Source organism: Pedobacter sp. MC2016-24, assembly GCF_015223055.1.
Taxonomy (GTDB): domain Bacteria; phylum Bacteroidota; class Bacteroidia; order Sphingobacteriales; family Sphingobacteriaceae; genus Pedobacter.
In genome coordinates, this window is record NZ_JADFBX010000004.1 from 1 (window position 1) to 57,671 (window position 57,671).

The 57,671-nt window shown below is 38.6% G+C and carries 38 protein-coding genes and 1 pseudogene (1 of these 39 running past the window's edge); 26 read left to right on the plus strand and 13 right to left on the minus strand.

Translation table 11 applies throughout. The annotated features are described in order from the left end of the window. Positions 1–322, plus strand: a pseudogene (locus tag IM797_RS10875) (transporter); the annotation flags it as partial. A 270-nt stretch (positions 323–592) separates the two neighbouring features. Here IM797_RS10875 and IM797_RS10880 read toward each other — a convergent pair. Further along, entirely contained in the window at positions 593–1,081 is a 489-nt protein-coding gene (locus tag IM797_RS10880) for a ferritin-like domain-containing protein (RefSeq protein WP_194127161.1), read from the minus strand. Between the two features lie 190 nt (positions 1,082–1,271). Here IM797_RS10880 and IM797_RS10885 point away from each other — a divergent pair, with 190 nt between their 5' ends. Then, entirely contained in the window at positions 1,272–1,874 is a 603-nt protein-coding gene (locus IM797_RS10885; protein ID WP_194127162.1) for a TetR/AcrR family transcriptional regulator, read from the plus strand. Positions 1,875–2,217: 343 nt separating this feature from the next. Then, complete coding sequence (locus IM797_RS10890) at positions 2,218–2,451, plus strand: hypothetical protein (RefSeq protein ID WP_194127163.1); 234 nt, start codon at positions 2,218–2,220, stop codon at positions 2,449–2,451. 699 nt (positions 2,452–3,150) lie between these two features. On the opposite strand, the gene IM797_RS10895 is transcribed toward IM797_RS10890, so the two are convergent. Beyond that, entirely contained in the window at positions 3,151–3,534 is a 384-nt protein-coding gene (locus tag IM797_RS10895) for a helix-turn-helix domain-containing protein (RefSeq protein WP_194127164.1), read from the minus strand. A 276-nt stretch (positions 3,535–3,810) separates the two neighbouring features. On the opposite strand from IM797_RS10895, the gene IM797_RS10900 reads away from it, so the two are divergent. The 16 genes from IM797_RS10900 to IM797_RS10975 all read left to right on the plus strand — a co-directional run bounded on the left by IM797_RS10900 (position 3,811) and on the right by IM797_RS10975 (position 31,578). After that, complete coding sequence (locus IM797_RS10900; protein WP_255526826.1) at positions 3,811–4,050, plus strand: DsbA family protein; 240 nt, start codon at positions 3,811–3,813, stop codon at positions 4,048–4,050. A gap of 982 nt (positions 4,051–5,032) precedes the next feature. Continuing rightward, positions 5,033–7,495, plus strand: coding sequence for an RICIN domain-containing protein (locus IM797_RS10905; RefSeq protein ID WP_194127165.1), 2,463 nt, complete (start codon positions 5,033–5,035; stop codon positions 7,493–7,495). A gap of 435 nt (positions 7,496–7,930) precedes the next feature. Beyond that, a complete protein-coding gene (locus IM797_RS28685) occupies positions 7,931–8,224 on the plus strand; it encodes a sugar-binding domain-containing protein (RefSeq protein ID WP_194127623.1) in 294 nt (97 codons plus the stop codon). Positions 8,225–8,918: 694 nt separating this feature from the next. Then, a complete protein-coding gene (locus IM797_RS10915) occupies positions 8,919–11,285 on the plus strand; it encodes a heparinase II/III family protein (protein WP_194127166.1) in 2,367 nt (788 codons plus the stop codon). A 40-nt stretch (positions 11,286–11,325) separates the two neighbouring features. Then, positions 11,326–12,426: an alginate lyase family protein gene (locus IM797_RS10920; RefSeq protein ID WP_194127167.1), complete on the plus strand. Its 1,101-nt coding sequence runs from the start codon at positions 11,326–11,328 to the stop codon at positions 12,424–12,426. Positions 12,427–12,440: 14 nt separating this feature from the next. Then, positions 12,441–14,276 (plus strand): glycoside hydrolase family 97 protein, encoded by a 1,836-nt coding sequence (locus tag IM797_RS10925; RefSeq protein ID WP_194127168.1) that lies wholly within the window; start codon positions 12,441–12,443, stop codon positions 14,274–14,276. A 602-nt stretch (positions 14,277–14,878) separates the two neighbouring features. After that, positions 14,879–15,121: a hypothetical protein gene (locus IM797_RS10930; protein ID WP_194127169.1), complete on the plus strand. Its 243-nt coding sequence runs from the start codon at positions 14,879–14,881 to the stop codon at positions 15,119–15,121. A gap of 133 nt (positions 15,122–15,254) precedes the next feature. Then, on the plus strand, positions 15,255–15,428 hold the full coding sequence (locus IM797_RS10935) for a hypothetical protein (RefSeq protein ID WP_194127170.1): 174 nt from the start codon (positions 15,255–15,257) through the stop codon (positions 15,426–15,428). 520 nt (positions 15,429–15,948) lie between these two features. Then, entirely contained in the window at positions 15,949–19,161 is a 3,213-nt protein-coding gene (locus IM797_RS10940; protein ID WP_228098816.1) for a TonB-dependent receptor, read from the plus strand. A gap of 9 nt (positions 19,162–19,170) precedes the next feature. Beyond that, complete coding sequence (locus IM797_RS10945; protein WP_194127172.1) at positions 19,171–21,201, plus strand: RagB/SusD family nutrient uptake outer membrane protein; 2,031 nt, start codon at positions 19,171–19,173, stop codon at positions 21,199–21,201. A gap of 11 nt (positions 21,202–21,212) precedes the next feature. Next, positions 21,213–22,145, plus strand: coding sequence for a DUF5017 domain-containing protein (locus IM797_RS10950; RefSeq protein ID WP_194127173.1), 933 nt, complete (start codon positions 21,213–21,215; stop codon positions 22,143–22,145). A gap of 389 nt (positions 22,146–22,534) precedes the next feature. Further along, positions 22,535–23,548, plus strand: a complete 1,014-nt coding sequence (locus IM797_RS10955) for a LacI family DNA-binding transcriptional regulator (RefSeq protein ID WP_228098817.1) — start codon at positions 22,535–22,537, stop codon at positions 23,546–23,548. Between the two features lie 293 nt (positions 23,549–23,841). Beyond that, positions 23,842–26,997: a TonB-dependent receptor gene (locus IM797_RS10960; RefSeq protein ID WP_194127174.1), complete on the plus strand. Its 3,156-nt coding sequence runs from the start codon at positions 23,842–23,844 to the stop codon at positions 26,995–26,997. Between the two features lie 11 nt (positions 26,998–27,008). Further along, a complete protein-coding gene (locus IM797_RS10965; protein ID WP_194127175.1) occupies positions 27,009–28,715 on the plus strand; it encodes a RagB/SusD family nutrient uptake outer membrane protein in 1,707 nt (568 codons plus the stop codon). Positions 28,716–28,806: 91 nt separating this feature from the next. Beyond that, a complete protein-coding gene (locus IM797_RS10970) occupies positions 28,807–30,201 on the plus strand; it encodes a DUF4979 domain-containing protein (protein WP_194127176.1) in 1,395 nt (464 codons plus the stop codon). Between the two features lie 129 nt (positions 30,202–30,330). After that, the gene (locus IM797_RS10975) at positions 30,331–31,578 is read left to right on the plus strand and encodes an alginate lyase family protein (RefSeq protein WP_194127177.1); all 1,248 of its coding nucleotides are present in this window, start codon (positions 30,331–30,333) and stop codon (positions 31,576–31,578) included. Between the two features lie 1,360 nt (positions 31,579–32,938). Here IM797_RS10975 and IM797_RS10980 read toward each other — a convergent pair. Both IM797_RS10980 and IM797_RS10985 read right to left on the minus strand, forming a co-directional pair. Further along, positions 32,939–33,811, minus strand: a complete 873-nt coding sequence (locus IM797_RS10980) for a TetR/AcrR family transcriptional regulator (RefSeq protein ID WP_194127178.1) — start codon at positions 33,809–33,811, stop codon at positions 32,939–32,941. Continuing rightward, positions 33,795–35,084, minus strand: a complete 1,290-nt coding sequence (locus IM797_RS10985) for an aminotransferase class I/II-fold pyridoxal phosphate-dependent enzyme (RefSeq protein WP_194127179.1) — start codon at positions 35,082–35,084, stop codon at positions 33,795–33,797. The genes IM797_RS10980 and IM797_RS10985 overlap by 17 nt, the downstream gene beginning before the upstream one ends. Before the next feature lie 561 nt (positions 35,085–35,645). Between IM797_RS10985 and IM797_RS10990 the strand changes: the two genes are divergently transcribed. Both IM797_RS10990 and IM797_RS10995 read left to right on the plus strand, forming a co-directional pair. Then, positions 35,646–36,836 (plus strand): hypothetical protein, encoded by a 1,191-nt coding sequence (locus IM797_RS10990; RefSeq protein WP_194127180.1) that lies wholly within the window; start codon positions 35,646–35,648, stop codon positions 36,834–36,836. A gap of 18 nt (positions 36,837–36,854) precedes the next feature. Continuing rightward, a complete protein-coding gene (locus tag IM797_RS10995) occupies positions 36,855–37,427 on the plus strand; it encodes a hypothetical protein (RefSeq protein ID WP_194127181.1) in 573 nt (190 codons plus the stop codon). Between the two features lie 281 nt (positions 37,428–37,708). Here IM797_RS10995 and IM797_RS28690 read toward each other — a convergent pair whose 3' ends face one another. Continuing rightward, a complete protein-coding gene (locus IM797_RS28690; protein ID WP_194127182.1) occupies positions 37,709–38,722 on the minus strand; it encodes an AraC family transcriptional regulator in 1,014 nt (337 codons plus the stop codon). A 156-nt stretch (positions 38,723–38,878) separates the two neighbouring features. Here IM797_RS28690 and IM797_RS11005 point away from each other — a divergent pair, with 156 nt between their 5' ends. Next, positions 38,879–41,242, plus strand: a complete 2,364-nt coding sequence (locus IM797_RS11005; RefSeq protein WP_194127183.1) for a TonB-dependent receptor — start codon at positions 38,879–38,881, stop codon at positions 41,240–41,242. Between the two features lie 26 nt (positions 41,243–41,268). Continuing rightward, positions 41,269–42,492, plus strand: a complete 1,224-nt coding sequence (locus IM797_RS11010) for a DUF4374 domain-containing protein (protein ID WP_194127184.1) — start codon at positions 41,269–41,271, stop codon at positions 42,490–42,492. A 314-nt stretch (positions 42,493–42,806) separates the two neighbouring features. Here IM797_RS11010 and IM797_RS11015 read toward each other — a convergent pair whose 3' ends face one another. Continuing rightward, positions 42,807–44,042: an IS256 family transposase gene (locus IM797_RS11015; protein WP_194127185.1), complete on the minus strand. Its 1,236-nt coding sequence runs from the start codon at positions 44,040–44,042 to the stop codon at positions 42,807–42,809. Positions 44,043–45,389: 1,347 nt separating this feature from the next. Between IM797_RS11015 and IM797_RS11020 the strand changes: the two genes are divergently transcribed. Both IM797_RS11020 and IM797_RS11025 read left to right on the plus strand, forming a co-directional pair. After that, a complete protein-coding gene (locus IM797_RS11020; RefSeq protein ID WP_194127186.1) occupies positions 45,390–45,863 on the plus strand; it encodes a MauE/DoxX family redox-associated membrane protein in 474 nt (157 codons plus the stop codon). 30 nt (positions 45,864–45,893) lie between these two features. Beyond that, complete coding sequence (locus tag IM797_RS11025) at positions 45,894–46,181, plus strand: hypothetical protein (protein ID WP_194127187.1); 288 nt, start codon at positions 45,894–45,896, stop codon at positions 46,179–46,181. A 39-nt stretch (positions 46,182–46,220) separates the two neighbouring features. On the opposite strand, the gene IM797_RS11030 is transcribed toward IM797_RS11025, so the two are convergent. The 5 genes from IM797_RS11030 to IM797_RS11050 form a co-directional block, all read right to left on the minus strand. Next, positions 46,221–47,585: a TlpA disulfide reductase family protein gene (locus IM797_RS11030; protein WP_194127188.1), complete on the minus strand. Its 1,365-nt coding sequence runs from the start codon at positions 47,583–47,585 to the stop codon at positions 46,221–46,223. Continuing rightward, positions 47,572–48,942, minus strand: coding sequence for a RagB/SusD family nutrient uptake outer membrane protein (locus IM797_RS11035; RefSeq protein ID WP_194127189.1), 1,371 nt, complete (start codon positions 48,940–48,942; stop codon positions 47,572–47,574). Before IM797_RS11035 ends, IM797_RS11030 begins: the two co-directional genes overlap by 14 nt. Before the next feature lie 10 nt (positions 48,943–48,952). Next, entirely contained in the window at positions 48,953–52,243 is a 3,291-nt protein-coding gene (locus IM797_RS11040; RefSeq protein WP_194127190.1) for a SusC/RagA family TonB-linked outer membrane protein, read from the minus strand. Positions 52,244–52,431: 188 nt separating this feature from the next. Further along, complete coding sequence (locus tag IM797_RS11045; RefSeq protein WP_194127191.1) at positions 52,432–53,535, minus strand: FecR family protein; 1,104 nt, start codon at positions 53,533–53,535, stop codon at positions 52,432–52,434. 127 nt (positions 53,536–53,662) lie between these two features. Then, entirely contained in the window at positions 53,663–54,238 is a 576-nt protein-coding gene (locus tag IM797_RS11050; protein WP_194127192.1) for an RNA polymerase sigma factor, read from the minus strand. Positions 54,239–55,311: 1,073 nt separating this feature from the next. Between IM797_RS11050 and IM797_RS11055 the strand changes: the two genes are divergently transcribed. Beyond that, positions 55,312–55,689 carry a hypothetical protein gene (locus IM797_RS11055; protein ID WP_194127193.1) on the plus strand — a complete coding sequence of 126 codons (378 nt, stop codon included), beginning with the start codon at positions 55,312–55,314 and terminating at the stop codon, positions 55,687–55,689. A 54-nt stretch (positions 55,690–55,743) separates the two neighbouring features. Here the strand turns inward: IM797_RS11055 and IM797_RS11060 are convergent, their stop codons facing one another. After that, positions 55,744–57,120, minus strand: a complete 1,377-nt coding sequence (locus IM797_RS11060; RefSeq protein WP_194127194.1) for a RagB/SusD family nutrient uptake outer membrane protein — start codon at positions 57,118–57,120, stop codon at positions 55,744–55,746. Between the two features lie 9 nt (positions 57,121–57,129). After that, a protein-coding gene (locus IM797_RS11065) for a SusC/RagA family TonB-linked outer membrane protein (protein ID WP_194127195.1) crosses the window boundary here: on the minus strand, positions 57,130–57,671 show its 3' portion. The gene runs 2,671 nt beyond the window's last position; 542 of the gene's 3,213 nt are visible here — the last part of the coding sequence; its start codon lies off the right edge, out of view; the stop codon is at positions 57,130–57,132.

Sequence of the window (57,671 nt, forward strand, 5' to 3'; positions counted from 1 at the left end):
GGAGAATAAGCATGAATACAGTTATGGTAATAAATTCACCACAAATGTATTGGCTTATTATAAATTTCGGATAGCAAATAAAGTAACGGTAGCTCCAAATGTTGGCGTACTTTACGAAACGGCCGATAAAGATGTGGAGAATAAGAAATATGATGTGGCTGTCTCGGGCGGTTATTCTTTATCTGCTGTTGGGGGTGTCGAGGTGGCTATGAAAAGACTGTCATTCGGTGCCAATTATCAAAATGTACGTTCACAGGATCTTGCTGGTGGCAGAGCCTATGCAGGCAACCGTATGATGGTTCACATGTCAATACCATTCTAATTCAATTCATCATGAAAAATAAATGTGCTTTAGGAGATCAATGATGTAATCTAAATCTTAAATAATGACTGATAGTGTATTGGTTTTCTTGATGAGTACCAGTCCGCCCGTAAAATATCTAATTCAGCTTTGGAATAGTATAACCAAATGAGTAGTTATGTGAATGTTGTCTTTTATGGTTTTAGCGCTTTCTTATTAAAAAAAACCGATATACATAACTGATATCGGTTTTAGAAAAATAGATTGTTTCTTTAATACTAAATGGACTGCTTATACCTTTGAGTTTGCCAATTTTGTGTAATGTTCATCAGCTTTTTTCATCTCGTCAGTCATTTTTGAAAATTTTTCTGCTTGCTTCTTATAACCAAGCTTATTTGCCGTCGCTGCTAATCCTCCATAAGCTGATATGTAATAATGCAATGCGATTTGAGCAGATGCAATTACCCCCAAATCCCTAACATCTTCATCTTTAGATTCAGCAATACTATCAGTGGCGTCATGAATGCCCTGCATAATCTCGTTATTTATCTCAAGAACTTCTTGGCCTGTCTCTTCTATTAAAGTATCTATTTTTTTCGCATGTTCTGCAGCAGCAGCCGAACCATGGTCAATAGCATCATTCAATTCTTCAGAAGTAATGTATTCTTTCAATTTTTCAGTTGTTTTTACTCCAATTTCATTGGCTTTTTTCAATGAACTTAATCCATGAAGATACCATACTTTTAGTGCTTCTTCATTAGGTTTTTGTAATTTCGACATAGTAATTTTTTTAGATTAATAAATACATAATTTTGAATATATAACACAATGACAAAATAAAAGTTTTTGTCATTGTGTTATATTTTACTGCTTAGTCTATTTCATTTGTTGTATATATAGCTATTTCATCATTTATAAAAAATGAATGATAGATTTTGACAATCAATTTTTTTTGCTCTATTTCGGGTATATGAAAGATACATCCAAAGAAGAGTCATTCAAGTTGCAGGTGCTGGAGCAGGCTAAGAAACTAATCGAAATATTTGGATATCACTCTCTTGTTATGGAAGATATTGCGAGGGCTGTAGGAAAATCTAGGTCGACACTTTACCTATATTTCAAAGACAAGGAAGATATTTTCGATTATGTTATCAATGATGAACTTGCTTCTTATAAATCAAAATTGGCTGAAAATATAAATGAAATAGAGAGTGCAGACAAGATGTTTGTTGAATTTATTGCAATTAAGTTAAACTTCGTAATTTCAAAGATCCGACAGTATGAACATTTGAGTGCGGAAATAGATACGCATCCGGAAATTTTGAAAAGAATACTTTCACTCAGCAGTCCTGATGACTTAATGATCTTAGAATCAATAATCTTAAAAGGAACTAAAGATGGGGTTTTCAAAGGATCCGAACCAAACAAGCTAGATCTGAGGGCAAAAATTTTGCTGGATTGCATAAACGGAATTACCGGTGCTTTGGGCCATAATTATTCAGACGTTAAAACACTGATTTTGACAGTTCAGGAGCTCCTATTGGGAGCACTTTTTATAAAAAATAAATTATGAGCCAGTATGATAAATAATGATCAGGGTATTTAGAGTTACAATATAAACGCAGATCTTAATCTTGGGTAATTATTATTAATATTACATAAGACTTATAAAAATAAATGGCTAAAAATCTAGTATAATAAAAATATTGTGAACGAATAAAAATATAATTTCATAACCATTATGATTATTCTATTAAATATTAAGATAATATATTGCATTCGGAAGGAAGCTTAATTTGAATTTTTTAAAAATTGTTAATGAAAAGCACAGCATATCATTAAGCCAAGCTTTATCTTTGAATGTCAAATGAGGAAACTCTGTTAAATGCTTTTTCTCGGTATGGCAGATTTAATTATTGACCAAAGATGAATCGGGAGATAAGAGCGAAAATCTGCATTTACTACTGTTTCCATCAAATAACCCAATGCACATTATTGATGAAGTTCTTGATTTTGACATCATAGACAAGCTTAAAATTGTAATCAACAATCAGACTTTTAATCTAGATTTATTATTGCAAAAATTAGGAACAGCCTTTAAAACCAATCCAAAGTTGGATTCATTTAGCTATCCTATTACAATGGAATGAGTGATTTGCAAGTTTTAGGAGAAGGTGATTGACTATCCCAGATATTTTTGCATAGTGGGCATGCTTTAAAATTGACAACTAAATGCAATGACATCTATAATATATTCAACCCTAATCAAGCCAAGCGGAAAAGCTAATAATCATATTTCAGATCAAGAAAACTTGTATCCGTATTCCAAATATCTATCCGTAAGGAATTTTTGATCTATATTTTCGCAAGCCTTAAAAAAAAATCTACTACAGGAATAGGGCTTGGCTTTAAAATAGGCTTTCTTGTCATTAAACCTTATCGTAGCAGCCATAAGATCTTCTTGAATGAAATTTTCTTAACATTTAGTTTTGAAATGATTTTTAAACTAAACACAAAGGTATAACAAACATGTAGGCGAATTGTAAAAAAATACCTATACCCATGTGAGCATTAATGTTTTCAATAAAAACGGCAATTGAAATCATAATTATTATCGATACATAGAAGATCATATAATTAACCGTTTAAAAAGAGCATACTAAAAATAAGTTTAACAAAATAAATCTTAAAAAAATGAATCATTGAAGGCTTTTATTTTAATTATCAAAACTATTACCTCCTGAAATCCGTCGCGGATTTTTTCCCCGAATAGCATTTAAATGATAAGTCCTGATATATTGCCTTTAAAGTGATATTGGTTGTATTAGTGATTGCTTCAAAAAGATTTTTTACAGCTTCTTTGAGTCACCTCCAATCATTTCCCTCCTGTGGTGTAAGCCCCAATCTGCAATAGCGTTGAGTACAGTTTGCAGGCTCATGCCATGCTTGGTAATCTCGTATTGCACCTTTATCGGCTTGGTATCCAATACAGTTCTTTTTATAAGCTGGTGCAATTCCAGCTCTTGCAATTCCTTAGACAGCATTCTTGGTGCTATCCCTTCTATTTCACGCATTAACTGCATAAAATGCATACTCCCTTTATACATTAATGTACCTATAATAAAAGTTTTCCATTTACCATTCAGTACATCCTTGGCGTCACGAATACCGCGAAGCATTTTTCCGCATAACAGTGGATTTTCCAGATCGTAAATTATATTATCATCCCTCATCTCAATATTATTTTAGACTAAGTTCCCGATAATTATCAACATATACAATGGTAATATACTTCCCTTTTTGTAACCACTACACTAAAGTTAAGACATATCTGATTTATAGTTGCCAAGCCGGAAATTTGTGGCAGAATCACTCAGTTATATGATCAAACAAGCAACCATAGTTTTCCAGCTACTATTGATTGCCTTGTATTTACGGCTTGTAGCCAGGAAAACCCAGAGCAAGGGGTAGATAAAACTTCAAACAAAAAAAACTTAAAATTAACTAACATGAAAACAGCAAATCAAAAGATAAAAGTAGATATCTGGTCTGACATCGCCTGTCCATTTTGCTACCTAGTTAAAAGAAATTTTGAAACGGCAATGAAATATTTCCCAAACAGGGATCAGATAGAAGTTGAATGGCATAGTTTCCAGTTAGTGCCCGATGCTAAAAGCGGCACCGGGCTAAATGCTGATGATGCCCTCGCAGCACAAGCTATTGTGAAGGTTTTTTACTCATCGGTATAATGTGTGCCGTTGTGATTCCGCTGATTTTCCTGTCCAAGATTAAAAATGGCGAGAGCTTGGTAGTTGATAGAGGACATTTATTGACATATCCATTTAAAACAATTGCTTTACCCCGACAAAGTGTCATTGCTTGCTGATGCTAGGAAACTTTTTTCCGATCTTTTGCTTTGAATGTGTTTTAATAACAAGTATAAATCTTTTAGATGCGCGAAGGAATGAAATTCATAACCCCTATTTGCGTGATTCTTTTTTTTATCGATCACGGGAATTTGCCAGTGGTTTCTGCTATATTACCTATTGTAAATGCCAATTTAGCTTTTCCTTTTGGTAAATAAATCCGGGTTTTTTCTGCTTTTCCGTCTAAATACATCTTGATAGTTTCGGCATATCTTGAGTTTGAAAAATTGTATACATTAACCGGTATTTTTAGTGTTTCTTATTTTTGTCAGTTTGCAACCGTTAAAAGTAATTAAATTTAGTACCATAATTTTTTTGACGCTCTATGCAACGATTGATTGGCATCTAGATAAATTCTTAGTTTTGTGATTTCAGATTGCTCAGCAATAGATCAAGTATAGTAATAAGGTTGACCTTCCGTCAAACTCACTAATGAATTGTCTGTAAAGCTTTCATGGAAAAGCTATCTGGATATTCTATTTGCTAATTAATAAAAAGATAACCAAATAGTAGATCTGCTTAGGGAGAGGTTCTTTTTTGATAAATGATTATATGCAGAGTCGATCATCGTGTTATTCTGTTAAAAATTAATCTTAAAAATCGTAATGACAATATGCTGATATTTTTGAGACTGCTGATATGTGGCCTGCCTTTGCATATTTTTTTTTATAAATATTTGAGTATAATTTACTTATCTCGTTGTCCTTCTCTATAGTGAAGAAATAATATTGTTTTAGACAGTACTTCCAAAAGCTGATAAACAAGAAATCTAAAGCGCTTTATCTAACCAAATTATATATAGACCATGATTGCATTTTTATTAATCAGGAAAAAGTTAACCGATGTTTCGGTTGCTATTTTCTTTAAAGGGGACAGTAAACAATTTGTTTTTCTTTTTTTCTTGTTGTTTTTAGCAAGCCAGACCGTTAAAAGCCAATTTGTACATCCTGGTGGGGTACATAATCAGGCTGATCTGAACAGGATGAAAACTAAAGTTGCAGCAAATATTTCCCCATGGATTGAAGGTTGGAATTTGATGATTGCAGATTCTAAAGCTCGTAATACATACGTGGCAAATCCTTCTTCAAATATCGGCGGCTCAGGAATTCGTCAGCAAGCGGCAAGAGATGCAACTGCAGCTTACTACAACACATTACGCTGGCATATCACTGGGGATACAACCTATGCTAATTGCGCCGTCCGAATTCTGAATGCCTGGTCTGCTGCTATCAACCAGGTCGTATCAGGAGAATTATTCCAGCTTCCTGTTATGCAGATGGTACAGGCTGCCGAACTTTTAAGGACTTATCCCGGATGGGCACCGACAGATTTTACGCGTTTTAAGAATGTTAGTCTTAATTATTTCTATCCGGCCTGTCATAATTTTCTTGGAGGCTGTGGTAGCTGGCCAGGTTGGGACGCACCGGCCAATGCCTGCATCCTTTATATAGGTATATTATGTGATGATCAGGCAAAATTTGATGAAGCAATAAATTATTACAAAACTGGCACTGGTGGCGGAAATATCCTGAATGCGATCCCACATGCTTCCGGTCAGATATCTGAAATGGGTCGTGACCAGCCACATGCAGAAATTGGCCCAACCATTATGGCTGAGATGTGCCAGACAGCATTGAATCAGGGCGTGGATTTGTTTGGCTTTTCAAGCAACAGATTGCTTGCCGGATTTGAATATTTCAGTAAATTCAATTTGAACAATGCGGTTAACTGGGTTCCATATAATGACTGTGATAACCACAATTTTTTGTACTTGGCTTTGAGCGCTCAAAATCGTATTAGCCAGGCTCCCGCATATGAGTTAATCTATAATTATTATGTAGTTAGTAAAGGATTAAGTGCTCCATTTACCAGAGCAATGATCAATCTAAGGGGGATGAAGGCAGTTACGGGAGAATATTTAGGTTACTGCGGCCTGACTTACACGCTTTCTGATACCACAACGATATTCAATCCAAAGCCGCTTCCTATAGCTCCAACTGGTCTGACCGCTACTGCAGGATTATCAAGTATAGCACTCCATTGGACAAAGCCAACTGGAAACGTTGCCAATGGATACAGTATTTTGCGTTCCACGAGTGCCGGTGGTACTTTTACACCTATAGGAACACTTGATTACAATACTTCAACGGAATACATAGACAAGACCGTAACCAATGGCACGACTTACTATTATAAGGTCTCAGCTAGAAATCAATCGGGAACTGGTGCGGCCTCAGGAGTGGCAATCGCAGTACCTGCAGCATCAGGTACTGCGATTCCCGTCGAATGGAATATGAATGATGTTGGAACTGTTGCCTCTAATGGGAGCACTGTGTATGCAGATGCCAATAATAAAACTTTTGTAGTAACTGGTTCTGGCGTTAAAATTGGCGGTAACGCTGATTCACATGCTTACTTGAATCTTAATGTGACAGGAGATTTTACCATTACAAGCCGTCTGCTTAGCACTACGCTTTCCTCGACCAATGCGGACAGAGCAGGCATCATTATGCGCGAATCCCTCAATGCTAATTCTGCGATGGCTTCTATTGGTCTGGGTGATTCCGGATTTCGAACCGTATGGCTTGCCACGCGGGCGACGACTGCTGGGGGGACTTCCTGGAGTGCTGGTGACTCTCATACCTGGCAGCCCGTTTGGTTCAGATTGCAGCGAGTAGGAAATGTATTCGCCGGATATCAATCCTCTGATGGAATTACCTGGTTTTCTGTTGGTTCTGTGACAATTTCGATGTCTGCTAGTTACTATGTTGGTTTCTATGTATGTAGTGGCTCGACTACTGCTGGGGTAACTACCGCGGCTACTTTTGATAATATTTCAGGAACCGGGACGGTAAACATAAGTGGTAATTACATGCTAACTAATGTGGCTAGTATAAAAAAACTGGATAATCTAGGTCTTACAACAGATGGGTCGGAGGTCGGACAATGGATAAATACAGGCAGCAATAGTCAAAAGTGGGCTGTAGAACCATATGGAGATTACTACAGACTAAAGTGTATACAAAGCGGTAAATATCTTGATGGATTAGGGCATACAGCAAATGCTTCAACCGTCGGTCAATGGGCCGGAACCGGTAGTAATAATCAGCAATGGTCGATCGTTCCTCAGGGAGGTTCTTACAGGCTAGTTAATCGTTCTAATGGTAAATGTATCGACACAGGTGGTGGCACGATTGATGGATCTATTATGCAATTTTGGCCACAGGCTAATACCAATAATCAATTATGGATTTTAACTAAACTGTAAATACTTTTTATAGGATGATGAATGGCTAAGTCAAGTTTGGAGCGATATTCCGCTTAGCTGCTGAATTGAAAACATAATTGTAATCAATGGATACAAAACGATACTTTGGGTTGCTTTATTTCTATCTAACATAACTTCTTTTGCACAGTCTCAGGTTAAGTATTTATCTGAGACTGGCGCAGAAAGTACTTTAAGCTGGGATTTTTATTGTTCAGCGGGTATGAACAGTAAAAAATGGACCAATATTAATGTATCTTTCTTCTGGGAACAGAAAAGTTTTTGACATTATAACTAAGGATATGTACCAATAAAAAAGCGATTCAATGAGGAAGGATATTATGAGTATGCTTTAATTAAGTTCCCCAGTGGAAAGGAAAAAACTTTCGGTTTTTTGAAGGCGTATTTACAGATTGTGAAGTATTTCCCGAATGGTAAATCTGTCGGAAAGCATCATGGGCGTATGAATTTAATTTTGACATATCAGCTTTCCTAAGCTATGAGCATAAGAATATACTGGAAGTAAAAGTAAAAAAACTTTCTGAGAATAAATCTGTAAACCAAGCCGAACTCGAATCTGATTTTTGGAATTTCGGAGGGATTTTTCGCCCGGTATATCTTCAGATTAATCCTGTTGAATATATTGAGCATCTGGACATCGATGCAGGTGCAGATGGGACAATTAAGACGGATGTTGCGATAAGTAAATATAGAAATGACAAGAAATTATAATTGTCTATCCAGGATTTAAGGGTGAAAAAATCGCTGTTTTTAGCGATCCTATCAGTGTAAAATCGGGGACATTTCGCGTTAAGCATAAGGCTGAAAATCCTATGCTGTGGTCAGCTGAATTCTCAAACCTCTATCTGGCAGTATATCAAATACGAGATAAAGCTGGAAAGGAACTGCATCAGAAGATAGAAAAAATTGTTTTTAGAACGGTTGAAGTGACGGAACAGGATGGCACCTAAGTCAATGGGGTCCGAGGCCACTGGGGTAGCATAGCTAACGAAATTGGGCTGGTCGAGGGGCGGAATCTTCTTGAACGAAATGAAAAAACAAGGCCTAAAAGATCTTAAAGTCATCATCATATTGGTTCAGTACCAACCCCACTTGTTTTATTTCATTCGACCAGATGTGATCTATAAAAGTAACTTTGTAAGGATCTTTTAGCGATAACACTAAAGTATAACCTACCTGTATAATTCCTATTTTTAAAAAATATTACTTTTTTGAGTATGTAATCGGAATGTCTTTGTCATTATTATATGAACATAGATAATTCTCTTATCAAAGATATTCAAGGCGAACTTCCATTTTCTTTTAAAAAGAATGAAATTTCGAGCGTAAACGTAAAGAAACATTGGCAACGTATACTCAACAATATGGCGGTTATGTCAGCTGGAAATTAAAGTATAATTACTAGATGAAATCAATTATATCAGGTGTGAGACAGCCAATATTTTTTGTTATTACGATCGTGTCTTTATTTTCCTTTAGCAAAGGGCTCTCACAACAGGCGGATAAGGTGAAAAGCCATCCTTATTTGTTGTATACCACCGAGCGTATAAATCATGTTAAAGAACAAATAAAACGCGACAGCTCATTTTACAATTCTTGGAATGGCATTAAATCGAAAGCTGATCAGTCCATTTGTCAAGGCAAGGGGGTGGATATAGAAGGTTTGGCTTTGGCATACAGAATGACGGGTGAGCGTCGTTATGCTGAACAGGCTAAAAGACTCTTGATCCAGTTGACTGAGCAAAAGGGCTGGGATGGAATGGAGGATCGTACGCCAGAATGGAACTCGGGATTGGGGACAGCACATAAAAATTTTTTAACAGCAGTTACTTTCGATGCAATATATGACGTGCTCTCTTCAGAGGAAAGGAGAACTATTGCCAATGGTATTGTCGCTCTGGGAATAAAGCCATCGTTGGCGGATTGGTTGTCACATGATCAGCGTATTCACTCGATCAACTCCATGGGCCACAACTGGTGGAGTTCTATTGTGTTTCAGGCGGGTATGGCATCTCTGGCAGTGATGACTGAGATACCTGAAGCTAAAAGTTGGGCTGAAGATGTGATTCTGGCAAGTAAGGAATGGTTTGGTTTTTCAGGAAGTATTCTAGAAAACAAGCCGTCTAATTTCGATTCTGCTGGTGGATTTTATGAGAGTGTGAGCTATGCTAATTTTGGTATCGGTGAGTACCTGATGTTCCGCGTCGCCTGGACCAATGCGTTTTCTCCCATAAAAATGCCTTATGATCAACTGCTTGAAAAAACAATCACCTGGTTTATGGACATTTCTTATCCGAATTCAGGGGCTTTGATGTCACTGAACTTTGGTGATTCAAATCCTTATGCGAACGGTGACCGACTTGTTAAGTTAATGCTCGCTCTTGGCTTTAAGAATAAAAACTACAACTGGTACCTCAATCATCTGGGAAACAGCAGGCATAAAGAAGACCTTCGGATAAGTACGCCATTGGGATTGCTTTATTCTCCGGGTAGGGTCTCATCGCCTGAAAGTCCTGAGTTGCCGAGATCTGCTATATATCCGGATATGGGATGGGCAATGTTGAGATCGTCCTGGGATAAAAATGCAACATTGCTTGGTGTCAAGTCTGGTTTTACCTGGAATCATGCTCATGCAGATGCTGGATCGTTTATTTTATACCATAGTGGAAAAAATATTTTGATAGATGGCGGCAATGTGAGTTATGGAGATGCTGAATATAGTGCTTATTCAGTTCGCAGCGAGGTACATAATGTAATGTTATTCAATGGGAAGGCTCAAAATTCTCAAGATCAGCATTTTGCTGTTAAAAACAGCGGGCATTTATATCACTTAATGGATGCTGGAGGTATCAAATACATTCTTGCTGATGCCCAGGGTCCAACAGCTCAAAATTTCTTGAAAAATTATCGCAGTTTTTTCTGGATCGGAGATGTTATCCTGGTTATTGATGATGTCAAAGCTTATGAGCAAGGTCGGTTCGAGTGGTTGTTGCACTATGCCAACACTATTAAAAAGAAGGGGATAGACCTGGAAATAGAGAATGATTCAGCACTTGTTCTTGTCAGACCGCTTTTTCCTGAAACTTTGCCGAATGGTTATCCTCATGATTTTCCTGAAAAAATGCGTTTGGAAGAGCGTATGGCAATTAAGGATCACGATGCAAAAACAAAATTACCTTATTTCGCTATTTACCCTCCGGAAAACTATAGTCAGACAAAATTCATTAATGCAATTATATTACTTTGGGATCAGCATAAAGCGATGGACACCTTTACGGGTTATTCAGGTGCCGTTGCTCCTTCGCCGAGAACCAATCTTCCTCAGATTGAAAAGCTGGAAGGAAAAAATTACATCGGCGTGAAAATTACTCAAAAGGGAAAAGTGACAGAACTTTATTTTAACCTGCTGGCTGATGGAAGGCTTATGCATCGGAACAGTAATAATGCAATTAATGGCTGGGAAACTGATGCTTACTTGATGGCTTTAACATATAATGAAAATGTCAAAATTCCTTCCGTGTCAAATGTAGAGCGGTATTTCGTAGCTAACGGTAGCTATTTAAGGAAAGCAAACGAAACCGTACTGCATTCGCTCTCAAAGGTTTTTATGGTCAGCAACTACAAGAATGGTACGGCAGAGGTAGTTTTGCAAGGACAGCCCACCATTCGCGCAGATTTAAAGCTAAATACTAAACCAGCTCAGCTCAACCTAAATGCAAAAACATCGCCGGTGATTTATAAAGATGGAAAACTGGTTTTAAACGTCAATTAACATTTTTATGTTCTATTCGATCAGGATTTTTTATTTAATAATGCTATCTCTGTTGTTTTTTAATGGCCGTGCTCAGAAACGCTTTGTACATCCTGGTGTTTTGCATTCCTTGGCCTCATTTGAAACTATGCGTGAGGTTGTTCAGCGAAAAAATGTTCCCGGCTACAGCGCTTATCTCCTGATGGCCGGGCATCCTTGTGCAAGTGCTTTCTACCAGTTAAGGGGCCCTTTTGAGTTCATTGCACGTGATGGTGAGTTTAAGTATACTAAGGGTGAAATGGAAATGGATTTTAGTGCAGCCTACCTCAATGCAATTATGTGGATGATCACTAAAGATCAGGCCCATGCCCGTAAGTCAATAGAAATTCTCGAATCTTACGCTGATAGCTTAAAGGGAATTCCTGTAAGTAACGATGCTGCCTTGCTGGCAGGCCTGGAGGGATCTAAAATTGTGAATGCTATTGAAATATTATCGCATTCGGAGAGTGGCTTGAAAAAGTTCCAGGTCGATAAAATCAATAAAATGATTAAATGTATTTTTTTGCCCGTATGTGATCGTTTTTATAGTTCCAGGGCATACACTAACGGAAATTGGGGGGCAATAGTCACCCGTATGTATATTGGGGCGGCAGTGTATTTTGACGATGAAAAGATGTACCGTAGTGCGGTAGAATTTTACATAAATGGGAATGATAATGGAACCATAAAAAATTATGTCAGTGAAAACGGTCAGATTCAAGAAAGTGGACGTGATCAGGGACATGCTCAACTGGGTTTGGGAGCAATGGCATCTATATGCGAAATTTCCTGGAATCAAGGACAGGACTTGTACAAAATCTTTAATAATCGATTGCTTAATGGTTTCGAATATGTAGCTAAATACAATTTAGGAGAAGATCATGTTCCTTTTGTTCGCTGGAAAGATATTACAGGGAAATATAGTAACTGGACGGAAATTTCGGCCATTGGAAGGGGGAAATTCATACCTATCTACGAAATGGTTTACAACCACTATGTAGGCTTAAAAGGGCTTTCCATGCCTTTTACCAGAAAAGTTTTGGAACGAACCAGGCCGGAAGGATATGACAGGGATCAACCTGCATTTGGAACTTTGCTTTTTAAATATGCCACATATAAATGACAAATAAGATAATTATGAAGATTTTTACTCCTCGTTTTTCGCAGCTGTTTTTGCTGCTTTTATTGTTCAACAGATTTAATAGTTTCGCTCAGCATAAGGCTACTTATCAGGTGTATTCACCTGATAAGTACACAGCAGCAACATTTTCAACAGATTCTGAAGGAACACTAAAATACATGGTCAGTTATGATGGTAAGACTGTTGTTGACTGGTCGGATTTGGGATTAAAACTGCAGGACGCTGTAACAGGAAAAAATATCGTTATCGGAAAAGTTGTCCAGAAAAAATATGTTGAGAAATTCAAATGGCAATTTGGCGAACGGGAATTTATTGAAAGCAGGTTTCAGGAAATGATCCTCTCTTGTAGTTCAGAAGATTTTAAATTTGATGTTACTATCAGGCTTTTTAATGGGAGTCTAGCATTCAAATATGTAATTCCTAAGCAAAAGAAAACAGATTTTGTCATTGAAAAGGAATTGACTGCTTTTAATTTCCCGGACCCGTATCTGCTGTATCAGTATCACCATGAATCTGTCTTTACACCTACAATGATTGATTCATTACGAACCAACTCCGACTTCCCGGTTACACTTAGCAACGGTAATTTATTTCTTATGATAGGTGAAGCAAACAATACCAGCTATACCAAAGCTGAACTTCAAAAAGGAGAGGGAAGTAATAGTTTGGTAGTTTCCTTTGCTCAAGATAAGAATGTTAAGTTTTCAGAAGCTTTTGACACGCCTTGGAGAACCATAAGTTTTTCGAAATCCGCTATTGGATTACATCAGTATAGTGATTTGTTCTTAAAATTAAGTCCTGCACCTTCACTAAAATTAGCCGCTGGTATTAAACCGGGAAAATTGATCAGGTCGGATTTAAATACTCAGGCAGGTCTGGACTGTATAGATCTTGCTCATAAAATGAATTTTAAATACATCATGTTCGATGCCGGCTGGTATGGCCCGGAGCGGTCAGTCTCATCTGATCCTCGTTTACCCATTGAAAAGCTAGATCTAAAGAAGGTTATCAAATATGGTGAAGATCGAGGTGTGGGTGTACTACTCTATGTCAATTATATTGCATTGCAAAATCACTTGGATGAGATTTTACCTTTGTATAAGAAATGGGGAATTGCTGGTATGAAGTTTGGATTTGTCGATGGTTTTACGCAGAAAGGTCTTACCTGGCTTAGTGGTGCGATAAAGAAAGTAAATGACTATGGCTTGGTTCTGAACATTCACGATAATTATAAACCAACGGGATTGAGTAGAACTTACCCTTCCTTGTTTTCTCAGGAAGGTATAAGGGGGGATGAAAATGGGCCTGATGCTTTTCATAATACCACTTTGCCGTATACACGTTTTTTAGCTGGCGCTGCAGATTTTACGTTCTGCTTTCCCAATCCTAAGAATAATTTTACAAAGAATTTGAAGGTTAGTAAAGCGCAGCAACTTGCTTTGACTGTAGTTTATTATAGTCCTCTCCAAGCGATATTCTGGTATGGGAAACCGAATGATTATACAAACGAAAATGAAATTGAGTTTTTTAAGTATGTTCCGACTGTTTGGGATGAAACGCATTACGTATCTGGAGAAATAGGAAAGTCTGTTTGTGTTGCCAGGCGAAGTGCTGCAACCTGGTATTTGGGGAATGCAGCAGGACTAACCGACTGGAAACAGACTATTAAATTGGATTTTCTGGATGCTAAGAAGAGGTATAATGCCACTGTCTACGAAGATGATGGAAATGGCGGTATATCGAAGAGAAGTCTGAGGGTTAAAAAAGGAGATGTGTTTTCAATTGAAATAAAGGCAAAAGGTGGTCAGGCAATGATCATTAGTCCTGTATAGATCAGAGAACGCTGATCAGTTGAGTTAGAATTATTTTTCTGCTGTCTTACAAATAACCACAATTGAATTTTTATGAAAATTTTGCGAACCTTATTGATGTCTTCTGTATTTCTATTTTCTTGTTCTGCAATTAATGCACAATTTAATCCTTATAAAACGATTTTTTATTTGAACAAGCTTCAAACTTTGAAAGTTATTTCTTCAGATAGTCTTAATATTTAACGCAGTGTCGGACATGACAAAAAAGACTGGCGTTTTGTAGGTTATAAAGAATCGTGAAGTGGTTTTTGGTCTTGTATACTGTGTTATGTTTATGAAAGTACCCATCAGACCAGGTTTAAAGAACAGGATGATCGGTTCTCCCGGTAACTTGCTCCACTTTCTCAGATAAGAGCTTTTGATCAAGATATCTGTTTTCAGATTTTTAATAGCCATTGGTAATGGCTACCGGTTAACCAAAAATTCAGAATATAAAAAGATTATACTTGCCGCTACTGATATACTAGCTACGCTATTTAATATTAATTATTGGAACAATACTCTCCTGGCGCCGGCCGGTCCCAGAAAGGGAATAGCCTCAGAAAAATACTATTATAGATAATATGATCAATCTTGAAATGTTGTTCTTAGTTTCTAAAAACGCAGGCAGTAAAAGGCTTTTTAAAATTGCAGTATCTCATGTGAAGACTACCATTAAGAATCATTTTAGGCCCGATTATACTTCATATCACGCTGTTGTATATAACAAAGAAAGTGATAAGAAAATAAAAGAAGTGCCTCACCAGGCATACGCTGATGATTCTATGTGGAAAGAGCTATTCAATGATAATTCCTTTGGAGAGTGAAGAGTCAGACACCGATGGATTTGGTTTGCGGTGGCAATGGCATACAAATCAAAAATACATTGGAGCTTAATGATTAGAAATTAGCACTACCTGCGGCTTTTTGTTTATACAACCATAAAGATGCTACAAACCTATGGCCAGTGCCGAATTTATTACTGCAAAAGCTGCCTGCTCCCAACTTTACCGCTACAAAAAAAGTGAAATTAGGGATCGAATGGGGGGAAGTATGCATGGTAAAAAAGCTGGTTTATTTATGATGGGAAATGATTATACTTATGTTGCGATTTCAAGAGATGAAGCAGGTTAAAAGCTAAGTCAGGTGATCTGTAAGGATGCATTGAACGGAAATATGGGTTTGTTGATGGAAGAAATAAAATCCTGAAATAAGAAGTTTACCTCAGGCTGCATCTATCTGCGGCCGATCCGCTGTGTACTTTTACTTATAGTGAAGGTGGTGTCAATTTAATCCTATAGGCATTTCTTTCAATGCGCAGACTGATAAGTGGATTGGAGCCAAGATTGGAATTTTTTGCCCAAGTAAGCCCGATGTTAGGTAGGTGGCTATGTTGATTTTGGCTGGTTTAGGTAGAAGAAAAAGATTTAGGTATGTGATCTTTTTACGTTTGAAAAAAACGTTGTAATTCAATGAGTATAAGATAAATATTTGGTTGTCTTTTAGGTGTAATGTCAGCTTGACGATTATAAAACGTCTGCTGATATTCTAACTTTTTCATTTTAACCAAATATTCATGGAACAAAGTTTTACTCACTTTTGCACAATTTTCTACTGTATCCGGAATTGGATCCTTAGTTCAAATAGAAGATATTTGCAGCTATTATGCATCGTATTCTTTCAGCTCATTGCTACACTCTCCTATGGACAGGATAGGTTAATTACGGGTATAGTCACAGATGATGGTGGTGTCGGTCTGCCGGGTGTCAGCGTCAAGTTGAAGAATAGTCAGTTAGGTACAATGACGATTACTGATGGTAAATTTAGTATCAAAATACCCCCTAAAACTGCGGATGCCATACTGGTGTTATCTTACATCGGCTATAATACAACGGAGGTTCCTGTTGGGGATAAAAAAACGCTTACGGTAATACTTAGGGAGAATGTAAGTTCTCTGACAGAGGTTGTGATTGCTTATGGCTCTGCAAAAAAAAGCGACCTCACTGGAGCGGTTGGCGTGGTTAATATGAAAGACTTTGAGAAAGCACCGGTTAAATCCCTGGACGAGGCGCTTGCCGGTAGAGTGGCGGGTGTGCAGGTGGTGTCCCCGGACGGTCAGCCTGGTAATAATGGCGACATTATTGTTCGGGGAGTCGGAACTTTTGGTAGTGCAGGTCCGTTATATGTTATTGATGGCTTTCCGCAGGAAGGAAATGCTTTTAATAACATTAATCCAAATGATATCGAGTCCATTACTGTTTTAAAAGATGCGTCATCTACTGCTATATATGGTGCAAGGGGAGCGAATGGTGTTATCATCATCACGACAAAACGGGGCAAAGCTGGCCTTCCTGTGATTAATTATAATGGATATGCGGGCTTTCAAAAGGTAACCAGTAAAATGGATTTGATGGATGCCTATGAGTATGTCAGGTTGCAGGCTGAAATTGCCGCTGCGCTCAACAGTTCTGCAGTAACAACTTTTGTGAATACCAGTTACTTCTCTGATGGAAAAACCCTGGACGACTACAAGAATGTCAAAGGCATCGACTGGCAGGATAAGATGTATACCAATGCCCCTTATATGAGTCATTCCTTATCCATATCGGGGAGGAGCAATTCTGGCTTAAACTATTTCGTTTCGGGAAATTTAACAGATCAGAACGGATTAATTATCAATAGTGGTTTCAAGCGTTATCAGGGGCGAGTTACCCTGGAACAGTCTTTTAATGAAAAATTAAAAGTTGGGCTAATTACCAATTACAGTGCAACGAGTTCTTTTGGTACGGTAACCAGCACACAGACGCCCGCAGTAGGAACAAATGCCAATACAAATAATGCGCAGTTTAACTTAATGTTTAATATTTGGGCCTACAGGCCTGTTGGTAATAACGGTACAATAAGCGGACTTGAAGATGACTTTTATGATTTTGGCTCAACAGATGCCGGATCGGCGCGTGTGAATCCCTACATTACTACGCTGAATGAATTAGACGAAAAGCGGGAAAATAACCTTTCTGCAAATGCCTATATAGATTATGAGATCACTAAAGGTTTAAAATTAAAAGTTACCGGAGGAGTCACCAATATATCTTCCGGCAGAGAAGTTTTTCATAATTCTTTAACCAGGGGGGGGGCTCCTGTATATTCCTATGGTGCAATCAATCCAAATGGTCAGAACGGAGGGATCAACTCAGGCTTATTCCAAAGTTATCTGAATGAAAATACGCTAACCTATTCAAAAAAGATATATCGTGATCATGACCTGAATTTTTTAGCGGGATTTACCACACAGAAAAGTATGACTAAGGGGAATGGATTTAATGCCATCAACGTTCCTAACGAAAATTTAGGTGTTAGTGGCCTTGATGAAGGAACCTTAACGGGCTCCGCTACTTCATATTCCTCAATGAGTACAATGATGTCGTATTTTGGAAGAGCCAATTATAATTACAAGAACAAATATTTTTTAACGGGAACAATTAGGGCCGATGGTTCATCCAAATTTGCACCGGGAAACAAATGGGGATACTTCCCTTCGGGTGGGGTATCTTGGCAACTCGGTCGCGAAAAATTCATGCAGGGGTTCAAAAATTTTCTGTCTGAAGCTAAAGTTAGAGCCAGCTATGGCCTTACTGGAAATAACCGTGTATCTGATTTTGCATACGAATCAGAATTAAGGATTTTAGGGTCCACAAGGACCATATGGAATAACCAGGCAATAAATGGTCTCGGTGTTCAGACCATATACAATCCTAATCTAACCTGGGAGACTGCGTCAACGCTTGATATGGGCCTGGAGCTTTCGTTTTTGAAAAACAAACTTAATTTAGAAGTGGGGTATTATAACAAAAAGACAATTGATCTTTTACTAAATAGTACCATATCTTCTAACTCCGGATTTACAAGTGCCAATCAGAATATCGGAAATATCAGAAATACCGGATTGGAGATTTCCCTGAATTCAACGAATGTTTCTAGGGGTAGTTTTTACTGGAATACCAGCTTTAACATTTCATTTAATCGCAACAGGTTACTTGCTTTGAGCAGTAACCAGGAGAGTAGAATTGACAATTCTACATCGGGTGCCTTTAGTGCTGATTTTTCAACAGGATTCTATATTGCTAAATTGGGACAGCCTGTAGCACAATTTTATGGTTATGTTTATGATGGATTGTATCAGGTAGGCGATTTTGATGTGAGTGCCAATGGAATCGGATCTACTTATGCGCTGAAAGATGGTGTGCCATATTATACGGCTTCGAAAGCTACAACCCAACCTGGAGATATTAAATTGAAGGATCTGAATGGTGATGGCTTTATCAATGCAAATGATGCTACCGTTATAGGTTCTCCATTACCTATACATATTGGAGGTATTTCCAATAATTTCGGTTATAAAGGATTTGATCTGAATGTTTTTTTTCAATGGTCTTATGGAAATGACGTATTTAATGCAAACAGGGTAAGAATGGAAGGTCTAACTACTGGTGATTTACGTAGTCTGGGGCTTAACATGTTCGCGACATATGCTGATCGCTGGAACTTCGATAATCAGGAAGCAAAATACCAGCGGGTAAATGCTAATGGTATCCGTTATTTCACAACTAATTATGTCGAAGATGCATCCTTCCTTAGATTAAAAACCGTTTCGTTGTCTTATAGTATTCCTGAGAAGCTATTGAAAAATATCAAGCTGGGATCTGCAAAGGTTTACCTGACAGGACAAAACCTGTATACTTGGACCAAATATACTGGGCCTGATCCTGAGGTGTCAACAAGAAATTCTGCATTGACTCCGGGATTTGATTATTCTCCATACCCACGTACCAGGGTAATCGTTTTTGGTGCTAACATCACATTTTAATTTAGATCCATGAAAAAGATAAATCATATTTTAACAGCAACTTTGGTTTTGATATCATTTGGTTCCTGTAAGGACTATCTTGACACAAAACCTACTGATTTTAATGTTGCTTCGAATTACTACCAGAATAAGCAGCAGTTGGAGTTTGCCCTTGCCGGTATCTATTCTGGTTTAAAGAATACGCCTTTGGGTGCAAACGTTATGGATATTAATGTGCCCACAGATGAAGGATATTATTATAATGGCACACAAACTGGACCTACAACTTTCAGCAACACACCTGACATCGGTATAATTGGTTCTTATTGGACGGAGTGCTATAAAAATATCAACTATGCAAATACTATGTTGGATAATCTTGGCAGATCAACAGGTATAGATCAGGAATCTCTCGACTTTGCTAAAGGAGAAGCGATGTTCATGCGTGCTTACTATTATTTTCTTCTGGTTCAGTTTTTTGGTGATATCCCGATGCCTTTAAAGGCAACATCCTCTGTAAATGATGCAATTATAGAAGAAACTCCCGCAAAACTGGTTTACGACCAGATCATAGCAGATATGACCATTGCAGAGGGTTTGCTTCAGAATAGAACTTCAGCTGCATTTCCATACGCGGAGCGGGCTACGGTTGATGTCGTTCAGGGTATACTGGCGAGAGTGTGTTTGTATGCCGCGGGCGAGCCTGTTAATGATACCAAAAGGTATGCAGATGCATTGAAATGGGCATTGAAAGTGAAAGAATCAAATAGACATAGCCTGAATGTGGATTTCAGACAGATTTTTATCAATTATATGCAGGATAAATATGAACTAAAGGAAAGCATGTGGGAAGTTGGTTATGGTTACTTCGGGCCTACATCAACAGTAAATATACCAGGGGCAGTTGGCGTAAATGTCGCTGTGAGACAGCAGGTACAAACCGTGTTAGGCCTGGATACGGGATATGCATTTGGTTATACTCAGATACATCCCCGTTTGTACAAAGCCTATTCTCCAAGTGACATAAGAAGAAACTGGACAGTAGGGAATTATATCTACTCCAGTAACACAACCGCTCCCAACAATGCGATTTGGAAGTCTCCGCTTTCTCCAACTCAACTCTGGGAAAGATACCCTGCAAAATACAGACGTGAGTATGAAGCACAAAGTAACCGGTCTAACAGCAGGACAGCTACAACGGCAAATTTTCCGATATTAAGATATGCTGATGTGCTACTCATGTTGGCTGAGGCTGAAAATGAAGTCAACGGGCCTACAGCTTTGGCTTATGAAGCAATTAATACAGTCCGCCGCCGCTCCATTAAAGCTTCGCCAACCATTGATGAAATTAATGTTACCAATATCGGTTTGGGCTACCCTGGAATCCCTACCGTAAGTGTATCTGGTGGCGGAGGTACAGGAGCGGTATTTGAAGTAAATCTTAACCCTGCAAATCGTAGTGTAGCTTTAGTTCTTCGCAATCAGGGAACTGGTTACACTTCCTCACCAACAATTACAATCAGCTCGCCAGTTGGAGGCCTAACAACACCTTGGGCTGCTCAAACAGACTACATTGCAGGTACGCAGATCAACTCAGGTGGCAGAACCTATACTGTGACTGCTGCGGGTAAATCTACCAATACAGCACCAACTAACACCTCTGGTTCTTCCGCTGCCGGAACTACGGGTGCAGTGTTTACAGTACCCGTTCAGGCTACGGCAACGGCCTCGATTGGGGCGGCACCTTCGGTCGACCTTTCAGGTTTAAATAAAGATACGTTCAAACAAGCCGTGCGGGATGAACGCTATCGCGAGCTCGCATTTGAGTGCCTGAGACTTGGTGATTTAAGGCGTTGGGGAATATTGGTATCAACTATTAAAGGTTTGGTGAATGACATTAATGGTCTGCGCACTGCTGAAGGAATACCTGCTGCACCAGCAAGCTTTCAGTCTCCTGCCATTGCTCCGGTTACCAATATATCCGACAGGGATGTGTTTTGGCCGATACCAGCAACTAACATCAATTATAATCCTAAACTAACCCAGAATCTTGGTTTTTAATCAGCGTAGAGATGAAAATATTTAAAGTATTATTAGCTATGATAGCCGTATTGGTCATTTATAGCTGCAATAAAGTAGAATTAGCTGCTCCGGAAGATTTTTTAGTTCAAACTGACAAGGACACCTATGCTGTGAATGAGGATGTAACCTTCAGGTTTTTAGGAAACCCAAACAACATATCTTTTTATTCCGGGGAAGTAGGTCGTAGTTACGAGTTCCGGACAAGACTGTCCAGTCCCGGGGCAAAAAATGAATTGTCTTTTAGTACTCAGCTAGCGAACCTACCCGCTGGAAGTACAATTGGGCAGACAAATAACTTAAAGTTTTTGGTTTCTTCCAATTTCAATGGAAGGGCGGATTCGGCCAATATAAGGAACGCTGTATGGAAGGATATGACCAGTAAGGTTACACTCGCTTCAAATGCAACATCTACAGCTTCAGGAGTCCTAAATGTTTCAGACTTTCAGACTGAAGGAGATACAGTTTATGTGGCTTTCAGATACAGTAGCCAATTATCTTCTCCAACCAGTAGGGCCAGAGCTTGGACAGTGAGTAGCCTGACATTCAAAAATACTTTCCCTGACGGCACTGTTTACTCACACAATACTGTAACCACTGATGTTAGAAATACTGGATTCAGGCAATTTAGTTACAAAGGCGGGTCTGTAAAAGACTCCTTAAAGTGGGCGATTGGTTCGACCCTTTTCTTTCCTGCTGGAATTGATGATTTAAGCGATGAAGATTGGTCGATTTCAAAGCCATTCAAGTTATCTAAAATAGCCAATGACAATGGAGTGGGTATCAAGGATTTCACAGTAACCTTGGCAAAATATACTTACAAGTTTAAAAAAGCAGGTACCTATAATGTAACTTTTGTAGCAAACAATGCAACTGGAGAGGGGGTTAAGGAAGTTGTTAGACAATTGGTTATCAATATAAAGTAAATTTGTAGCAGGGAAGCTGATTTGTATAGCACGGTGTTTTGCGTGATACTGACGGCTAAAATCCGGTTAATATACTGTTGACAATTAAACTATATATTAACTGGATTTAATTTGCTAGTATGAATCAAAAACTCGGGTTTTCAATAAATTGATTCTAAGGGTGTATTAAATGGTATAAAGTATCGCACCAGTTAGTATTATTAAAATTTAATAAAATATGATGAGTATAGATATATTTTTTAGTTGTCTTTTAATTGTGACGTTGGCTTAATGGAAATAATTTTCCTACTGCCAACACAATTAGTTATTTCATAAAGGCAGCCGATGATCTCATTTTGCTCTATTTAATTAGATCTGAATCGTAATTAAAAATTAATTTAATATATATAATGGCAAAAATATTATCCATAAGAGATATTGCTAATGAACTCAACATATCAAAAACAACAATTTCCTTTATTTTAAATGGAAAGGCAAAGGAGAAGCGCATCAGTGATGAGCTCGATGAAAGTGTTACAAAGTACCTAGCGCAAAGAGACTATAAACCTAATCAGCTCGCCAAGAGTTTAATTATGGGAAAAACCATGATGATTGGCCTTATGGTTGAAAATATTTCCTATTATTTCTTCGCGCAGGTAGCCTATCATATAGAAGAACTGGCCTACCAGAACGGCTATAGGATCATTTATTGTATTTCAGACAACGATTTACATAAAACTCAGGAACTCATTGGAATGTTCAGAGAACGACATGTTGATGGCTATATCATTACTCCTCCATCTGGGATCGAAAAAGATATTAAGGGGCTGCTTGACGATGGACTTCCTGTAGTGCTTTTTGACAGATATCTTGAAGGTGTTGACACCAGCTATGTTGTCCTCGATAATTATAAAGCAAGTTATGATGCTGCAAAATACCTAACAAGTAAAGGCTTTAAAAATATTGCTTTTTTAGAGCTTGATTCTGATCAGAGTCAAATGCATGATCGACGTCAAGTCTACCAGGACGCACTTGCTGAAAGTAATCTGCCGCTATCGATCAAAAAAATACCATTTATTAGTGATTTTGATTATAAAGTAAAAGAAATGGTGAAGTTTATTAAGAAAAATCAACAGATCGATGCTGTTTTCTTTGCAACAAACTATCTTGCTTTTAGTGGTATTAAAGCGATAAATGAGTTAAAAATGTCTACTCATAAGGACCTGGCACTAGTTGCATTTGATGACCATGAAGTGTTTAATATTTACTCCCCTTCTATAACAGCAGTTGCACAGCCCATTAGAAAGCTCGCAAGACAATCTATTAATGCCTTTTTGAAAATGTTGGACGCTGATGGTCGATCTAACAATGCAGAGAAAATTGAGGTCCCGGCGGAGTTAATGATCAGATATTCTACAGGTTGATAAGTTTTTATTTCATTTTTTTACATCTATTTATGCAAAGACATTCAGATGTCTGATTTTATAATGAGTACTGAATCCCGTCATTTCAGTAATTGTTTTTTAAGTGATTTTGATGTATCGCTAGTATCTGTTATTTGAAAAAATACTTTTTAATTAATGATTCTATGAAAAGATGTGGTGTAAAATAAAAATAAACAAATAAGTGAACAGGTTTAGTTACCTGTAATTAAATAGGAATTAAACTCATTACAGATTATCATTCAAACCAAATAAAACCCAAAAATTAAATTAAAATGAGGATTTTTTCACGAAAAAGCATCTGCTTACCTTGTATTTTTTTACTGTTTTTGTTCGCCTACATGCCATTGTATGCACAACAGACAGTAAAGGGGAGAGTAGTAGATGCGCAACAAAACCAACCAGTTATTGGCGCTGCCATAAAAATCAAAGGTGTCACTGGTGGAACGCAAACTGACACTAATGGGAATTTTCAATTAAAAGCAGAAGCTGGTGCTGTTTTGGAGATAACTTACGTCGGTTATTTAAGAAAGGAAATAGCAGCAGCTTTTTCAGGAGTTATGGAAATTGTCCTCATTGAGGACAATAAAATGCTGGATGACGTTGTGGTGGTAGGTTATGGTACGCAAAAGAAAGAGACCTTAACGGGATCAGTTTCTGTGGTTGGAAAAGAGATTTTCCAGGACAAGGGAACTGTTGCCAATCCTTTGCAAGCTATGCAGGGCCAAGTTCCGGGGCTTAGAATAACACGCTCTTCCTCTACTCCTGGAGAAGAAGGTTGGAATGTGTCTGTACGCGGAGCTGTTTCAAAAAATAATATTGAGCCATTGGTGATTATCGATGGTGTGCCCGCAGATGGTACTGGTGTACTGGCGCAGATAAATTCGTCTGATATTGAATCTATAAATGTATTAAAAGATGCTTCAGCAGCCATTTATGGTGCAAAGGCTGCGGGTGGTGTTATACTTGTAACAACTAAAAAACCAAGTCTTGGAAAACTAAAAATTGATTATAATGGCTCTTTTACCTACAAAAAAGTTGGGTTGCAACCACGGTTGATGAGTATGGACCAATGGATAGATGGAATTATTCAGGCCCGTTACAATGATGGTTATGGCGAAGATGATACCTGGGTTAGATATGCAAGACTGGCCAAAGCAAATAAGGGATCATATATAGATCTCACCGATGGTAAAAATCCCGATCCTATACCGGGAAGATTTGGAGGGGTGGCAGACTTTGTTTTTCATGATGTCAACTGGACGGATGCACTATGGGGCGGGGCAGGCTCAACTCAACATGACTTGAGTTTGTCTGGAGGAAATGAAAAATCTGGTTACCGCTTATCTCTGGGGTACCTCAAAGATAATGGTACACTGAAGTGGGGAAACAACAGTAATGAGCGTTACAATTTAAGGTTGTCCAATAATTTTAAACTCTCTGAGCGAATCTCTGTGGAATCTGTAATTTCTTCCAGTCGGCAGAATCAGATTTCTCCAACCATGATTGGAAATGCGCTTACCGTATCTACTCCTCAGCCAGGATTGCCTGTATCTACTATCGATGGAAAAGCTTACGCATGGGGTGGACAATATACACCAAACTGGTTGGCTGAACTGGGTGGTGATAATAAGTTGCTGGTGACTACTTTTACGGCCAATGAGACCTTTAAGTATCAGATGTTAAAAGATTTTAACTTAATAACTACGTTGGGTTACAGCACTGCTTACGCTACAAGAGATGAACAATTTCTTTCAATAGACTGGTACAGCTACAATGGCAAGGCGATCGTTGGCGACAACAGCCCTTATCCAACAAAAGCAAGCAGTTCTTACACAAAATCAAATGCCAGAACAGACAATTATACCATCGCATCTTACATGAATTATATGAAAACTATTCAGTCAGATCATAAAATCAATCTAATGGTGGGTACACAGTATGATCGTAAGGCTTATGATTTCAACGCGACCAGAGCGAAAGATATCAATTCTTCTCTAGACGTGTTAAATGGTTCAGGAGAAATAACAATCAATGGAGTTCAGCGATACCAGGAAGCCTTGATGTCTTATTTTTCCCGTGCTAACTACGACTATAAATCCAAATATCTTTTGGAAGCAAATGCCAGATATGATGGATCTTCAAAATTTCAGCCTAAAAACAGATGGTCATTCTTCTATGGTGTTTCTGGTGGCTGGAGAATAACAAAGGAGTCATTTATGGAAAACGCGAAGAAATTTCTGGATGAACTTAAGCTGCGTGTTTCCTATGGTGAAGTTGGAAATCAAAGTGGAATCGGACGTTTTGATGGCATTCAGTTGTACGATTTCCGTTCGGGAGGAGGAGCTTATATAGGTGATGGAAGTATTTCCTATATTTCCGCTGTAAATGAGTTGGTGAGTACACAACGTACCTGGGAACGTATCAAAAACTATAACTTGGGAATTGATTTTGGCATTTTTGGACGCAGACTTTCTGGTAGTTTTGACATATTTCTAAAGCGAAATGATAATATGCTCGTAGGTGTACTCATGCCAGGTGTCCTTGGAGGCAACGCTCCGCAAACCAACAATGGCAAATTTGAATCCAAAGGGATGGACTGGAGTCTAAGCTGGCGTGAGAAAATAGGAGAGCTTTCTTATCACCTTGGTGCTACTTATACTTATATGGAAAATAAGCTGATCAGTGGAGGCAATAATGTGATTGCTGATGGATTAAATCAGACAGTTAACGGATACGCACTGAATTCTGTTTTTGGTTACAGGTATGTCGGAAAAATTCAGAACCAGGAACAATTGAAAAAATATACTAACCGTTACCTTGGTAGCAACAGTATTGGTATGCCGGCTGCGATTCGTTTGGGAGATCATATGTATAACGATGAGAACGGAGATGGCAAGCTAAACCAAAGTGATTTAGTTTATTTAGGTACAGACGACCCGAAGGCCTCATTCTCTTTAAATTTAGGGCTGGAATGGAAAAATTTTGATTTCTCCGCTATCTTTCAGGGAGTAAGTAAGCGTACCGTATACCGTACACTGGATTCCTGGAAAGTTCCTTTCAAAGCGATTTGGTTAAATACTTCTGATCAGTCGGTAGGTAATGTGTGGAGCCCGGAAACACCAGGTAATAGATTCCCTAGTTATTCTAATAACACCATTACAAATAATTACAATTACATTCCCTCCAGTTGGTCTGTTGAAGATGGAACTTATCTGCGTTTGAAAAATATAGTATTGGGATACAATTTCTCCCAATTGGCTTTTAAAAAATTGTTTAGCAATATAAGGGTATATGTTGCTGGTGCTGACCTTTGGGAAATATCTAAAATTAATGATGGATGGGATCCTGAGGCAACCCGTAATGTAGATAAAAAGGAACGCTATCCATTTAACAGAACAATTACAGCTGGTCTTAATGCAACATTTTAATTTTTGAAAACATGAAATTATTTAAAATAAATACTTTTCTGCTATGCTTGTGTCTGGCATTTAATTCCTGTACGGATATCGATCCGCAGGACCAGTTGGCTGAAACTAATGTTTGGAAGACACCAGAACAGTACAATTTATTTGCCAATCAATTCTATGGATGGCTGCGTGATTTTAACGCCATTACTGATGGCCCTCATAGTGATTCGCGTTCAGATTTGGTTACATCTTCCACTTTAAACGTATTTAGTAACGGTACAAATACGATTCCTTCGTCTGACGCAAACTATACAACAGCTTATAACAGGTTACGACAAGTCAATCTTTTACTGAAAAATGCAGTTTCCTACACTAATCCTAATGATATTAAAAAATCAGTCGGAGAAGCTAAATTTTTTAGAGCTTACCTGCATTTTGAATTGCTACAGTTATACGGAGATGCGGTGATTGCGGACAAAACTTTTGAAACGACTTCTCCTGAACTCAATGCAAAAAGAAACCCTAGAGCAGAAGTGATCGATTTTATCATGCGGGATTTGTATGATGCCAGTGGAAACTTACCGGGCGCGCAGGAGTTGAGCGGTAGGGATGCTGGGCGTGTTTCCAGGGAAGCGGCTCAGGCGTTCCTTTCCCGTGTAGCGCTTTATGAGGGAACATGGCAGAAATTTAGGGCGAATGACGCCAGGGGTAAGGAACTATTAGCTGTTGCCGCGGTTGCCGCCAAAAAAGTTATCGATAGCAGAGCATACATTCTGTTTAAAAATACAGCATTAGATACCACAGCTTACAAATACCTGTTTATTTTAGAAAATATCAAATCGAACCCTGAAGGCCTTTCCAAGTCATCTAATACGGAATATATCTTAAGTAAAAGACATGATGAGGCCATTGCACCGATAGGACTTAATATTACGCAGGGATATCTGGCTAATTCACTGTACATCACGAGAAAAATGGCAAATATGTATCTGGCAAGAACAGGTCTGCCGATCAATCCGGAAACCTGGAATTATAGTAAAATGGCTTCAGAGTTTAACAACCGCGATTATAGGATGACCAATACGATGATGGTTGCCGGTAGACCCTACTGGAGTAATGCAAAAGGAAGAACAACATGGCAATTGGACGATACAGATTTAAAGCTGTCGATGTATCCTTCGTTTACACCCACATTTAGCAGTGGTTACCATAATCAAAAATGGTGTACAGAAAGAGTGGTAGCCAATACTAAGGAAGGCTATGATTTTCCGGTCATACGTTATGGCGAAGTATTACTAAACTATGCTGAGGCCGTATTTGAGCGTGATGGGGCAATTTCAGATGAAGATTTAAATATTTCCTTAAACTTGGTACGCTCAAGGGTGAACAGCGGCATGCCTAAATTAACTAACGCACTGGCCTCTGGAAACGGATTGGATATGCGTACGGAAATACGTAGAGAGCGGACAGTGGAATTGTTTAATGAGGGATTCCGTCTGGATGATTTGAAACGATGGAAAACAGCGGAAGTCGAATTGTCTATGGACCTATTGGGTGTAAAATGGACAGGTACCGAGTTCCAGGCCAAATGGACAGATGTTTCCAGAAATAAAAATTCGCAAGGCTGTTTGATTATGGAAACGGGTAGGGTGTGGAAGGAAAGAAATTATTTATATCCTTTGCCTACGGATCAGCTACAACTCAATCCTAATTTGAAACAAAACTCAGGCTGGGAATAATAATGGTTTTTACATTTTTAAATTAATGATTATGAAATCTATTGATTTTACAAAAAAGAGGAGTTTATTCCACTTTTTATTATTTATATGTTTGGCATCTTGTTTTCTATCCTGTAAGGATGCTATTTATCCTCAACTGGATGAGAAATTTATAGTTTCCAAGGTTAAACTCAATGTTACCGGGCAATTGCCGCTGCTATTGGGAAGGGATACAACAATAAGTTTTGATGTATTTCCTGAAAAAGCTTCTAATAAGAAATTGGTCTGGACCTCCGCAGATAATGAAATTGCAACGGTGAACAGTGATGGAAAGATCACTGCTAGAAATTTGGGTAAGGTGCTGATCACTGCCAGCTCTGAGGTGGGTTATGCAGGCTCAGCCACGATTGAGGTCCAGGTTATTGACAGGATCATCTATACAGAGAATGTAACTATAGCTGGTGTATCTTCTGATCTGTATGTTTCTGATTCACTAAAACTAGTGACTGCCACCCAGCCGGCTGTAGTTACTTATAATACTTTATCCTGGGTTTCTAACAATCCCGAAGTTGCAAGTGTATCAAAAAATGGAGTGGTAACCGGCTTGAAGACTGGAAATGCAAAAATTACCGCGACTTCAACAGATGGTACGAAGAAATCAGCTTCAGTGGACGTGGTTGTTAAAGAGCCAATCGTTGTTCAGGACATTACTTTCGATGACGCTCAAAAAGAAATTGCCTTATATGAGGTGTCTAAGTTAAAAATCACGCCTAAGCCGCTGGATGCCACGATTGCCACGATTGTTTGGACAAGTTCAGCGCCAAATATCGTAAGTATTGATGCTTCTGGTGTTTTCACTGGAAAAGGTTATGGCTCTGCCACAATCACAGCAAAAACAAACTATAAAGGTGCAGGTATAGAAAAAGAGTTTACCATCACTGTTGTTCCCGGGAAAATTAATGACACTTTCTTTTATGGAAGCAATTGGGCTGCACAAACCAACAATGCTGTAAGTACTATAGAAAGAGGAAAGCTAATTGTTAAGGCCGTTGTGCAGGGAGGCGTCCTTTATAAAGGAATTATCAACCGTAAGTCTTCAACCGATTTCCATGCAGGTAATTACCCGATTTTTGCATTAAAAATCAGATATTCTGGTATAACAGATAGCAGGGGGCCTAATCGGGTGCTCAATGTTTGGGGAGGTACAGCTGGTTACGGGAAATATGGAGCGGCCACAGGAAGTCCGAACAATAAAATGGCAACCTTGACGGCCAAAGATGGGGCTCAGGTACATTATGCAAATGTTTCAAGTACCGGACTTGGTTTTGGTTCTTCGGGAGGGATGTCTGCAACAACTGTAACAAATTTCACGAATTGCATTTATGAAATTTGGGAGATGCAGTTTAGTGTCGGTGATATAGCTGCTGGAAAGGCAGGTTATGAACTTTATTGGGTGAAGTCCTTTAAGTCCGTGGCTGAACTGGAGGCCTATCTTGCAAATGAATAGGCTTATGGAGTCGAGTTCTGGTGTAAGTAAAAGTTTAATTAAGTAAAAATATTATAGATAGCAAACTGCTGTGATTAGTCCTGCAAATGGATCAATCATAGGGGTTCATCAAAATTAGAATTTAAACAGATGAAAAAAAGTTTAATTTATGCATGCTTTGGCACTTTGATCCTTTCGGTTACAAGTTGTAAGCCAGAGTTTAGTAATGGTCCTTCGGATATTGACAGCTGGCCTTCTGACCAGACTATTGAATTTAAGCATCCTGGATTGGTGCACAGTAATGAAGATTTTGATTATGTCAGGAATAAGGTAAATGCGCAGGCACAGCCCTGGTACATCGGATATCAGACCTTGTTAAGCAGTCCGCGGGCCCAGTTAAACTATACTCCCAGTCCGGTAGAGATTATCGTAAGGACAGCTAATGGTGGTAATTATGGCAGGGTTGCCAATGATGGAGCCGCGGCTTATCAATTGGCATTGGTTTGGAAAATTACCGGTAATTCTCAGTACGCTGAAGCTTCCATTAATGTGCTCAATAAGTGGGCGCAGACTTGTAAAGGAATTTCCAGAGAAGATGGACACAGGTTGTTGGTCGCTGGTTTTTGTGGATATCAGTATGCCAATGCGGCAGAGTTGATGAGGGATTATTCTGGTTGGAAAAAAGAGGATTTTACCAAGTTTAAGACTTGGATAGTAGAAGTTTTTTATCCTCATTGCTATGAATTTCTTGGGGATCACTACAATACCCCTGCTGAACAGACCTGGCTAAGCTGGGATCTTCCTGCAATGCTGACGGTATTATCTATTGGTGTTTTGTGTGATGATTCCGAGAAAGTAAATTTTGCGCTGAATTATTTTTATAATGGTGCTGGGCCTGGTTGTATCAAAAATATGGTAGTAGCCATGCATGCAGATCCTGCAGGAAAAGTAAAGGGGCTTAATCTTGGTCAAAGTCAGGAAATGGGAAGAGATCAAGCGCACGCCACTTTAGATGTTCCTCTTTTGGGGTATTTCTGTCAAACTGCTAAGAATATCGGTGTTGATCTTTTTTCATATGATAAAAATAAAATTTTGGCCCTGTGTGAGTATACTGCAAAATATAACGTTAATCCTGATCAGGCTGTTGTGATGCCTTACACGCCTTATCTCAGTTTGAAGGAGGGGTGGCATAATGAAATATCTAATGAGTTAAGGGGCCGCGCACGGCCGGGATGGGAATTGATCTACAATCAATATGCAAATGTTATGGGACTTGAGGCGCCTTATTCTAAGGAGTTTGCGGCTAAGATGAGACCTGAAAATGGAGGTGCACAGGGTGGAGAACAAGATGACTTGGGATTTGGAACACTAATGTACACCCGGGTACCTAAAAATTAAATAGTATTTACTTACCTGTAAAAAATCTAAAAGCCTAGATTTTTTACAGGTATCTTAATTTTTTGAAGATTAACATATGGTGAGGTTTGACTCATAATGGCAGGCGCTGACCGCTTTAAATAAATGGAAAATTTGATGTCATATATTACTAAACCCGGTGAAAAGTAAATGATAATAGACCGATTTAGTTTTGCGACATCTGAAATATAAAATTATGTGAATATCGAGCAGGATAATTTTTTAGCCGTGGTTGATATCGGAGGATAACACATTACAGTAACTCTGGTTGGACTCTGGTAAGTATTTGTGACGAATATCATATTGAGAGATGATGTAAATAGTAAAGGATCGGCAGCAGAGATTCTAAAAAGTTGGATGTTTTCTTCGGAGAAATTAATAATTGAAAGCGGCTTAACCATAAACAAATTGGCTTTTTCAATATCCGGACCATTTGATTATGAAAATGGCATATCATTTATCAGGGGAATGGATAAATATGACTATATTTATTGGCTTAACATCAGAACTATTTCTCTAAAAAACTGGGCATAAGGCCTTCGTATATTATATTCAGAAATGATGCGGAATCTTTTTTACATGTTGAGGTATTTTGCGGTGCATCTCGTTAAGCAGCAAAAGTCATGGGACTTAATTTCGGTTTGCTTTGTTCCTAGCTAAGGAACGGATAAAGTTTTATGCCGCTCAGCATAAACACATTCATCACAATTATTCCAAATTGACCAATAAAGGAGACGTTGGTAATGTATTGATCAGTTTCCTAAATGTTATTCCGCTCATACTTTGAGATTATCATGAAGCTTCGTTTAATTTTATCTGTGCAAGAACAATTTAAAGGGCCTCCAAGAGAGTAGAGGGATATTGAAATACGTAGCGATTTCGTGTTTATAAAGAGATCGTAATACGGAAAATAGGACATAAGACATTTGAACATATTGTTTATAGGGATATCATTGGATATTTACTTATCAACTGAAGATCACGAAATGTATATGATAAATAACGCGCATTAGTAGTTATGTTTTCTGCAACTTACAGGAATTTACTTGACGTGTAAATCCCATTATTGCTGCATTTCTGGTTTTGAAAGGCGCTTTGTGCGCTCCATGATACTTAAGGAATTGTTTCTATCGAAAAGGAAAATACTTAGCTGATTTTTTAGAAATTATCACTCAAATCTGTTTAAGTATCTTATCGCTTTGGGTAGCTTAATGCTGTAAAAGTGTAAATACCCCACCTATATTTAAATAGGAACTCCTCAGAAAGAGAAGTTGTTATTCACTCGGGGTATACTGATTGTTTAATAAAAATTCTCTAAATGTTTGCTTGAAGAATGAGCACTTTAATTTTGAATAAATATAGATTGGTCTTTTTTAAATTTATAAACCTGTTTCTCCTGGAAACTTAAGATCACGACTTCAAAAAATAAGGCTAGTTCTTTAACTTCAAGTACAGTGCCGAAGTTGACCAACTCATCATTTTGCTTTAATTCTATAATCAATATTTCCCGTAATTTTTTTAGGCCACCTATTTTTTTTCCTTCCGCCTCTTCGTATGCCCAGGTTGTAATTTGATGAAGAGTCTTCCTCAGCGCATTTTTCCCCTCTTCGGCTCTAATATCAATTCCGCAAAAAGTGCTGCCATTAGATATCGAGTGCAGCACCATATAATTGATGCCCCCAATCAATAGGGCTTCAATTACACGGATATCTATACCTGTGTTTCTAAATAAATCTGCCGAAAGGGAAAAAAACCTTTCTCCAAGAAGTTCGCGGGAGTTTGAAAGCTCATACAATAGTTTACTATTTCCGGTGAGCTCCATGATGCTTACCTGCTGCAACAATTTATTGGACATGAAGTTTTGAAAATGATTTTTAAGTAATAGTGAGGAAAGTTCCCGACCATTATCGTGCATATGGCTATCTAAAAGATCTTCTATTTTTTCTGCGTAAGACAGCCAGTAGTCATTCTGCTCAAAGTATACCCTGATCAGGCCTTCGAGATTTTCAAAATATTCATATATTAATCTCTTGTTTCTGCCGGCTCTTTTGGCAATTTGATTGATCCGTAATGCTTTTATTCCCGACTCCTGGATAATTTCCCCTGTAGCATCAAGAAAACGTTGTTTTGTAGCTGCGATATTTCTAGATTGTCTAGGTTTTGGGGCTGGGTTGCTTGTTTTTTTTCTTTTACACAAATTAGCGTTGTTTTTCATAGTGTTGTTTCAATTCTTGTTTGGAAATCCCTAGTTTCCGATCTACATATTCAAAGGCGTTAAGTGCCTTGTCCAGTTGTGCTTTGGAATGTGTTGCCATCACGCTCATGCGGATTCTTGCATTTTTTAGGCTGACTGCCGGAAACTGAATGGGATTCGCATATATACCTGCCTTCAGCAACAGCGATCCGGCTTCCCCTGTCTTAAGTGTATCTCCAATTTTTATAGGTATTACCGCAGATTGAGTTGAGCCTATATCTAGACCAAGCGTTTGGAGGCCATTTTTAAAATAATTGATATTTTCCCATAAACGTTTACGCCATTGAGGTTCTTCATCAATTAGGTCTAATGCCCTGATAATACCAGCGGTTGCCGGAGTTGCTGTACTGGAAAAAATATGCTGATCAGACTGGTATTTCAGTAGTCTGATCAGTTCTGGTGAAGCAATGACAAATCCGCCGATATTGCCAAATGCCTTACTAAATGTACCGGTCAGCAGGTCGATCTGTTCAAGCAGATCATATAGTTCAGCTGCTCCGCGGCCTGTTTTGCCTACAACCCCAATCCCATGTGCATCGTCTACGGCAACCATAGCCCCATACTTTTTGGCAAGTGCGATAATTGTGGGAAGATTCGCGATGTCTCCATCCTGAGAGTATACACCATCAACAATGATCATTCTCGTTCGGAAGTTATTATTTGTGGCTTTTAGTATCTTCTCCAGGTGTTCCATATTATTATGAAGGAAATCTTTCCTGTTTGTTCCCCGGCATCCCTCATATACGCTCGCGTGGACGGCCATGTCAACTATGGCCAAATCCTGTTTTTGCAACAGGCAAAATAGCATTGCCGTATTTGCAGTATAACCAGTCGTATAGGAGATTGCGTTTTCTGGGGAAAGTCCTAAGAATCTGGCAATGCTACTTTCCAGGTTTGCATGATAGTCATGAAGACCACCGATAAGTGGAGAGGCACCTCCACCAGTACCATATTTTAGAATAGCATTAATGACTGCGAGTTTGATCTCAGGATGTTGTGTAAATCCAAGGTAATCGTTGGAGACAAAGCTAACAAGTCCTTTCAGTGGTCCATTTTCTGTAACAAGGTCCATTACAGGGCCACAGCCTGTAGTGGATTGTAATCTATAGTTTAGTAATTCTTTTTCTTTGAGGTGATCAAGATATTTGCTAAAGATTTTTGCTCTTGCTTTTGCGTCGTACCCTGGTATGTTTACGAAGTCTTTTGAAGTAGTTTTATTGAAGTCGAGATCCATGTGAGATGATTAATTTCGAGATACGGGTTAGAAATATAATCATTCTTGATAGAAGTATAAGGGTTATCCTTTTAAACTATAAAATGCGGGCTTTTTAGAACTGGTTATTCATTTTAACTAAACGTTTTTTAAGAAAATGTATAGTTATTCTTACGGTAAACTCATGCTTTTTTACAAAAATAAATATGGAAATTTTTATAGCCTTATGCAAAAAATCTCAATTGATAAATTGACATTTCTTCGTCAAAAATCCATAACTCAAGAACTTAAAATTTAAATTAATTTGAAGTATTAAATCTATTCTGGGAATTTATTTTCGGGAATTTCTATTTCAAATATTTGTTTTTTTTAATGTACACTTTAGGTGAAATGGTGTAATAAATTAACGTGGGAAAAAGTATGGATGCAATTTTTGGCCTTACAGCGCCTATTTTTAAATATATTTTTCTGATAGATAGACTGCTTCTTATATTTTGAAACTCATTTCTATGAGTTTATCATGAACAACTAATCACCTAACAACTATGAATTAGCGTAATCAACCATAAATCCTACCTTGTTATGACAGAAACTTTAAATCCCTTGTATGTATTCAGTACTATATCGTTAAATCCGCAAATACTTGCCAAACATGTTTTATCAGATGAGGATTTCCGGGTATGGAAATCTTTCCTGAGTAATGAACATGATAAAATTCGCCTTAAAATGGTTCAGCAATTGCTTGGTACCAAATCTGCTGCTGAAAAAAAAATATTTGCTAGCTCAGCTCAGCAGCAATTGATATTCATCAGTGACCAGCTGAATATTTCTCTTTTCAGGAAAAAAAAATATTGGGAGTCTCATTCACATGCTGCTGAAATCAGAAATCATTACTTTCATACGCTTTCCTTTGTAGAGGAGTTGCTGGATTTTGCGCAACAGGCATTTCCCGATTATTACGATTGTAATCTGAAATTAACTGATTTCCGTCTGAAGGATGCACTTCCTGAGCTCAGAATGTTTTTTAATCGTTTGAGGATCCGACTTTTTAGCAAGGGTATCTCTTCAAGACTTTTGGGATGCGTTATTTCTGGATTGGATGATCTGCTCGGTAAGGGGCCGTCAAAAAATGATGAGCTATATATAAGGCATCTCTGTGAAAGGCTTTTATCGGAAGATATACATGATGATACTTCGCTAAATGAGATGCTGATCAGGCTTGATTTCAATCAGCCTGAGTTCTTTCTGTATCAGGTTGACCATCTTGACCAACGGTTGTTCGAGATACATGGGCTTCATGAACAGCGGGAGTTTCTGTTTCAGCAAAAAACATTAAACAGAAGATTTGCTCCGGATTCTAATTATCGGCTTTATCCGAAGCAGTCTTCGCTGATTTCTGATCTGGACTGTTATATTACTGAAAGGGAGGTTGCTGTCGAGGGGCTTATGGAATTAAGGCGTAGGGCTGTTATTGATAAGATCAATGCGGAGCAGGCCTTCAGGATTCTAATGGATATGACTGTTCCGCAACTGGCGCTTTTTTTTAGGATACAAATGGAGGTTGGGTTGCTAGTTAAGGATCAGATTACTGAAGTATTCAATTTTGTTGCGCAGCATTTTTATACTGAAAAGGCATTATTTATTTCTTCTACGAATATGCTTAAACTCTCCACTACTATAGAATTCAATACTGTTTTAAAGGTTTACGATATGCTCTCGAAGATGACTGCCTGGCTGGAAGAGCATTTCGGGGTGAGCAATTACAGCCGGTAATACTTAATTTTAAATGTTATGGATATTCATCATTTGCTGAATTATCTGGGCACTATGTTTCCTTTACCGCCCACTTTCCCAGTCATCCTTTCTCAGATCGTTTATGATCAGCTTGCAGTTCATAAACAAAAGTTGCTGGAGCCTCCCGCTCGTGCCCGTTATGCTTGGTTTTTGAAGACAGGTGCTGTCTCAGCTTCTATTTTTGATAAAAAGGGTAAAGAAGTGGTTATACGTCTTTATCTGCCCTATGTGGTGTTTACGGATTTGAATAGTTTCTGGTATGATCGACCGTCCACGTTGATGCTTAGGGCAGTGGGTGATGTAGCACTGCAGGTGATTAGTTTGAATGATTTCAGGAAGCATTTGCTTTTGCTTTACCAGACGCGTGAATTGAAGGATGAGATCCTGTTGCAGGATCAGCTTCTGGACCAGCAAAGGAGTGGCTTGATCAGTTTATCAGATCAGGATCGTTTTTCTGAATTCACAAGTCTTTATCCCATGAACAAATTCCCCAATCTAGTGGCTGCATCTTTTTTAAACATGAGTGCTACCAAGTATTGTAAGCTTAAAGCTGCATGGAATGCTGGCTGATAGGCGATGAACCGGATAGAAAATTAAAAGCAATAGTTTTTAGCTCCAAGTAATAAATAAAAATATTTAGGATTAGATTTCTGTTCCTTTAAATGTAATAATATTCCCGGGTTATGAAAATTTAAACCATACTTTGACTATCTTAAAATATAGTGTAAATATTGATTTTTTATATTAAAACTTCTAATTTTTGGTCATCATTTGGTTTTGATTTTGGTATTGTTAATGAGGGCATAATTAGAATGATTTTGCTCATAGAATACGTTTTTATCTGATGAATTCTAATTTTCAACCGGATACACCACTGCTAACATTTTTTTTGGGGAACAGCCATAGTAAGATTTGAATGCGGAGGAAAACCTGGAGAGGCTATTATAACCGCACATATATGTCAGTTCACTGATCTGGTATTTATTCTCATTTAAAAGCGATAGTGCTTTCTTCATTTTTAAGGCTATAACATAACTTTTAATAGTAATTCCATAGCATATCTTAAATCCACGTTTTAATTTGAATTCGTTAAGGTATACTCTCTTGGCAAGCTCGTTAATTAATGGCGCAGTTTTATACTCTTGGTCTAGTATCATTTTTGCCTCGCGTAATTTCAGTATATCTTGATGGTTAAAGCGTCTTTTCTCGAGTAATAAATATTGCTGCTGTTGATGCATCTCAAACTGAAGCAGTAATAACTCCTGTATTTTGTTCTCGATATATAGTCGCTTAAGCTCTCCCTTTCGTTTGCAGTGTCTGATCTGATAAAGTATGGTCTGTATCTCTGAGGTAAATGGCAGGTGCACATCAGACAACATGCCTGAGCGACTATCAGAAATCAACTTTGAAAATTCTTGATGTAATTTTGATGTTTCTGGAATGAGTTTAAAGTAAAAATCTCTGGAAAGCATGATCATTATGAAATTGACGTTGGTTCCCTGATTCATTTTGAATGATCCACCATAATCACTTGCGTAGGTGATATTATGGGTATTGGTCTGATAAGTTTCTATACCTTCCATATGATACAATTCTACCTCCACATCTGCTGTAAATAAAAATTCCATAACTATGCTGTGACCTGTAATTTTAAAAATATCGGTCATCGGTTTAAAAAAGGCCATCTGAACATCGACGAAGATTAGCCCATTAGTTGATAATTGTATGCCATTTAGGTAATCCACATCCTTACCAATGAGCCTAACCTCATGCTCATCCAACAAGAGTGCACTATCATATACATCGCTAACCTCTTTTAATAAGTAGTTTTCATTCAGTTCCAGTAATCTTGCTGATAGGTTCACAATAATCCGCTTTTATTAAAAATTAATCCTATTTCGATAACTGCTGTTTTTTTTAATGCAGTATTTTTGCACGAAATTATCTAAAATAAGTCTAAATAAAAATAAATTAATATGTTTAAATGCCGTTTGCATCCATTTCGATACATTATCTTCTTAATGCTCTTATCGTGTCAGGGGCTATATGCACAGTCTGCTGGAAGTTTATCTGGATCAGTGGTGAGTGAGTCCGGTATAAAAATACCCAACGTATTGATAAGATTTAGTAGTAAAAAAAATAATCAATATTCGGACACTGAAGGCATGTTTAAAGTCTCTTCCCTACCTAAGGGTGACTATGAAATTGTTTTATCGGCTATTGGATTTGCAAACTTAAATGCAACTATTAAAATCAACTCGGGTATGGTTACTAATCAGCAATTTGTACTTAAAGAACAGGTTCAGGAGTTGAATGAAGTTGGTGTATTTGGGAAAAATGATGCAAAGCGGTCTGCTGAACAAGCTTACCAGGTTGCTGTAATAGATGCTCGAAAACTACACAATACTACCCTTAATATCGCTCATGCTTTAAATAATGTTCCTGGCATACGGGTACGTGAATCTGGTGGTCTTGGTTCCGATGTTGATTTTTCTTTAAATGGCTTCATTGGAAACCAGGTAAAATTTTTTATCGATGGAATCCCCATGGAAAATATGGGTAATGCTTTCCGTATCAATAATATTCCAATTAATATGGCGGAAAGAATTGAGGTTTATAAGGGGGTTGTACCGGTTACCCTTGGTGCTGACGCCCTTGGCGGAGCTATCAATATTGTCACTAATTCAGGTAGAACAAATTATCTGGATGCGTCTTATGCTGTAGGATCTTTTAATACCCATAAAGCATCGTTAAACCTGGCTTCAAATTCAAAAAGTGGATTTACGCTAATGATTAATGCTTTCCAAAATTATTCCAAAAATAATTATTGGATAGAATCCGAAACTCCTGTTAATCAGTATGGACAGGTAGAGCTGGTCAGAGCAAGGCGTTTTCATGATCGTTATAAGAATGAAATGCTGATGTTGGGCCTTGGTGTTCGTAATAAAACCTGGGCAGATCAGTTAATTTTTGGTATTGACTTTGGCCGTTATGTTAAAGACATTCAGAGTGGGGCAACCATGGAGGATGTATACGGTGAGCGGGAATCCAAGGGTGTGACAATCTTGCCTTCGGTTAAATATTTAAAGCGAAATTTATTGCTCAAAGGAATGGACCTGAATGTAAGTGGAAACTTTAACTTCGGACATGATAGGATAATAGATACAGCAAATAGGCAATACAATTGGCTGGGGCAGGTTATTCGTAAATCGGCAGCTACCGGCTCAGAAAGAAGTAGAATGGATAGTCGCTACCGTAACAATGACGGGGTATTTACTTCAAACCTGAGTTATCGTATAAATGAAAGACACTCACTCGTACTGAGTAATAACTATACGACTTTTAAAAGGGTTAATCACGATTTACTTCCTGATGGAAATGATCAGTTTGCCAATAGACCCAATACTATTGTGAAAAATGTACTCGGAATCTCATATCGATATGATCATTCGGCCAAATGGAGTACTTCAGTTTTTGGTAAGTACTTTCATCAGACCAGCCGCTCTTTCATGAACGTTAATGGTGTAGATAACCCTAGGCATGAAGATTATGATTGGCGGAGTAATGTATTTAGTACTAAAGGATATGGTTTAGCCACAACCTATTTCATCACTCCTGTATTGCAAGTCAGAAGTTCTTACGAAAAGGGGGTAAGAGTGCCTACAAGTGGAGAACTCTTTGGAAATATGAATGAACTCGATGGTAATATCCAGCTTAAACCAGAAAGTAGCGATAATATTAATCTTGGAATGATTTACAGCCCAGTGATTAATAAAACCCATTTTTTTATTTTTGATGCAGCTTTCCTTTATCGCAATTCGAAAGACTTTATCAGACCGAGTCTTTTAAAAACCATGAGATCTACTTTATTGCGCATGGTTAACCTGAGAGACGTTGACAATAAGGGGTTGGAGGCGAGTATTCGATACCGCTTTAAAAATAAGATTAATCTGGGAACAAATATCAGTTATCAAAATCTGATCAATCGGACTAAATATGAAGGCGGGCACAATGATATGGTGAGTATTGTGTACAAAGATCGTATTCCGAATATGCCTTATCTGTTTGGAAATGCAGATGCTTCTTACACCTTTAATAAACCTTTTGGAACAGATGGAACATTAACCTTTGGTTATCAGCTACAGTACGTTCATGCATACTACGAGGGCTGGCCAAGCCTCGGAGACCGATCAGGTAAGATTACCATACCTAAGCAATGGAATCACAATGCCAATATGATTTATAGTTTCAAAGGTGGTAAATATAATTTAACTGTTGAGTCACTCAATTTGACTGATGCATTGCTATATGATCACTTCAAACTTCAGAAGCCAAGCCGGGCTTTTAATGCCAAGCTAAGGTATTTCTTGTTTAATGCTAAATAATTACAAACAATATAATGATAACAAATATGAAATTTAACAAACAATTTTTATTGCTGCCTGCGGTCGCTATGATGCTTTTAAGTGCTTGTAGCAAAGATAAGCCAATTGATAACCCAGTTCCTAACCTGAAAGAAAAGTTCGTTATTGCCGGTACGGCAGCAACTGCTGAACAAGATAAAGCTTATTTGTTTTTGACAGATAATTTAGATGCAGGAGAGATTACGGTGAAAGGTAATGGATATGAAACATCTGGAGAGACGATGTTTACTCTTAACAATAAGGTGTTTGCTTTTAAATATAATAGAGGTGATCCTGGATTTACCGAGGTTTTTAATCTTGATGAGCAGTCGCAGTTGAAAAAGGTCAGCTCTTTCTCGGTAAAATCAGTAAACGTATTTCTACCATATAAGGATCAAAAACACTTACTTGCCTACTCAATTGGCAGAAGTCTAGCAACTCCTGGTAGTGCGTACTGGATCAACACAGAAAGCAATATCGTGGACAGGGATGCTCAGTTTGACCAAAAGATCATTTATGTAGATGGAAAACTTATTCCTAACTATTATGCCTTTGTATATTCATTTTTTGAATTTGGCGATAAACTCTATGCTGTATACCAGCCTACATATGGTGGTACAGGTGAAAAAGATAAAAATGACTATAGAGACAGGGCTTTCATTTCTGTATTTGATAAGGATATGAAATTTATTAAAACCATATCCGATACAAGGATGCCTTATATTGGTAAGTACTATAATGTTATGGGCCTGGGTCAGTCTGATAATGGTGATATCTATGCTTTTTCAACCGGAGATGTTCAAAGTACCAACAACCATTCTGCTTTTTTACGTTTAAAAAATGATGAATTTGATAAAAGTTACTATTGGGATGTAGAGGCGATAGCTGGGAAGAAAATACATGCAGGTAAGCACCTGGGTAATAATAAGTTTATCCTCTCGATGGTGGACAGGGATGAAACCAAAGCAGGATCAGAAGGAGTAAAACTTGCTTTCGTGGATGTAGCTCAAAAACAATTTACTTGGGTAACTGGTATCGATGCTAAAATACCGGCAGATTTTTATGGTTCTCCTTTATTTATAAATAATGGAAAGGCCTACCTTCCATTATCCTCAGAGCAGACATCAGTATCTTATTTGTATGTGATAGATCCTTCCACAAATACGGCTAAAAGAGGCCTCAAGTTAATTGGTATTAAGGATGTTTCTGGAATGGGGGTCTTAAAAAAATAAACATGAAAATCAATTGATGAAAAAATGATTTTGATTCTTTTTTGGAAAGATTAATTTTTAAACATCTCTAGTTAAGTATTATTATTGGCATGATCGAAGATTTCGGTCATGCCCTATTTATGGTTAACATGATTTCATGCGACTTTATCATGATACAATTAGCTGTTTTTTTGGAAATTAGTAGTGTTATAAAAATTATAAAGAGTTATAAATATAAATAGGCTAGGCAATTGTGAAAAAATAAAATATGAGTGATGAAATAAAATCTTGGGGGAGTGTAACGTGAACTGTGTCAGTTTCAAAATTAACGCCTCTCAGAATCCTCTATTCTCCTGAAGAATTCTGTCACCAAATTTAATATAAAGCTGTGAAAATGCCAGTCCCCAGTTATGGATTGGCATTGTCCATTTTTTACTGATATTTTTAATGACCAAATACATGAGTTTCATCAGCGCCTGTTCGGATGAGAAAGCCCCTTTTGTCTTGGTAATTTTGCGGATCTGGCGATGTACGCCTTCAATTGGATTGGTGGTGTAAATGACCTTTCGGATCACCTGGTCGTACTCAAAGAATGCAGAGAGGTTTACCCAGTTGTCCAGCCATGACTTACAACTCAGGGGATATTTCTTACCCCACTTCTCTTCAAACTCCAGCAGTCTTTCATATCCCTGCTGTTCGTTACTTGCCTGATAGATTGGTTTCATATCAGCCATTACGGCCTTCTTATCTTTCTCAGGGACATAGCGCATGGATGCACGGATTTGGTGAACAATGCAAAGCTGGACCCTTGTCTTGGGGAAAATCGCCTCCACCGCTTCAGGGAAACCTTTCAATCCATCAATGCAGGCAATCAGGATGTCTTCTACACCACGCGCTTTCAAATCGGTAAGCACTGACAGCCAGAATTTGGCGCCTTCGTTTTCGGAAGTATAAAGACCTAACACATCTTTCTTGCCCTCAATGTCCACACCCAGTATATTGTAGATGGCACGGGTTTCCACCGCTCCGTTTATCCGAACCTTGAAGAACATACAATCCAGGAATACAAAGGGGTAAACGGCCTCCAGCGGACGATTGCGCCATTCCTGTACTGCTGGAAGCACACTGTCAGTAATCCTTGATATCTCTGCAGCAGAGATATCCATAGCGTACATTTCCTGCACATAATCCCGCATGGCACGCGTACTCATGCCCATGGCATACATCGAGAGAATGTTCCCTTCCAGTTCCTCAGTAATGATCAGCTGACGCTTGGGGACAACCTTAGGGTCAAAGGTGCCCAGACGGTCCCGGCCGGTTTCAAGCTCAAATTCTCCCGAGCTTAAGCTCCGTACTGTCTTCTTGCTTTTGCCGTTCTTGCGGTTAGCCTGACCAGACAGTTTACTCTCGGAAATATGGTGCTCCAGCTCACCGGTCATCATAGATTCCAGAAAGTGTTTCATCATCGGGGCTAGTACTCCGTCCGTGCCAGTCATTTTCTTGCCGGCATATAAGCCAGCGATAGCTTCCTTCTTGAAGCTTTCAAAATCAAAGTCTTCTTGTGTTGCCACACTTATGTCGATAGTTTAAAGTTACACTATTGACACAGTTTGTGAAACACCCTCAATCTTGGATAATTGTGTTTGGTCTAAATGCTTTGATTATTATCTCCTGACCATTCCCAGTTTTATTATTCAACAAAGTGAGCGTTTTTATTCAATTTAATAACCTGGATTTATCTCTCCAATTAAAAATCTCTGTGAAATATTGCTTTGTTTTGTAAAATATGGATTGAGTTTTCGTAATGCATTGTGCATTCACTATAATAATTCCTATAAAGATCGTAATCAGGATATGACTGACCGCCTCTGATTTTATAGCCAGTGTATGCTAATTTACCCAGAAGTACCTTAAGCTTCTTGACCATCTCAATGGCTTTTAGAATTTCGTCCCGGAGATTAGATGGTGTTTTCTCATTAATACATTCGCCTTCATTTCTGATGCTCCATCTTGCCAGGTTGATAAGGTAACCTAAAAAATCACGTTCTTGTTCCAAGCAAATGGCATGGTAAAAATATCATGTTTAAACTGTTCCATATCTAAGGTTTTCAAAAATAAAAAATGTCTACATCGGTTGGAGGTGGCTATTCCTATGTTTAAAAAGCAGAGGCAAGCCGAAATGCCCTAATCAGAGTTATATTAGCGAAACGATATATAGAGCAAATTTATATAATAGACTGATTAAGGTAAATGGATATTGCAGAAAAATGTTATAGAAATTGATGGGTTTCAAAAAACTGTATAAATAGTTTAACTTTTAACTATCTACCTAGTACATGGCTAGATAACAAGAATTTGATTTTTCATTAGTTTTTATTTTTTTTATAGGTATTTGGTGGGCTTCTCGCAGCTTGGAAAGCTTCAAAAAATAAGCTATGCCTTGATTATATGCTCAGGGCTTCAACAGTAGCGTTAGTTCTTGGTCAGAAGATTTATGAATACCCCTGTTCTGTATTTTCCCTATAGCTAAATTTACAGAATGATTGCCCGTTGTTAGTGAATTTTCAGATAAAATACTGGTTGATTAGCATTTTATTAGCTTGAAATTATTCTAAGTATTAATTTAATTGGTGTGTTTTCTGCGCTAAACAACTAATAGGTTTATTTGGGTTAGACCGTTTACAACCTTTTTGAGGTTTGTAATTTGAAATGATTGTTCAATATGTGGAGTGCCTGAATTCTGAATGTGGTGATGTCTCATTAAATGTTGTGGCCTGTAAGTGGTTTGGTATGCAGGGAATAATGGATGAACTGAATTCGAAATATAACAATACCGAAAATTTCTGAGATTAATATTTCTGTGAGGAATATTTTGGTTTTTTTTAAATGGAGATTTGAGTCAATCAATCATCCCAGACATGAAAACCAAAGGCCGACTTAATGAATTTATCACTTTTATCCCGGCGGTATTGCTGCTGATGTTATGGGGGTATGCTGCGGTTTCTAAAATTGCCGAATATAATAAGTTCGTTTTGCAAATGCAGCTTGCACCTGTTCCATTAATGAAGCTAGCAGGTCCTGTACTTGGATGGCTCGTTCCGGCGGTTGAGTTATTGCTTGTTTTGCTTTTATTGAAGGATAAGTTCAGAATCGTAGGACTTTGGTCTTCTTTCTTTTTGTTGCTCGTTTTTGAGATTTACATTACTGTGATGCTGTCATCTGGATTACATTTACCATGCACATGCGGTGGGCTGATCTCGAAATTACAGTGGAAAGAGCATCTCATTTTCAATGCTATCTTCATGCTGGTCGCCTTATTTCCCATGGCTTACACTTGGATCAATCATAAATTTTTTTCATCTCGATATTCACCGCGGAGTATATATAAATAACCATTTTTTTAATCCTTAATCTTTAACAACATGAAAACAAATTTTAAAACAGGAATTCTGGCATTAGCCTTAATGGCCAGTGTTACAGGAGTGTTTGCTTCTGATATTGCAAATGCATTTAGTGGCGGAAAATTTGCCGCTTACAACTGGCAAAGAGTAGATGAGACAACTCAACTACCTACAGGACCAATTGTACCAGGAGATGAGTCTAACCCTTTTCCTGAAGCTTGTAATGGCGATAAAGATCCAATCTGTGCCCAGGGTATACCTCAATCTAATCCAGGTGGAGGCCCAACCTTGTTTTATCACTACAATTAATTAAAAAATAGCATCGGCGGGAAAATATCCCGCCGATGCTTATTGCTTATTTTTGAGGTCATAAAGGACCAATATTTGGTACGGCCTAATTAAATTGGTAAATTGGTAGCCATATTTGTTCAACTGACTATAAATTGCCTGAAGCGGTATTCCTTTTTCATAGTCTGCTTTAGAAAAGATAAGTGCCAGATCAAAGCGAACATCATCAGCCGGACTTAGCTCGATTACAAAAGGATCAGGCAAAGGTTTTGCGCCATAGACGCTGAAAATCCAATTGGTGACATCTTTAATTTTTGAATTCTGGATTTCAAGTTTGTTCCCTGGAGCCCACTTGATCGACGGGATTTCATTTGTCTCAACGCTTAATTTTAAAGGCGCACCAACAGTTTTAGTGACTACATTACAGGGTATGTTTCGGGACTCGATCTTAGCAGAAACTCCAAAATAGCGCTCAAGGTCGCTGAACAGGTAAGATCTGAATACCGTATCAGCGACGCGATTTGGTAAAGTAAGCGCATAACAAAAGGTGTTTTCCTGTTTCCAGGCATCGAGGTCTTGATATTTGGAGCCTTCTGGAAATTGTTTCAAATCTTGGCTGGGGTAGAAGAGCCTTAAAGAATCTTTGGTATGTACCTCTATCAGATTTTTTCTCCAGACAAGGGATGGTGATTGGTTATACAGTGAGTAAGCTGCATGGAAGAGGCTGGTGATTGAGGCATTCCACTGGAAAAAACGGTTGTAGGCTAATCCTTCTGCAGCGCCGCCAAGTACCCCACCGTTACCCACCGGGATGTGGGGGGTAATGATGGAACGATAAGAAAAGCTGGTGTCGGCAAGATGGAATTCCTTTGTGGCATCAAAGTTCAGGATTTCTTTCTTGACCTTAAATTTTGAAGTCAGTTCTGTATTGAAATTCAAGATGTTTTGTGCTGTGATTTCATCACTGGAGGTAATTGCTTTGATGATCCCGTTTTTGTCGATCCATATGTTGTGAGGTATTGTGCGCTTGGGAAATAAGTTATTGAGCACTGTATCTGCCAAGACAATGCTGAGCTGACTGGTAAAACCCGAAGGATGTTTTCTGATGAATTTTTGAACAGTCTTTTCTGATTCCCTGGTCACTAGGAGTACTTCAAATTTATCGGGGTGTTTTTGTTTTAAGGAATCGAGCAAACGCATTTCTTTAATGCAGGGTGCACACCAGGTTGCCCAAAAGTTGATGATCAGGAGGCGGTTTTTGGAGAGGTCCTTAAAGCTTACATCGGCGCGATTGAGCAGTCCTTTGATTTGCAGGTTGGGAATGGTATCGTTGATTTGGAGTGTTTTGGTTCCTTGCGCTTTCACAGTATGGGCGATTAGCAAAAAATATAAAGAGAATATCAGCTTAATTTTAATAGTCTTCATTTTGTTTCAAATTTGAATTGTAAGCGATTTCACTGTTTGGGATGGGTAAGACTTTTGCGCTTGTCTTCCAGGTGGTTTTAAGCGGTTCCATAACCGCATCCAATTGCCCGGTACGCTTGAGGTCGAAGAAACGGTGTCCCCATTCTCCAAAGAACTCAATGCGCCTTTCTTTGGTAATTGCATCCAGACATTCCTGTTCCGAAAGGGTATTACTCAGGGGAAGTAATCCTCCCCTCATCCGGATGATATTGAGGTCTGCTATTGCAGCTGGTACATCTTTCAGTTGTGCAAAAGCTTCAGCCCGGATCAGCAATTGCTCACTAAGTCTTAAGGCCATCACATATTCGGCTTTTGTGGTATTTGCTGTGCGGTTTTTGTATTTGGAAGGGTAACTATAAGGTGTGGTTATGCCGCCAACTGTTACGTTGTTGCTTGTAATCCATTTGGATTTCCTGCTATCCGTATTTTCAAATGATGCGGCAAGTGCAGTTGAAATGGTGTAGGTAGGCTGAACTGTTGCTGATACCGGGATGAATTGGGTGGCATCGCTTACAAATCCATTGACAGCCCAAAACTGTAAAATGGTTTCTTTGCTATTGGCTAGAAATACATCTTCAGGTTTTGGAAGGGGCGTGTACTGATTTGAATTGATTATTTCTGACGCTTTCGCAACAGCTTGCGTCCATTTGCGCTCAAATAGGAAAGCTCTGGCCAGTAAGGCATCAGCGGCTTGTTTGTTTGCGCGGACTTTCCCGGTACCAGCGTATTGATTTTTTAGAATTGCCGATGCATCCAGCAAATCCTTTTCAATCTGTTCATACACCTGGCTTTCAGGAACCTGTGCTGCTCTGGCATTGCCATTTACCTCGGTTGTCAAAATCAAGGGCACATGTTCATATAGGTTAACAAGATAAAAGTTTGCGTATGCCCTAAGGAATTTAGCCTCTGCAATCAACTTTTCCTTAACTGGGATTTTTACCCCTGTGGAATGTTCCAGTCCTTCCATCAGTGAGTTGCATTGATAAATTACCAAATATAACCCGTTCCATAAGCTGGAATTTGTACTGTTTCCGGAACCTAATTGGCTTTTGTTAAATTCAACAATAGGACCGGTTGAAGCTGTATAATTGTATTCATCTGCGTAAATGTTGAGGTTTTTATGAATCCCTCCGTATACGGTGGTACCCATGGTAAAATAGGCACCAAGTAGTGCAGAAGTGGCCAGTGTGCTGTCTCTAAATACATCAGTATTTTCGATTTGATTTTTGGACTGGGGAATTTCGACCAATTTGTTGCAGGACATCCATGCAAAACAGCAGCCAAAAAACACAATCAGTTTATTTGAATAGAATTTCATTTTTTGATAGTTATAAGGTGAATTGAAGGCCAAAAACAAATGTTTTTAACGGCGGGAAGTTTCTGGAAGAATTGGCAAAAAAGCCACCCGACTCCGGATCAAAAAGTGGGGTGTTCTTTTTCCATAGCGTATACAGATTTTGGCCCTGGGCATAGATCTTCAAGTGATCGAACTTTAGCTTTTTCAACAGCTTAGCATCAACAGCGTAGGTCAGTGATACATTTTTTAACCGGAGATAGGATGTGTTGAACAGGTTGAGGGAAGACTGCAGGTAATAGAAGTCGTAGCTTGTTGTAGCCTTAGGTATAGTGGATTGCGGGTTTTCGGCTGACCACCTGTTTTTAACCAGCTCAAAATTGTTTGCAGCAAATGCCCCTGGATTGTTGTTGATGGATCCGAAGCTCTGCTGTTTGACAAACTGGGCAAACACATTTAGTTCAAAGTTTTTAAAGTTAAAGGTGTTGTTGTACCCGCCATAACAATCCGGGCTAGTTTTTCCAAGTGTAAAATTGTAATAAGGTGTGGCAGAATAGGTACCGTTTTCACCGGCATATTGTGGCTTACCTGTATTTGGATCCATGCCGACAAAGCTGTATCCGGCAATCCGGCTAATATCATGACCCAGTTCATAGCTGGTTGCATAGCTTGAGTTTTCAAAGTTTTGAAAGGATTTTAGCGTGTTTTTAGGGATGGTCAAATTGAACATCGTAGACCAGCTGAATGCCTTTTGATCAATGATCCTTGCGTTGATGCTGAATTCCCATCCTTTATTGATCAGTACAGCTGGCAGATTGGCCTGGTAGGAGGCAAAGCCAGTGATCTGAGGGATGCTGTATAAGACGAGTTGATCTTTACTCTGGTTGCGGTAATAATCAACCGAGATAGAAATTCTATCCTTTAAAAATCCAAGGTCCATAGCCAGATCCAGTTTGCGCGTGGTTTCCCAGTGGAAATCGGCATTGCTGATCCGGTTTGGCCGGATGGTTACCATATCCTGGTAAATGTTGGTACCGGGACTGCTATAGGTGGAAAGGTACTGGTAGTCGCCAATCTGATCATTTCCTGTGGTGCCATAGCTCGCCCGAAACTTTCCAAGATTAAGAAATGGGACTTTATCTTTTATAAATGAAAGGTTGCTAAATATCCAGGTGGCCCCAATGGATCCAAAATTACCAAAACGGTTACCCGTGCCAAAGCGCGAAGATCCGTCTCTTCTGATGGTGGCATTGATGACATAGCTATCCTTCAGATTGTAGGTGATCCTGCCGAATACTGAAGCGTATTTGTATTCGGAAAAATTGCTGGTTCGGCTGTCTATGGTACCGGCAGAACTTAGATCTTCCATCACGTCTTCCAGTTTAAAATTACTGGCCTGGATGTATTTACTTTCAGCTTTTCGGTTTTGAAAAGTAGCCCCGGCAAGAAATGTGAGCGCGGAGTTTTTGAATTTCATGCTGTAATCCAATTGCGGTTCAATGAGGAATGAACGTGATCCATTGTCGCCAAACTGGGAATAGTTAACCGTGCCGGGAGTGAGTGAACTGGTAGGAAAAATGAGGGTTTGCTGATACCTGGTTTTGGTATATCCTGCATTTAATTTAATGTTGAGGCTGGAGACTAAATTGTAACCTACATTTAAATTGGTAATGAGATTATCAGTGCCGGTTTTACTTCTGGCATTTGCGTCTGCTACCGGATTTGCCCCCGAGTACCAATTTAACGATCCGTCTTCAAGATATAAGGGGTAGTTGGGTGCAAAACCGAAGCTGCCCAGGCTTTTGAACAAGTTGGAGAGGTCATTGTTGGCCTGTGTGAGCTGGCTGATCAGGGAAATGTTTAGTTTGTTGTTCTCGGAATGGTGCTGTAGGTGGGAAGTTAGTCCACCACGCTGAAAGTCATTTTGGCCGGGAAGCACGGTAGTTTCCTGACGATAATTCCCGCTTATGGAGAAGGTAGTGTTTGCCTGTCCTCCTGATAGTTTAACCTGTGCATCTGTTGAATGCGCTGTACCACCGAATAAATAATCTACCCAGTCGGTACTTTGGCTTTGGTTCCAAACGGTGAGATCCGGCGCGTAATTTGCGGAACTGGGGTTCGCAGAAGGTGTTTTTCCATCATTGCTAAATGCCTCTTTTCTTAAGGAAAGGTAATCGTCCAAATTTAAAAGCTGCGGCCTTTGTACCAGCGTACTGAAACCCTGTTGAATATTTGCATCCAATTTTGTAGCCCCTGTTTTAGAACGCTTTGTGGTGATGAGTACTACACCATTTGTGCCCCGGCTGCCATAAATTGAGGTGGCATCTGCGTCTTTAAGCACGGTTATACTTTCGATATCGGCGGGGTTAATGTTGTTTAGCGGGCTAATTGAACCTGCTATGTTATTTACAGCCAATGATCCTTTTGCAGGAGCACTTCCGTCGTATGGCATTCCGTCTATGATGTACAAGGGATCTGTACCGGCTAAGATTGAACCTTTTCCCCTGATTTGGACGCTGATGTTTCCGCCAGGCAAACCGTTAGTGGTTTGTACGAATACGCCAGGCATCCTGCCGGACAATGCGGATAGTACATTTGTTATTGGTTGCTGTTCGATTTGTTTAGCCGAAATCGATGACATACTTCCAGTATTCAGCTTTCGGGTAGTTTGTCCGTAACCGATAATTTGAATTTCATCCAATTTACCATCATTAATTTTTAAAGTTAATGTACCTAAGTTGGCTTTAGCATCAATTTCCCTGGTTTGGTAGCCGATATAGCTGATCATTAAAACAGCTTGCTCATCCACATTTTGCAAATAAAATGCTCCCTCATCATTTGTTTTTATTGATCTTGATGATCCTTTGATCATCACGGTTGCTCCAGTCAATGGATTCCCCTTTTCATCAACGATTTGACCTTTGATATCAATAACTTGAAATCGGGCTGCTAAATTTTCAAAGAAAGACTTTTCTTTTTCCTTGATTACAACGGTTTTGTTAGATATGGTGTAGGTTAACGGTTGTTCTTTAAATATCAAAGTCAATGCATCAGAAAGTTCAATTTGGTTAACCTCAATACTTACTGGCCGGGATTGTTTAAGGAGCTCGCCGGTAATGATGAAATTATAGCCGCTTTGCTTCCTGATTTCTTTTAAAACGGAGTTTAACGGCTCTTTTTTCTGGGACAATGAGATTTTCTGGGCAAAGCCCGAGGCACTCACCTGCATGATTGTGGCTATTAAAATGACGATGACTAAGCGCATAATGAACAATATTTTTTGGTATAGCCCAGCAGGTATACCGTCTTTGTTGGTATAAATCATATATTTGATTGGGTTTGGTTATGCAGCAGCCTTTCGATTCGACCCCTTGGGCAACTGCGGTTTAATTGATAATTTTATGATTATTGAATGCCTGACCCCATATATCAGGTTCCGATGTTAATCGGGATCTGATATTATTAGTAAGTATTAACTGTGTTTTTGCCAGATATACATTCTTAAAATAGTATTTATTTAAGCACTGTAATCCTCCTTCCTTCAATTTTAAAATGAACACTGCCGGTTGATTCCAGAACGTTAAGCACTTTCGATACCTGGTCAAACCTTGATACACTTCCTATAAAGGTGTTATTAGGGATTCCATTGGTATACACGATTTCAACGTTATACCAGCGCGCTACTTTTCGTAATACGCTTTCCAATGGCTCGTTATCGAAAATAAAGAGACCGTTTTTCCATGCAATTGCTTCTTCTGTATCAACATCCCGAATACTGATGCCTTTGGCTGTTGCGATGGATTGCTGGTTTGGTTTTAATAATTGTGTTTTACCATTTGAGGTTACTTTTACTGATCCTTCAACAAGGGTGGTCTTTATATGGGTTTCATCCGCATAACTGCTCACATTAAAATGAGTACCAAGCACCTCTATCTGCTGATCTGCACTCTTTACAATAAATGGATGTTGCTTATCTTTTGCAACCTGGAAGTACCCTTCGCCGGTAAGCTCAACTGTTCTTGTCACTAATCCTGAAAATGTGGATGGAAATTTAAGGGTGCTGGCGGCGTTTAGCGCTACGGTTGTGCCATCTGGCAATTCCACATTATACTGTCCTCCCCGGGGGGTGGTTATGGTAGAGATTGGATTTGCTTTGATGTTCAGGTTTTGAATTGCGGTACCATCATCATAGGTCAATTGAGACCCCTTGATTACAATGCCGGATTTGGTGTCATTTAAGTTGATCGTTTTGCCGTTTGCTAGAGTTAGGACAGCTTTATTGCTGCCGGGGGCAACATCGTTGGCGTAGGTTGGGGTATTGGTATTCACCGGCTTTACTGTATCGTTGTTTTTAAAGAAGTAAAGACCAAGTATAATTAATGCTATTGCAGCGGCTATTGAACTGGCCCATTTAAATGCAATTGTTTTTGTACTTGTTGGTTTTGGAAGCCTATTGTAGATCTTTGTTTGCTGTTCGATAAAATCAACAGTTCCTGGTTTATCTTCCCTGTTCTTTACTTCATTGTTGTACCAGCTTTCAAAAATTATTTTTTCTTGATGGCTGCAGGTTCCATTAAGATATTTTTCCAGCAGCTGCTTTGCTCTTTGTGATTCCATATTCAAAACATAATTATGCTTTATATAGGTATGACGAACAGCTACCCATGCTTGTGCTGTATGCAGGGCAATAAAAAAAACAGAAACTAATTAACTGTCTGTATATCAGTTTAAAAAAAAACAGTTGTTAAGGAAAGATGTTCACCAAAATGATGATGGAGGCGCCAAATTTTACGCGTAATATTTTTAAGGCCTTGCTGATTCTTTTCTTTACAGAGTCGTCACTGATATTCATCTCTGTGGCAATTTCTTTGTAGGAAAGGTTTGTTTTTCGGCTCAGCTGGAATGTTTCGCGTATATTTTGGGGTAATTTTGAAATTTCCTGATCAATTAACGCAGCAAACTCATTATACCTGACTTGATCATCAGTAACATACTGCCCATGGTCGATAAAACTATCCAGGGAGGCAAGGTAATTTTTAGCTAGGCGCCCACGATTGATCATATCTATAGTTTTGTTTCTCACTGTGGTATATAAATAGGAACTCAAAGTCGTAGTTATCTGGATGTCCGCAGATTTTTTCCAGATCTGTGTAAATATTTCCTGTACAACATCAGCAGCCTCATCTTCATCATGTAACATTCTTCTGGCATGCCTGAAAAGAATCGCCCAGTACCGATTGTAAATTTCTGTAAATGCAGCATGGTCTTTGGCCTTTAAAAGTACCATCAATTCCTGGTCAGAAGATTTATGAATATTCATGTTCTATATTATCCATGTAGCTAAATTTACCGAACAATTGCCCAATGTTAGTAAATTTTCAGATAAAACACTTGTTTGTTAGCATTTTGTTAGCAATGAGATTAGGTTTAAGTGATGATATGATTGGTCTGTTTTCTTCGCTAAAAGCCTAATCGGTCTATTTGGGGTAGCTGTTTACAATCTTTTTTGAGCCTTAGAAGTTTGACTGATTTGTCAATATGATTGGTGCCTGAATTTTAATATAATGCTGTCTTCATTAAATGTTGTAGTATGAAAGAGCTTTGGAATGCAGGGAATAAGGAATTAACTGAATTTTAAACATAACGATACCAAAAATTTTTGAGATTAATATTTCCATAAGGAATTTTTTCAATTTTTTTTCGGTTGAAATTTGAGTGTATCAAATATCCCCTTTAAGATCAGGATTGATTATAAGAGCTCATTCATAATTGTTTAGGTTTAATATGCAGCTGGTTTAATAGACCAGCTGTTTTTTCTCACTTGTGTAGGAGTGGAAGCCTTAACCTTAAGGGAGAGATTTTGATGATTGATCTGGACATGAGTTACGATGTACCAAAAGCAATCGGGCGGTGAATGTATGGTGGGTAAAACCTCAAAGTGCACATAGTGAAGGGGGGGCAAGGATGTATTGTCGGAGTTAAAGAACAATGAAAATAAAATGTAAAGATGATGAAAACGTTGGATACAGTAAAGATAATGGACATTCCATGGACTTTAATTCCTTTGTCAATGCTTGCTGCGATAGCGATACTGAACATTGGTTTTATTAGGAGTTACATGGATGTAGAGGTAGATTGTATTACCATATATGTACTTCCATTTTTTATGTCCGCTTACGCCCGTAAGAGAGTCTTTAATAGGGTTATTCATAATCGCAAAGATGCTACATTCCCGATCAACCCGGATAGTAAGGAATCGCTATCCGGGAAATGAATTTCAAAGTAACGGGATGCAAAGAAATTCAGCGAGGTCTGCTAAAAGACAAACTCTAACTACATTATATAAATTTAAAGTTTTTCTTTCTTTTTGCTATTATAAAAGAAAGTAAGATCATGGCAATAAGCATGGTTAAAAATTATAAAGCATGGCTGGGAGCCTTAGCCTTATTTCTAATGGTTGGTATAGCAACCATTACTTTTGGTTTTAAAAGTGATGTTAAAGCTAACAAGGATGCTGCTGTTTCAAAAAGAACTGTGGAATGGTATTCTATAACCCAAATTGTTGCAGGTCCAAATTGGTCGGCAAGCAATCTTAAAATAAGTACAGGGGTAACCGGGGAGCCTACTGGTGATGAATGTAATATAGACAATGAAGGGAATCCATGTTCCGCCAGGTTTAATAACACAAGTGGAAGTACTTTGCCCTTAAATACGCCACTTAGTTCATTACCTCCGGGCGTAAGTTTCCAGATTTATGCTAATCAACCCTAGTTAAATCATAACATGAAAATAGCGGGTATCTGATAAGGGTGCCCGCTATTTTATTTATCGGGGGTTTTGTAAATAACCTCCAAGGTCAATTGATTTATCAGGAATAGGCCAGACATATCGGATGTCATTAGGTGGCAATGTAAAAATCTCACCATTTAAATTCCTGGTCAGGGTCTTAGCTGAATGAGCATCCTTGTTCAGCCTTCTTAAATCCTCCCAGCGAGTCCCCCTTAACAGCAGCTCTCTTCGTCTTTCCAATAAGATGATATCAACAAGCACCTCAGCTGATACCTGCTGCAAACTGGAGAAACTGTTACTGTCATATCTGGTTACCAGCAATTGATTGAGTCTTTCCAAAGCTACTGATATGTCTCCCAATCGCGCGTTACATTCGGCACTGATCAACAACATTTCATCCACGGCCAATCCGGTAAATAAAGTTGCTGCTCCTGTATAGGACCCTTTAAAAAGTGTTCTTCCATTTGTTCCTGGCCTGAAATAGGCCTTTGACCGAAGGTCATTTCTTTGATACAAGTTCAATACCTCCTCTGCTATATTAATTCTGGTTGTCGTAACCATAGAGATATTCGCCATATATGAGAGAAAAATGACTTCAGGATTGTTGGTGCCTAGCGTGGGAAAAGTATAAGAAGCATTCAGGTTTAGACCATTCAGGTCATTAAGTTCATTTCTGATTTTCAGGCATTTTTCTGCATTTATTCTGGCATTTTTATAATCCCTCATCAAAAGATATATCCTTGCTAGTAGCGCAAAAGCTGCGGGTTTGGTGGGACGGTAAACGTTTATGCCTTTTTCTGGAAGGAGATCTGCAGCGAGATTAAGGTCACTAATGATTTGAGCGTACACCTTTTCATTTGTCCCCCGCGAAATCTTTAGGGTTACGTCCGGCTCCAGTCTCAATGGTATTCCCAAATCAGTTGCAGCGCTTGACTGTTCAAATGGCGCACTGAAAAGTTGTGCCAGTTGATAAAAATTATAGGCTCTGAAAAAATGAGCCCCTCCCTTAACATTATTCCAATCCAACTGATTGGAAGGTTTCGGCTGTATCTTTTCTATTCCAGCACAGGCTGTATTGGCAAATAGAATACGTCTGTAGGCCTTATTCCAATCGTTCACATCTATGCCTTCATATACATTTTTTGCCCAGATATAGCCATTCTTTTCAAATGGTCTGTTAGGAATATCACGCCAGGATTCATAAGAAAGGCCGATCTCGTCTCCACCAATCACACCCAATTCATGGCCCGAACTTGTGTTCATGGTTACGGTTGCATCATCCAGTAATGCCTGCAAATCGGCTATACTAGTCGGCACGACCAATGCTTTGTCGCGCTTTTCCTCCAGAAACTCTTTTCCACATCCTGTAAACAGCACAGAAAGGATCATTAATATTTTTATATAATTTTTCATTTTCTTGATTTAAAATTCAGCATTCAGTCCGATTGAAAAAGATTTGGGATTAGGATAAGAAGAGTTTATATAATCTGGATCAATTCCTTGTTTATTAGCACGCCATAAAATTCCCGGATTCTGTAGATACATATACAACCGCAGGCTGGTCAATCCTGTGCCTCGGATTGCCTGTCCATTAATCCTGTAACTTAGGTTGACATCCTGAATCCTAATGTAGTCGCCCTTTGTAATCAGAGCTGTAGAGGAATTGTATATCTGTGCCTGATAAGAATCAAAAGTATCAGATCTAGCGGGCACATTTGTCTTCAATTCGTCTCCTGGTTGTGTCCATCGCTGGAAATAATCTACATGATATCCTGATGGCCCGACGTATTCTGCTCCTGGCACCATTGAACTTCTCCTGAAAGTGTAACCAGCCTTCCATATCAGGTTGGCACTCAACTGAAAATTCTTATAACTGAATGTGTTCCTCAATGAACCGAAGTACGGTGGAATGGTTACTCCAGCATCGATCAAATCTCCAAATGATCTACTCAAATAATAGCTTT

What these genes read in the sequence shown, in the direction of transcription:
- IM797_RS10880 (WP_194127161.1), bottom strand. Translation starts at nt 1,081, where the DNA reads ATGTCGAAATTACAAAAACCTAATGAAGAAGCACTAAAAGTATGGTAT.
- IM797_RS10885 (WP_194127162.1), top strand. Translation starts at nt 1,272, where the DNA reads ATGAAAGATACATCCAAAGAAGAGTCATTCAAGTTGCAGGTGCTGGAG.
- IM797_RS10895 (WP_194127164.1), bottom strand. Translation starts at nt 3,534, where the DNA reads ATGAGGGATGATAATATAATTTACGATCTGGAAAATCCACTGTTATGC.
- IM797_RS10900 (WP_255526826.1), top strand. Translation starts at nt 3,811, where the DNA reads ATGAAAACAGCAAATCAAAAGATAAAAGTAGATATCTGGTCTGACATC.
- IM797_RS10905 (WP_194127165.1), top strand. Translation starts at nt 5,033, where the DNA reads ATGATTGCATTTTTATTAATCAGGAAAAAGTTAACCGATGTTTCGGTT.
- IM797_RS10915 (WP_194127166.1), top strand. Translation starts at nt 8,919, where the DNA reads ATGAAATCAATTATATCAGGTGTGAGACAGCCAATATTTTTTGTTATT.
- IM797_RS10920 (WP_194127167.1), top strand. Translation starts at nt 11,326, where the DNA reads ATGCTATCTCTGTTGTTTTTTAATGGCCGTGCTCAGAAACGCTTTGTA.
- IM797_RS10925 (WP_194127168.1), top strand. Translation starts at nt 12,441, where the DNA reads ATGAAGATTTTTACTCCTCGTTTTTCGCAGCTGTTTTTGCTGCTTTTA.
- IM797_RS10930 (WP_194127169.1), top strand. Translation starts at nt 14,879, where the DNA reads ATGATCAATCTTGAAATGTTGTTCTTAGTTTCTAAAAACGCAGGCAGT.
- IM797_RS10935 (WP_194127170.1), top strand. Translation starts at nt 15,255, where the DNA reads ATGGCCAGTGCCGAATTTATTACTGCAAAAGCTGCCTGCTCCCAACTT.
- IM797_RS10945 (WP_194127172.1), top strand. Translation starts at nt 19,171, where the DNA reads ATGAAAAAGATAAATCATATTTTAACAGCAACTTTGGTTTTGATATCA.
- IM797_RS10950 (WP_194127173.1), top strand. Translation starts at nt 21,213, where the DNA reads ATGAAAATATTTAAAGTATTATTAGCTATGATAGCCGTATTGGTCATT.
- IM797_RS10955 (WP_228098817.1), top strand. Translation starts at nt 22,535, where the DNA reads ATGGCAAAAATATTATCCATAAGAGATATTGCTAATGAACTCAACATA.
- IM797_RS10960 (WP_194127174.1), top strand. Translation starts at nt 23,842, where the DNA reads ATGAGGATTTTTTCACGAAAAAGCATCTGCTTACCTTGTATTTTTTTA.
- IM797_RS10965 (WP_194127175.1), top strand. Translation starts at nt 27,009, where the DNA reads ATGAAATTATTTAAAATAAATACTTTTCTGCTATGCTTGTGTCTGGCA.
- IM797_RS10975 (WP_194127177.1), top strand. Translation starts at nt 30,331, where the DNA reads ATGAAAAAAAGTTTAATTTATGCATGCTTTGGCACTTTGATCCTTTCG.
- IM797_RS10980 (WP_194127178.1), bottom strand. Translation starts at nt 33,811, where the DNA reads ATGAAAAACAACGCTAATTTGTGTAAAAGAAAAAAAACAAGCAACCCA.
- IM797_RS10985 (WP_194127179.1), bottom strand. Translation starts at nt 35,084, where the DNA reads ATGGATCTCGACTTCAATAAAACTACTTCAAAAGACTTCGTAAACATA.
- IM797_RS10990 (WP_194127180.1), top strand. Translation starts at nt 35,646, where the DNA reads ATGACAGAAACTTTAAATCCCTTGTATGTATTCAGTACTATATCGTTA.
- IM797_RS10995 (WP_194127181.1), top strand. Translation starts at nt 36,855, where the DNA reads ATGGATATTCATCATTTGCTGAATTATCTGGGCACTATGTTTCCTTTA.
- IM797_RS11005 (WP_194127183.1), top strand. Translation starts at nt 38,879, where the DNA reads ATGCTCTTATCGTGTCAGGGGCTATATGCACAGTCTGCTGGAAGTTTA.
- IM797_RS11010 (WP_194127184.1), top strand. Translation starts at nt 41,269, where the DNA reads ATGAAATTTAACAAACAATTTTTATTGCTGCCTGCGGTCGCTATGATG.
- IM797_RS11020 (WP_194127186.1), top strand. Translation starts at nt 45,390, where the DNA reads ATGAAAACCAAAGGCCGACTTAATGAATTTATCACTTTTATCCCGGCG.
- IM797_RS11025 (WP_194127187.1), top strand. Translation starts at nt 45,894, where the DNA reads ATGAAAACAAATTTTAAAACAGGAATTCTGGCATTAGCCTTAATGGCC.
- IM797_RS11030 (WP_194127188.1), bottom strand. Translation starts at nt 47,585, where the DNA reads ATGAAGACTATTAAAATTAAGCTGATATTCTCTTTATATTTTTTGCTA.
- IM797_RS11035 (WP_194127189.1), bottom strand. Translation starts at nt 48,942, where the DNA reads ATGAAATTCTATTCAAATAAACTGATTGTGTTTTTTGGCTGCTGTTTT.
- IM797_RS11040 (WP_194127190.1), bottom strand. Translation starts at nt 52,243, where the DNA reads ATGATTTATACCAACAAAGACGGTATACCTGCTGGGCTATACCAAAAA.
- IM797_RS11045 (WP_194127191.1), bottom strand. Translation starts at nt 53,535, where the DNA reads ATGGAATCACAAAGAGCAAAGCAGCTGCTGGAAAAATATCTTAATGGA.
- IM797_RS11050 (WP_194127192.1), bottom strand. Translation starts at nt 54,238, where the DNA reads ATGAATATTCATAAATCTTCTGACCAGGAATTGATGGTACTTTTAAAG.
- IM797_RS11055 (WP_194127193.1), top strand. Translation starts at nt 55,312, where the DNA reads ATGGCAATAAGCATGGTTAAAAATTATAAAGCATGGCTGGGAGCCTTA.
- IM797_RS11060 (WP_194127194.1), bottom strand. Translation starts at nt 57,120, where the DNA reads ATGAAAAATTATATAAAAATATTAATGATCCTTTCTGTGCTGTTTACA.